General features: G+C 61.7%; 56 protein-coding genes and 1 pseudogene (1 of these 57 cut by a window edge). 26 read left to right on the top strand and 31 right to left on the bottom strand.

Going from position 1 to position 55494, the window contains the following annotated elements:
• Positions 1 to 87 precede the first annotated feature (87 nt).
• Positions 88 to 789, bottom strand: coding sequence for an FCD domain-containing protein (locus HBO19_RS11780; RefSeq protein WP_170057556.1), 702 nt, complete (start codon positions 787 to 789; stop codon positions 88 to 90).
• A gap of 254 nt (positions 790 to 1043) precedes the next feature.
• Between HBO19_RS11780 and HBO19_RS11775 the strand changes: the two genes are divergently transcribed.
• Genes HBO19_RS11775 through HBO19_RS11760 form a run of 4 tightly spaced genes read left to right on the top strand, consistent with a single transcriptional unit; the run spans position 1044 to position 3883 of the window.
• Positions 1044 to 1829 carry a transporter substrate-binding domain-containing protein gene (locus HBO19_RS11775; protein ID WP_169955024.1) on the top strand — a complete coding sequence of 262 codons (786 nt, stop codon included), beginning with the start codon at positions 1044 to 1046 and terminating at the stop codon, positions 1827 to 1829.
• A gap of 14 nt (positions 1830 to 1843) precedes the next feature.
• Positions 1844 to 2512, top strand: coding sequence for an amino acid ABC transporter permease (locus HBO19_RS11770; RefSeq protein ID WP_170042101.1), 669 nt, complete (start codon positions 1844 to 1846; stop codon positions 2510 to 2512).
• Positions 2509 to 3159 (top strand): amino acid ABC transporter permease, encoded by a 651-nt coding sequence (locus HBO19_RS11765; RefSeq protein ID WP_169955026.1) that lies wholly within the window; start codon positions 2509 to 2511, stop codon positions 3157 to 3159. The genes HBO19_RS11770 and HBO19_RS11765 overlap by 4 nt, the downstream gene beginning before the upstream one ends.
• A complete protein-coding gene (locus HBO19_RS11760; protein ID WP_169955027.1) occupies positions 3146 to 3883 on the top strand; it encodes an amino acid ABC transporter ATP-binding protein in 738 nt (245 codons plus the stop codon). The genes HBO19_RS11765 and HBO19_RS11760 overlap by 14 nt, the downstream gene beginning before the upstream one ends.
• Here HBO19_RS11760 and HBO19_RS11755 read toward each other — a convergent pair.
• The 4 genes from HBO19_RS11755 to HBO19_RS11740 all read right to left on the bottom strand — a co-directional run bounded on the left by HBO19_RS11755 (position 3855) and on the right by HBO19_RS11740 (position 8376).
• Positions 3855 to 4409: a hypothetical protein gene (locus HBO19_RS11755; RefSeq protein WP_178121179.1), complete on the bottom strand. Its 555-nt coding sequence runs from the start codon at positions 4407 to 4409 to the stop codon at positions 3855 to 3857. The genes HBO19_RS11760 and HBO19_RS11755 overlap by 29 nt on opposite strands.
• A 4-nt stretch (positions 4410 to 4413) precedes the next feature.
• Positions 4414 to 6843, bottom strand: a complete 2430-nt coding sequence (locus HBO19_RS11750) for a fimbria/pilus outer membrane usher protein (RefSeq protein WP_170057669.1) — start codon at positions 6841 to 6843, stop codon at positions 4414 to 4416.
• A 49-nt stretch (positions 6844 to 6892) separates the two neighbouring features.
• On the bottom strand, positions 6893 to 7585 hold the full coding sequence (locus HBO19_RS11745) for a fimbria/pilus chaperone family protein (protein WP_170057555.1): 693 nt from the start codon (positions 7583 to 7585) through the stop codon (positions 6893 to 6895).
• 143 nt (positions 7586 to 7728) lie between these two features.
• Entirely contained in the window at positions 7729 to 8376 is a 648-nt protein-coding gene (locus tag HBO19_RS11740) for a DUF1120 domain-containing protein (RefSeq protein ID WP_170042098.1), read from the bottom strand.
• Between the two features lie 480 nt (positions 8377 to 8856).
• Here HBO19_RS11740 and ppx point away from each other — a divergent pair, with 480 nt between their 5' ends.
• Entirely contained in the window at positions 8857 to 10359 is a 1503-nt protein-coding gene (gene ppx / locus HBO19_RS11735; RefSeq protein WP_170042097.1) for an exopolyphosphatase, read from the top strand.
• Positions 10360 to 10362: 3 nt separating this feature from the next.
• Here ppx and HBO19_RS11730 read toward each other — a convergent pair whose 3' ends face one another.
• The 3 genes from HBO19_RS11730 to hemB form a co-directional block, all read right to left on the bottom strand.
• A complete protein-coding gene (locus HBO19_RS11730; RefSeq protein WP_262381045.1) occupies positions 10363 to 11865 on the bottom strand; it encodes an amidase family protein in 1503 nt (500 codons plus the stop codon).
• A 140-nt stretch (positions 11866 to 12005) separates the two neighbouring features.
• A complete protein-coding gene (gene ppk1 / locus HBO19_RS11725) occupies positions 12006 to 14228 on the bottom strand; it encodes a polyphosphate kinase 1 (RefSeq protein ID WP_169955031.1) in 2223 nt (740 codons plus the stop codon).
• 18 nt (positions 14229 to 14246) lie between these two features.
• Positions 14247 to 15260: a porphobilinogen synthase gene (hemB, locus tag HBO19_RS11720; RefSeq protein ID WP_169955032.1), complete on the bottom strand. Its 1014-nt coding sequence runs from the start codon at positions 15258 to 15260 to the stop codon at positions 14247 to 14249.
• A gap of 218 nt (positions 15261 to 15478) precedes the next feature.
• Between hemB and HBO19_RS11715 the strand changes: the two genes are divergently transcribed.
• Complete coding sequence (locus HBO19_RS11715; protein WP_169955033.1) at positions 15479 to 16123, top strand: DedA family protein; 645 nt, start codon at positions 15479 to 15481, stop codon at positions 16121 to 16123.
• On the opposite strand, the gene HBO19_RS11710 is transcribed toward HBO19_RS11715, so the two are convergent.
• Positions 16104 to 17339 (bottom strand): sterol desaturase family protein, encoded by a 1236-nt coding sequence (locus tag HBO19_RS11710; RefSeq protein ID WP_170057554.1) that lies wholly within the window; start codon positions 17337 to 17339, stop codon positions 16104 to 16106. The two genes, HBO19_RS11715 and HBO19_RS11710, sit on opposite strands and share 20 nt — an antisense overlap.
• A 114-nt stretch (positions 17340 to 17453) precedes the next feature.
• Here HBO19_RS11710 and elbB point away from each other — a divergent pair, with 114 nt between their 5' ends.
• The gene (elbB, locus tag HBO19_RS11705; protein WP_170042095.1) at positions 17454 to 18119 is read left to right on the top strand and encodes an isoprenoid biosynthesis glyoxalase ElbB; all 666 of its coding nucleotides are present in this window, start codon (positions 17454 to 17456) and stop codon (positions 18117 to 18119) included.
• Positions 18120 to 18182: 63 nt separating this feature from the next.
• Here elbB and HBO19_RS11700 read toward each other — a convergent pair whose 3' ends face one another.
• On the bottom strand, positions 18183 to 20081 hold the full coding sequence (locus HBO19_RS11700; protein ID WP_170057553.1) for an FTR1 family protein: 1899 nt from the start codon (positions 20079 to 20081) through the stop codon (positions 18183 to 18185).
• 301 nt (positions 20082 to 20382) lie between these two features.
• Here HBO19_RS11700 and HBO19_RS11695 point away from each other — a divergent pair, with 301 nt between their 5' ends.
• From HBO19_RS11695 to HBO19_RS11680, 4 genes are read left to right on the top strand one after another with little or no spacing between them, the layout of a single operon-like run.
• Complete coding sequence (locus tag HBO19_RS11695) at positions 20383 to 21780, top strand: hypothetical protein (RefSeq protein WP_170057552.1); 1398 nt, start codon at positions 20383 to 20385, stop codon at positions 21778 to 21780.
• A gap of 10 nt (positions 21781 to 21790) precedes the next feature.
• The gene (locus HBO19_RS11690) at positions 21791 to 22159 is read left to right on the top strand and encodes a YcfL family protein (RefSeq protein ID WP_169955038.1); all 369 of its coding nucleotides are present in this window, start codon (positions 21791 to 21793) and stop codon (positions 22157 to 22159) included.
• Positions 22160 to 22194: 35 nt separating this feature from the next.
• Positions 22195 to 22782 (top strand): penicillin-binding protein activator LpoB, encoded by a 588-nt coding sequence (gene lpoB, locus HBO19_RS11685; protein WP_169955039.1) that lies wholly within the window; start codon positions 22195 to 22197, stop codon positions 22780 to 22782.
• A gap of 3 nt (positions 22783 to 22785) precedes the next feature.
• Positions 22786 to 23526 carry a penicillin-binding protein activator LpoB gene (locus HBO19_RS11680; RefSeq protein WP_170057551.1) on the top strand — a complete coding sequence of 247 codons (741 nt, stop codon included), beginning with the start codon at positions 22786 to 22788 and terminating at the stop codon, positions 23524 to 23526.
• Positions 23527 to 23648: 122 nt separating this feature from the next.
• Here HBO19_RS11680 and HBO19_RS11675 read toward each other — a convergent pair whose 3' ends face one another.
• The 3 genes from HBO19_RS11675 to HBO19_RS11665 all read right to left on the bottom strand — a co-directional run bounded on the left by HBO19_RS11675 (position 23649) and on the right by HBO19_RS11665 (position 26831).
• Positions 23649 to 24281 (bottom strand): LysE family transporter, encoded by a 633-nt coding sequence (locus HBO19_RS11675; protein ID WP_170057550.1) that lies wholly within the window; start codon positions 24279 to 24281, stop codon positions 23649 to 23651.
• Between the two features lie 70 nt (positions 24282 to 24351).
• Complete coding sequence (locus HBO19_RS11670; protein ID WP_057440468.1) at positions 24352 to 24921, bottom strand: mechanosensitive ion channel family protein; 570 nt, start codon at positions 24919 to 24921, stop codon at positions 24352 to 24354.
• Positions 24921 to 26831 (bottom strand): ATP-binding cassette domain-containing protein, encoded by a 1911-nt coding sequence (locus HBO19_RS11665; protein ID WP_169955042.1) that lies wholly within the window; start codon positions 26829 to 26831, stop codon positions 24921 to 24923. Before HBO19_RS11665 ends, HBO19_RS11670 begins: the two co-directional genes overlap by 1 nt.
• Before the next feature lie 50 nt (positions 26832 to 26881).
• Between HBO19_RS11665 and HBO19_RS11660 the strand changes: the two genes are divergently transcribed.
• Positions 26882 to 27346, top strand: coding sequence for a TIGR02444 family protein (locus tag HBO19_RS11660; protein WP_170057549.1), 465 nt, complete (start codon positions 26882 to 26884; stop codon positions 27344 to 27346).
• On the opposite strand, the gene HBO19_RS11655 is transcribed toward HBO19_RS11660, so the two are convergent.
• Entirely contained in the window at positions 27343 to 28434 is a 1092-nt protein-coding gene (locus tag HBO19_RS11655; RefSeq protein WP_170057548.1) for an AlgP family protein, read from the bottom strand. The two genes, HBO19_RS11660 and HBO19_RS11655, sit on opposite strands and share 4 nt — an antisense overlap.
• Positions 28435 to 28626: 192 nt before the next feature.
• Here HBO19_RS11655 and HBO19_RS11650 point away from each other — a divergent pair, with 192 nt between their 5' ends.
• Positions 28627 to 29292, top strand: a complete 666-nt coding sequence (locus tag HBO19_RS11650; RefSeq protein ID WP_170057547.1) for an FKBP-type peptidyl-prolyl cis-trans isomerase — start codon at positions 28627 to 28629, stop codon at positions 29290 to 29292.
• A gap of 55 nt (positions 29293 to 29347) precedes the next feature.
• On the opposite strand, the gene HBO19_RS11645 is transcribed toward HBO19_RS11650, so the two are convergent.
• The 7 genes from HBO19_RS11645 to HBO19_RS11615 form a co-directional block, all read right to left on the bottom strand.
• Positions 29348 to 29806 carry an Rsd/AlgQ family anti-sigma factor gene (locus tag HBO19_RS11645; protein ID WP_070994033.1) on the bottom strand — a complete coding sequence of 153 codons (459 nt, stop codon included), beginning with the start codon at positions 29804 to 29806 and terminating at the stop codon, positions 29348 to 29350.
• Positions 29807 to 30010: 204 nt separating this feature from the next.
• Positions 30011 to 30532, bottom strand: a complete 522-nt coding sequence (locus tag HBO19_RS11640) for a disulfide bond formation protein B (protein ID WP_169955374.1) — start codon at positions 30530 to 30532, stop codon at positions 30011 to 30013.
• 236 nt (positions 30533 to 30768) lie between these two features.
• Complete coding sequence (locus HBO19_RS11635; RefSeq protein ID WP_170042086.1) at positions 30769 to 32010, bottom strand: heme biosynthesis protein HemY; 1242 nt, start codon at positions 32008 to 32010, stop codon at positions 30769 to 30771.
• Between the two features lie 5 nt (positions 32011 to 32015).
• Complete coding sequence (locus tag HBO19_RS11630; protein WP_169955376.1) at positions 32016 to 33128, bottom strand: uroporphyrinogen-III C-methyltransferase; 1113 nt, start codon at positions 33126 to 33128, stop codon at positions 32016 to 32018.
• 19 nt (positions 33129 to 33147) lie between these two features.
• Positions 33148 to 33915, bottom strand: a complete 768-nt coding sequence (locus HBO19_RS11625; RefSeq protein ID WP_170057546.1) for a uroporphyrinogen-III synthase — start codon at positions 33913 to 33915, stop codon at positions 33148 to 33150.
• Entirely contained in the window at positions 33912 to 34853 is a 942-nt protein-coding gene (hemC, locus tag HBO19_RS11620; protein WP_170057545.1) for a hydroxymethylbilane synthase, read from the bottom strand. Before hemC ends, HBO19_RS11625 begins: the two co-directional genes overlap by 4 nt.
• Before the next feature lie 137 nt (positions 34854 to 34990).
• Entirely contained in the window at positions 34991 to 35737 is a 747-nt protein-coding gene (locus HBO19_RS11615) for a LytTR family DNA-binding domain-containing protein (protein ID WP_169955379.1), read from the bottom strand.
• Between the two features lie 552 nt (positions 35738 to 36289).
• Here HBO19_RS11615 and argH point away from each other — a divergent pair.
• On the top strand, positions 36290 to 37684 hold the full coding sequence (gene argH / locus HBO19_RS11610; protein WP_169955380.1) for an argininosuccinate lyase: 1395 nt from the start codon (positions 36290 to 36292) through the stop codon (positions 37682 to 37684).
• 167 nt (positions 37685 to 37851) lie between these two features.
• Here argH and HBO19_RS11605 read toward each other — a convergent pair whose 3' ends face one another.
• Positions 37852 to 38514, bottom strand: a complete 663-nt coding sequence (locus tag HBO19_RS11605) for a glutathione S-transferase (RefSeq protein ID WP_170057544.1) — start codon at positions 38512 to 38514, stop codon at positions 37852 to 37854.
• A gap of 126 nt (positions 38515 to 38640) precedes the next feature.
• Between HBO19_RS11605 and HBO19_RS11600 the strand changes: the two genes are divergently transcribed.
• The 3 genes from HBO19_RS11600 (at position 38641) to HBO19_RS11590 (ending at position 42338) form a co-directional block, all read left to right on the top strand.
• Positions 38641 to 38925: a hypothetical protein gene (locus HBO19_RS11600; RefSeq protein WP_057440482.1), complete on the top strand. Its 285-nt coding sequence runs from the start codon at positions 38641 to 38643 to the stop codon at positions 38923 to 38925.
• Positions 38926 to 39074: 149 nt separating this feature from the next.
• Positions 39075 to 39329, top strand: coding sequence for a TIGR02647 family protein (locus HBO19_RS11595; protein WP_169955381.1), 255 nt, complete (start codon positions 39075 to 39077; stop codon positions 39327 to 39329).
• Positions 39330 to 39497: 168 nt separating this feature from the next.
• Complete coding sequence (locus tag HBO19_RS11590; RefSeq protein WP_170057543.1) at positions 39498 to 42338, top strand: class I adenylate cyclase; 2841 nt, start codon at positions 39498 to 39500, stop codon at positions 42336 to 42338.
• On the opposite strand, the gene rnk is transcribed toward HBO19_RS11590, so the two are convergent.
• The 3 genes from rnk to cyaY form a co-directional block, all read right to left on the bottom strand.
• The gene (gene rnk / locus HBO19_RS11585; protein WP_169955383.1) at positions 42335 to 42745 is read right to left on the bottom strand and encodes a nucleoside diphosphate kinase regulator; all 411 of its coding nucleotides are present in this window, start codon (positions 42743 to 42745) and stop codon (positions 42335 to 42337) included. The genes HBO19_RS11590 and rnk overlap by 4 nt on opposite strands.
• Positions 42746 to 42888: 143 nt before the next feature.
• Positions 42889 to 43107: a DUF1289 domain-containing protein gene (locus tag HBO19_RS11580; RefSeq protein WP_169955384.1), complete on the bottom strand. Its 219-nt coding sequence runs from the start codon at positions 43105 to 43107 to the stop codon at positions 42889 to 42891.
• A gap of 2 nt (positions 43108 to 43109) precedes the next feature.
• A complete protein-coding gene (cyaY, locus tag HBO19_RS11575) occupies positions 43110 to 43442 on the bottom strand; it encodes an iron donor protein CyaY (protein ID WP_038444425.1) in 333 nt (110 codons plus the stop codon).
• A 239-nt stretch (positions 43443 to 43681) separates the two neighbouring features.
• Here cyaY and HBO19_RS11570 point away from each other — a divergent pair, with 239 nt between their 5' ends.
• From HBO19_RS11570 to HBO19_RS11545, 6 genes are read left to right on the top strand one after another with little or no spacing between them, the layout of a single operon-like run.
• The gene (locus HBO19_RS11570; RefSeq protein ID WP_038444426.1) at positions 43682 to 43843 is read left to right on the top strand and encodes a lipoprotein; all 162 of its coding nucleotides are present in this window, start codon (positions 43682 to 43684) and stop codon (positions 43841 to 43843) included.
• 9 nt (positions 43844 to 43852) lie between these two features.
• Complete coding sequence (gene lysA / locus HBO19_RS11565) at positions 43853 to 45100, top strand: diaminopimelate decarboxylase (protein WP_170057542.1); 1248 nt, start codon at positions 43853 to 43855, stop codon at positions 45098 to 45100.
• Positions 45101 to 45103: 3 nt separating this feature from the next.
• Positions 45104 to 45934: a diaminopimelate epimerase gene (gene dapF / locus HBO19_RS11560; protein WP_169955386.1), complete on the top strand. Its 831-nt coding sequence runs from the start codon at positions 45104 to 45106 to the stop codon at positions 45932 to 45934.
• A 13-nt stretch (positions 45935 to 45947) separates the two neighbouring features.
• The gene (locus HBO19_RS11555) at positions 45948 to 46673 is read left to right on the top strand and encodes a DUF484 family protein (RefSeq protein ID WP_169955387.1); all 726 of its coding nucleotides are present in this window, start codon (positions 45948 to 45950) and stop codon (positions 46671 to 46673) included.
• Positions 46674 to 46675: 2 nt separating this feature from the next.
• Positions 46676 to 47575, top strand: coding sequence for a tyrosine recombinase XerC (xerC, locus tag HBO19_RS11550; protein ID WP_170042082.1), 900 nt, complete (start codon positions 46676 to 46678; stop codon positions 47573 to 47575).
• Positions 47572 to 48267, top strand: coding sequence for an HAD-IA family hydrolase (locus HBO19_RS11545; protein WP_170057541.1), 696 nt, complete (start codon positions 47572 to 47574; stop codon positions 48265 to 48267). The genes xerC and HBO19_RS11545 overlap by 4 nt, the downstream gene beginning before the upstream one ends.
• 110 nt (positions 48268 to 48377) lie before the next feature.
• Here the strand turns inward: HBO19_RS11545 and sutA are convergent, their stop codons facing one another.
• The 4 genes and pseudogenes from sutA to glnK all read right to left on the bottom strand — a co-directional run bounded on the left by sutA (position 48378) and on the right by glnK (position 50928).
• Entirely contained in the window at positions 48378 to 48701 is a 324-nt protein-coding gene (gene sutA / locus HBO19_RS11540; RefSeq protein ID WP_169955390.1) for a transcriptional regulator SutA, read from the bottom strand.
• A 103-nt stretch (positions 48702 to 48804) separates the two neighbouring features.
• Positions 48805 to 48966 (bottom strand): annotated as a pseudogene (locus HBO19_RS11535) (YjbQ family protein); the annotation flags it as partial.
• Positions 48967 to 49217: 251 nt separating this feature from the next.
• On the bottom strand, positions 49218 to 50555 hold the full coding sequence (locus tag HBO19_RS11530; protein ID WP_029289659.1) for an ammonium transporter: 1338 nt from the start codon (positions 50553 to 50555) through the stop codon (positions 49218 to 49220).
• A 34-nt stretch (positions 50556 to 50589) separates the two neighbouring features.
• Positions 50590 to 50928 carry a P-II family nitrogen regulator gene (glnK, locus tag HBO19_RS11525; protein WP_002555808.1) on the bottom strand — a complete coding sequence of 113 codons (339 nt, stop codon included), beginning with the start codon at positions 50926 to 50928 and terminating at the stop codon, positions 50590 to 50592.
• 420 nt (positions 50929 to 51348) lie between these two features.
• Here glnK and HBO19_RS11520 point away from each other — a divergent pair, with 420 nt between their 5' ends.
• Together HBO19_RS11520 and HBO19_RS11515 are read left to right on the top strand one after the other, a co-directional pair.
• Positions 51349 to 51609 carry an accessory factor UbiK family protein gene (locus tag HBO19_RS11520; protein WP_057444205.1) on the top strand — a complete coding sequence of 87 codons (261 nt, stop codon included), beginning with the start codon at positions 51349 to 51351 and terminating at the stop codon, positions 51607 to 51609.
• Between the two features lie 176 nt (positions 51610 to 51785).
• Positions 51786 to 53282 (top strand): YifB family Mg chelatase-like AAA ATPase, encoded by a 1497-nt coding sequence (locus HBO19_RS11515; RefSeq protein ID WP_169955391.1) that lies wholly within the window; start codon positions 51786 to 51788, stop codon positions 53280 to 53282.
• Between the two features lie 6 nt (positions 53283 to 53288).
• Here HBO19_RS11515 and HBO19_RS11510 read toward each other — a convergent pair whose 3' ends face one another.
• Positions 53289 to 53864 carry a TetR family transcriptional regulator C-terminal domain-containing protein gene (locus HBO19_RS11510; RefSeq protein WP_170057540.1) on the bottom strand — a complete coding sequence of 192 codons (576 nt, stop codon included), beginning with the start codon at positions 53862 to 53864 and terminating at the stop codon, positions 53289 to 53291.
• Between the two features lie 113 nt (positions 53865 to 53977).
• Here HBO19_RS11510 and HBO19_RS11505 point away from each other — a divergent pair, with 113 nt between their 5' ends.
• A complete protein-coding gene (locus tag HBO19_RS11505; RefSeq protein ID WP_170042077.1) occupies positions 53978 to 54892 on the top strand; it encodes an ABC transporter six-transmembrane domain-containing protein in 915 nt (304 codons plus the stop codon).
• A 3-nt stretch (positions 54893 to 54895) separates the two neighbouring features.
• Here HBO19_RS11505 and HBO19_RS11500 read toward each other — a convergent pair whose 3' ends face one another.
• Positions 54896 to 55494: the final stretch of a methyl-accepting chemotaxis protein gene (locus HBO19_RS11500; protein WP_170057539.1), read on the bottom strand. The gene runs 1378 nt beyond the window's last position; the window shows 599 of its 1977 coding nt (coding positions 1379-1977); the start codon falls outside the window, past its right edge; the stop codon is at positions 54896 to 54898.

The following is a 55494-nucleotide window of genomic DNA, read 5'->3' as shown; positions in this document are numbered from 1 at the left end:
GCCCATCATAGCCGCCCTTCCTTCGTTCAGGAAGCCGCCGCTGATTGACTCTTGCTATGGGACGCCATCATTTTGGATATGGCCGGGTCAGGAGGCTACCGGGGTGATAAAGGCGATCCCCGTACGCAACGCCGCGTTACGCACGTGCTCCTGCATGGATTTGTGCGCCGCCGCGCTGCTGCGCCGGGCCAGGGCACGGAGGATCTTGCGGTGCTCCTGCCAGGTTTCCATCGCCCGTTCCGGTCGGATGAACGGTAGTTTCTGGCTTTCCAGGAACACCTCGGCGCTGGCGCTGAGGATGCTCACCATCGCCTGATTGCCACTGGCCAACAGGATGCGCTGGTGGAAAGCGAAGTCCAGCCGTGCGGCGGCCTCGAAATCACCGGCCTTGAGCTCCCGGCGCATGGCCTGGACATTGTCTTCGAGCCCATCCAGTTCCTCGGTGGTCAACGTCATGGCCGCCAGCCCCGCAGCAAAACCCTCCAGGGCGTAACGCAACTGGAAGATATCCAACGGGCTGGCCTGTGCCGTAAACGGCCAGGCCACACCGCCCATATCACCCGCCAGTGGTGCCTGCACGAACACGCCCTTGCCCGGTTGCACGCTGACCAACCCCAGGGCGCTGAGCGATGACAAGGCCTCACGCAACGAGGCACGACTGACCCCCAGTTGCAGCGCCAGGTCCCGCTGGGAAGGCAATGCATCACCTGGACCGAAGCCCTGTTGCTTGATCAGTTTGCGGATGGCTTGCAAGGCCGCTTCCGGTACGGCTTGGGCGATGGAATTCATAAAAACCCGAGGTTTTAGTCAACAGTAAGCCTAGTTGTAAATCTATTCTCGGCAGCCCGCAAGCCACGCCCCAAAGGGGCTCGTGCGGTTTTGCCAGCGCTCGAAAAGGGTGCGAAACAGCGGCTGACTGTTCAGACCAGTAAGACCGCTGCAAGCCCATTAAATCCTGCCTTGCGACCGTTTCAGGGCGTCATGGCATGGGCTGTGCACTGGGCAAACTCAGAAAGCCCCTTCACCCTTTTCGGAGAGTTGCCATGACCAAGCGTTGCAGCGCCCTGCTCACTGCCTTGTTTGCCAGCCTGATGCTCAGCCAGGCGCCAGCCCAGGCCAATGGCCTGGACGATATCGTCGCCCGTGGCACCCTCAAGGTCGCGGTGCCCCAGGATTTCCCGCCGTTCGGCTCTGTCGGCCCCGACATGAAGCCGCGCGGCCTGGATATCGACACCGCCAAACTGTTGGCCGAGCAACTCAAGGTCAAGCTGGAGCTGACCCCGGTCAACAGCACCAATCGCATCCCGTTCCTCACCACTGGCAAAGTGGACCTGGTGATTTCCAGCCTGGGCAAGAACCCGGAGCGCGAGAAGGTCATCGACTTCTCCAAGGCCTACGCGCCGTTCTATCTCGCGGTATTTGGCCCACCTGACGCGGCCATCGCGAGCCTGGACGACCTCAAGGGCAAGACCATCAGCGTAACCCGCGGCGCCATCGAAGATATCGAGTTGACCGCCGTCGCGCCCAAGGAAGCCACGATCAAGCGCTTTGAAGACAACAACTCGACCATCGCCGCCTACCTCGCCGGCCAGGTAGACCTGATCGCCAGTGGCAACGTGGTGATGGTGGCGATCAGCGCGCGCAACCCCAAGCGCGTGCCGGCGTTGAAAGTCAAACTCAAGGATTCGCCGGTGTATGTCGGCGTGAACAAAAACGAGCCGGCGCTGCTGGAGAAGGTCAACCAGATCCTGGTCGCCGCCAAGGCTGACGGCAGCCTGGAAAAAAACGCGATGCAGTGGCTCAAAGAACCGTTGCCGGCAGACCTGTGAGGCGGAGCTGATCCATGGCCTATCAATTCGACTTTGTGCCGGTGCTGGCCAATACCGACCTGTTGTTGCGCGGTGCGCTGTTCACCCTGGAGCTGACCGCTATCGGCGCCATCCTTGGGGTGGCGCTGGGGATTGTCGGCGCCGTGGTGCGGGCATGGAAAATCCAGCCGTTCTGCTGGCTCTTCGGGGTGTATGTCGAGTTGATCCGCAATACGCCATTCCTGGTGCAGTTGTTCTTCATCTTCTTCGGCTTGCCGTCCCTGGGCCTGCAGATTTCCGAATGGCAGGCGGCGGTGCTGGCGATGGTGATCAACCTGGGGGCTTATTCCACGGAGATCATTCGCGCCGGGATCCAGGCGATTCCCCGTGGGCAACTGGAGGCTGCAGCGGCGCTGGCGATGACGCGCCTTGAAGCGTTCCGCCATGTGGTGTTGCTGCCGGCGCTGGGCAAGGTGTGGCCGGCGCTGAGCAGCCAGATCATCATCGTGATGCTCGGTTCGGCGGTGTGCTCACAGATCGCCACGCAAGAGTTGAGCTTTGCCGCCAACTTTATCCAGTCCCGCAATTTCCGTGCGTTTGAAACCTATGCACTGACCACCCTGGTGTACCTGTGCATGGCGTTGATGATCCGCCAGTTGCTCAACTGGATCGGCCGCCGCTATGTGATGAGGAACAGCCGATGAGTGATTTTTCGTTCTGGGACATCGTGCGCAACCTGCTGACCGGCCTGCAGTGGACGCTACTGTTGTCGCTGGTGGCGTTTATCGGCGGCGGGCTGATCGGCTTGCTGGTGATGACCCTGCGCATCAGCAAAAAGGCACTGCCGCGCAATATTGCCCGCACCTATATCGAACTGTTCCAGGGCACGCCGCTGCTGATGCAGTTGTTCCTGGTGTTCTTCGGCATCGCCTTGCTGGGGATCGATATCTCGCCGTGGCTGGCCGCCGCGATTGCCTTGACCCTGTTTACCAGCGCCTACCTGGCCGAGATCTGGCGCGGCTGTGTCGACGCTATCGCCCATGGCCAGTGGGAAGCCTCCGCCAGCCTGGCCCTCAACCCTTATGAGCAACTGCGCTACGTGATTTTGCCCCAGGCCCTGCGAATTGCCGTGGCGCCGACAGTGGGTTTCTCGGTGCAGGTGGTCAAGGGCACGGCGGTGACGTCGATCATCGGCTTCACCGAATTGACCAAGACCGGCAGCATGCTCGCCAACGCCACCTTCGAGCCCTTCATGGTCTACAGCCTGGTGGCACTCGGTTACTTCCTGCTCTGCTACCCCTTGTCCCTCAGTGCCCGCTACCTGGAAAGGAGACTGCATGCCTCTGCTTAGAATATCCGCGCTGCACAAGTATTACGGCGATCACCATGTGCTCAAGGGCATCGATTTGACGGTCGAGGAAGGCCAGGTGGTGGCGATCATCGGCCGCAGTGGCTCGGGAAAATCCACCTTGCTGCGCACCCTCAATGGCCTGGAGTCGATCAACGATGGGGTGATTGAAGTCGACGGCGAATACCTCGACGCGGCCCGCGCCGACCTGCGCAGCCTGCGGCAGAAAGTCGGCATGGTGTTCCAGCAGTTCAACCTGTTCCCCCATTTGACCGTGGGCGAAAACGTCATGCTCGCGCCCCAGGTCGTGCAAAAAGTCACCAAGGCCAAGGCCGCGGACCTGGCGCGACAGATGCTGGAGCGCGTCGGGCTGGGGGAAAAATTCGATGCCTTCCCGGATCGCCTGTCCGGCGGCCAGCAACAGCGGGTGGCCATCGCACGGGCACTGGCGATGTCGCCCAAAGTGTTGCTGTGCGATGAGATCACCTCGGCGCTGGACCCGGAGTTGGTCAATGAAGTGCTCACAGTGGTGCGCCAACTGGCTAAGGATGGCATGACCTTGATCATGGTCACCCACGAGATGCGTTTTGCCCGGGAAGTCGGCGACAAATTGGTGTTCATGCACCAGGGCAAGGTACATGAGGTTGGTGACCCGAAGGTTCTGTTTGCCCAACCGCGCACCGCTGAGCTAGCCAACTTTATTGGTTCTGTGGAGCAGCCGGGCTGATGCCAGCCCCGTGCGGCACCCACTCGACCTGGACCTGCCCTTCCAATGTGGTTTCACTGCGCACAGAGAACGCATCGACCGGCAGATACGGGTCGACCTCCAACTGCGCCGATAATCGCCGGCCTGTCGCCGGTACGCCCGCGGCCCGGGCGATCAGCACCTGCCCGGGCACAAGCTGATCGCCGGTCGAGCCGTCGACAGCCAGGTCCACGGGGCGGCCATCCAGCTGGGCGTGCCGGATACTCAAGGTAACGACGCCCTCGCCACCAAACCGAAACCCCCGCCCTCCCGCAGGCAACCCGCCAAACCGGATCGCCATGGGCACGGGATCGATGCACACCACGTTCAGCACCACCGTACGCTTGCCCAGTGACGGTGAACTGGCGGGGCCATCGAGCCACTGCGCGTGGCGCAATATGCCAAAGTCAACGCGAGGCTGGCTTAAAACCAACTGGCAATTGGCGACACTGGCTTCACTGGCCAATATTGCGATAACGAACAACAGGCGCTGATAAAACCTGCTCACCGATTTACAACCCTTGGCAGGTGGCCGAGGCGGTTTCATAAAGTTTGTCATTGGAGGGCTCTGGCTCAAGGTTCAGTTGCAACAGGCAGGGTTTGGTCGAATCCGGCAATTGGACACTCAGGGTTTGCGGGGGCTGGCTGTCATTCAGGAAGATCAGGCCTTCGCCCACCACGCTGGTCACAAAGGCCTTGTCGGTGCCAAACACAGCAGCTCCCTGGGGTAACGTGCGCCCATGCTGATCACGGGCAGTCAATAGAACACGGCGGGCACTGACCACCTGGAATTCCACGGTATTGAACGAGCCGCGTGCAGCCGCCAGGGTTTGGGTGCCGTTCTTGAGGTCGACGCGCTTGGGCAGCGATTGGGTCTGCACTTGGAGGTGGCTGTTGCTGTACGCCGGCAGCCCAGGAATGACCGCTTGGCCGCGATAGTCAGTCCAGACCGGGCCCTGGGGCGTCTCGACCTTGGCGCCCGAGATATTCCCCACCGACAGCAGGCCGAACGTGTCCTGTACCGGGTAGGGCGAAAAAGTCAGCCCTTGCCCATGGGCCACCACGGCGCCCTGCAATTGCCCGGTGTAGCTGGTTCCCGAGGCGTCGCGGTTCACTCCCGCACCTACGCGGGTGTAGCGCGGCATGACATCGACCCGCCCGTGCACCGATTGCTGGCGGTCCGTCAGATCGCGCTCGGCTCCAACCTCATAGTCCACATACTCATTGACCCGTTCCGACAAGGATGTGCCGATATCGGAGCGGCCATTGCGCCGACTGGCGTAGGAGGTCAGGCGACGGCTCTCGCCAAAGGGCAGGCTGACCTGCAGGCGCAGGGACATCCCTTGCGAGGGAAGCTCCTCATTGGCGGCATAACGGCGTTTTCGGCGGCGCGACGGGCCGGTTTGCGAGTCGGCGATCAACGCGACATCAACCTCACTGAAACGCCTGTTCCACGACGCGAATACGTGTTCGGCACCCTGCCCGTCAAACTGGGTGCTGCGCGAATAGCTGAGAGATAGCGCGCCAAACAGCGGCTCGGCCCAACTCAGCCCGGCGGTGTACTGGCGCTGGAAACGCGCATCCAGAAAGTCCTTGTTCGAGACGGCGCCTGCCTCCAGGACATCCCGATAACCTCGGCTCTGGGTGGTAGCACTCAGGTTCACTTCAACCCCGGCGCCCAACGGGCTGCCCAGCGACACGGCATTGCGCGTGCCGCCCACGCCACGGACCTGGTCACGCGACATGTTGTGCCTTGCCGTCAGCGAAACCCGCTGGAAAAACACCCGGCTCAACGTACCACCGGCCGCATGATATTCATCTGTCCCCAGCACGCCGAACCCCAGGGCCGTGCCTGCGCCCAGGCCCCAGGTGCCACTGCCCATCGCCACCACCGGTTGCTCCCGGCCACTGACGAGCGTTTCGCGCACCTTGCCCAGGGCAAAGTCGAAGCCCGGCGCCACAGGCACCTGGGCTCCGAACGACGCCGCCGGCACCACGAAACTGCGCTTGCCACCCCGGGTCCCGATGACACTCACGTCCAGGTCACTGGTGCCATTGAGCAGCGGCAGACCGGTCAGGCTGAAGGGGCCTTCAGGCACCAGGGTCGAATAAATCAGTACCCCGGACTGGCGCACCTCAACCCTCGCCTGGCTATGGGCCAGGCCTTCGACCACTACACCGTTGGCGCTCCCAAGGCGCGCCACACCATCGGGAAAGAATTGGAAGCCCGAAAGCTGGAGCCCACCAAACACCGGGCTGCGGCTGGAAATCTGGCCTGCCTGGAAGGTCGATTGCAGGGCCGCGAAATCGCGCTGGGCGTAGGCATACACATGCTCGCTGCTGCCCCTGCCATTATCGGAAATGTAGAACTGCCGACTGCGCACAACCCAGTTGCCCAGGTTGAACCCCGCCTCGGTATAGGCCGAGACAAACCGGCTGGAGCCATCACGTGCATGGCTGTCGAACCCCAGCACATCGTAATTGAGCATGGCGGCCGTACCGCCCTGGCTGAAGCTGCCCGCCTCCCACTGCGCCTCGCGCAACGATTGCGTGGGCACCACCAGGGATACTTCGTCACTGCCGGGGCGCAACCGCACTATCGTTGCCGGATACTCACCAATAAAGTCATGGCATGCCTGATCGGCCGTGACACCGGCCTGCAAGATCGCCGATGGCACCCGCAAACCGGCCTTGTCCAGTAGCCCTCGGGTAAAGCACAGTTGGCCCTGATAGTCGAAACGAGCGTCGACCAGCCCCAATGCGGCGCCATTGACCCGCAGCCCGACCACCTGGACACCCTCGCGAAAACGCGCGGCACTGCGAAAGTATTCCGAGACTTTTGGATCAATGCCATGGGTGGTCAGGGCCGCCAGGTCGAACCCCGTCCCCAGCTCGATGGCCACCACCTCCCCATGCCCCCCGAAAAGGCTGGCCAGGCCCATGAACAGCCCCGAACAACGGGCACCACCCGTCATCTTGCCCACCGCCCGGTCAATTCCCATGATCGGCCACATTGGCTTGGTAACTGTCGACGCTGAACCCGTAGACAGTCGCCGGCTGCAGGACCACCGAGCTGACGGCGGAAAGGGCGCCCTGGGTCGCGACCGCCAGGGTCTCACCCGGCAGGATGTAGCTGCGCGGCAGGGTCGCCAGCTGTTTGCCCGGCAGCAGTTGCAACTCCAGCGCCAACCGCACCACATACGCACTGTCGTTGTGCACGACCAGGCCACTGCCCTGGCGCTTCCACTTCAGCAGTTCCCAGGGTGCCTGGTGCCTGGCCAGCCCCTTGGGATGCAGGATCAGCGGCAGGTTCTGGCGCAGCGTGATGCCAATGGTCGCCCCGCCGGGGCTGCGGGCCTGGGGGATGCCTTCAAAGGACACTCGTTTCAAGCGCTGGGTCTTGAGCGGCGCAGCGGCGGTGCTGATAAAACGCACCAACTGGGTTTCACCGGCTTCGACCCGGCTAATCGGCGGCGTGACAACCAGCAGCGGCTCTTGATCTTCCGGGATGTTTTCAATCACCGAGTGAAGTAACGCGGGACCCGGATCGGTGTTCTTGAGATTGATCGTCGCTTCACCGTCTTCTTCATAGAGCACGACCACCGTTGTCTCGGGCTGCATGCCATCGGCGAAGGCCATGCCACTTGCGCAAAACAGTAAAGCTGAACAACTCAACAGCGTCACACTTGCTTTCAAAAAACAACTCACAGTGTTTTCTCCGCAACGACCCAAACAAATAACAAACAAGTGCCCACGCAAAAGCAGCCGACAAGTTCCGGAAGTACCAAGAAAACTTCCGTTGCAATATCGGCTGTTTTTATAAGTGCTTAGATGTAACTAAGTACTAAAGTAGCCCGCCCATCCAGCGTGACATCCCGGGTGAGGTCCAGGTCCTGCGCCTTGTTGATGACCGCCTTGACCGCAATCACACCGGTCAGTTGGGCAACGGCTGCCGGAGTAATGGTCGCGCCATTGCGCCACGAATACTGGCTGGGGGATTGCGCGACTTTGCCATCACTGACCTGCCAGGCACCGGTGCCCGACCGCATGATCGGGTTCAACACCACCCCTGACGACCTCAGGTCGCGCAGGGTGACCGAATAACCGCCGGTACGCCGGTTCGATACGGCCCCCAAGCCGAAGTTCTGCGCCTCGGTATAGCCGGCACCGAGGATCCCGGTGACCTTGCTGCTAGCCTGTAGGTCGGTCAGGGCCAGGGCGAACTTGGCCGGGGTGCTGCCGCAGTTGACGGACACCGAGGTGGTTCGCTCCTCGCGAGGGTTGAAGGCAGTCTGGGACAACTCGCCGGAGCGGATGGTCCCGTAGTCGATGATCCCACCACCACCCAGGCTCAGGTTGCAGGAGGTGGGAGTGATCGTCCCCCGCACCACCAGTTGCGCTACGTTTGTTGCCTGGGCAGCGATACTGGCTGCCAGGCAGATAATGCCCATCGTCAAACCCAATGCTTTTTTCATGATCAACCTGTCGTTAGAAAGTGTCAGGCGTTATTTATTTAAACCGGGCAGTTTACCGCCCACCTTTAGTTCCTTATTGAAACACAAAGCCATAAATAAATAACACCACGGCATCATTGCCGAAAGACAGTTTCACCCTGGCCACCACCTAATAAATATAAGACAACACCTTAAACCCTGTGAGACCTGTTAAATACAACCGTCCCTTTTAACAACTATAGAAGTAGTCCGGAGCAAACTAAAGATCAGCATAATTAACGCCGCCATGTAGGAAACCGCATAAGCACTTCAACTTTTGAAAAACTTTATAACCCCCTACATACCACTAGGGAGATGTCATAGGCCGCCCGGGAATTTGCCCTACATTTCCTACAAAACTTGATCGAGAGCAGGGGTAAGACAAATCACCGAGCACTACGCGTTGGCGCCAGCGTTTGATCGTGGCACGATGGCAAGGTTATCGACCGAGATCCCCTACCCATGCCGCAATCCCAAGCCAAGAATCTGTCCCTGATCGCCGCCATCGACCTGGGCTCCAACAGCTTTCACATGGTCGTGGCCAAGGCCCAGAACGGTGAGATCCGCATCCTTGAGCGGCTCGGCGAAAAGGTACAATTGGCGGCCGGGATCGACGATGAGCGCAAGCTCAACGAAGAATCCATGCAGCGCGGGCTCGATTGCCTCAAGCGCTTTGCCCAACTGATCAACGGCATGCCCCAGGGCGCCGTGCGTATCGTCGGCACCAACGCCTTGCGCGAAGCGCGTAACCGTGGCGAATTCATCCGCCGCGCCGAGGAGATCCTCGGGCACCCGGTGGAAGTCATCTCCGGCCGTGAAGAAGCGCGCCTGATCTACCTCGGCGTTTCCCACACGTTGGCCGATACCCCCGGCAAGCGCCTGGTGGCCGACATTGGCGGCGGCAGCACCGAGTTCATCATCGGCCAACGCTTCGAGCCGCTGCTGCGCGAAAGCCTGCAAATGGGTTGCGTCAGCTACACCCAGCGCTATTTCAAGGACGGCAAGATCACCCCGGCGCGCTACGCCCAGGCGTACACGGCGGCGCGGCTGGAGATCATGAGCATCGAACACGCCCTGCACCGCCTGACCTGGGATGAAGCCATCGGCTCATCCGGCACCATCCGCGCCATCGGCCTGGCCCTGAAGGCCGGCGGCCATGGCACTGGCGAAGTGAATGCCGAAGGCCTGGCCTGGCTCAAGCGCAAGCTGTTCAAGCTCGGCGATGCCGAGAAGATCGACTTCGATGGCATCAAGCCCGACCGCCGCGCCATCTTCCCTGCCGGCCTGGCGATCCTGGAAGCCATCTTCGACGCCCTCGAGTTGCAGCGTATGGACCATTGCGATGGTGCCCTGCGTGAAGGTGTGCTCTACGACCTGTTGGGCCGCCATCATCACGAAGACGTGCGTGAGCGCACCCTGGGCTCGCTGATGGAGCGTTACCACGTTGACCTGGAACAGGCGGCACGGGTCGAGCGCAAGGCGCTGCATGCCTTTGACCAGGTCGCCGAGGATTGGGACCTGGAAGACGGGGTCTGGCGTGAACTGCTGGGCTGGGCGGCCAAGGTCCATGAGGTGGGCCTGGACATCGCCCACTACCATTACCACAAGCACGGCGCGTACCTGATCGAGCACTCCGACCTGGCGGGGTTTTCCCGGGAGGACCAGCAGATGCTGGCGCTGCTGGTGCGCGGCCATCGCCGCAATATCCCCAAGGACAAGTTCGCCGAGTTCGGCGCCGAGGGTATCAAGCTGATTCGCCTATGCGCCCTACTGCGCTTTGCGATCCTGTTCCATCACATTCGAGGCACCCAACAGATGCCGCAAGTCACCCTGCGCGCCAATGGCGACAGCCTGGATGTGGTGTTCCCCAAAAACTGGCTGGACGAGAACCAACTGACCCAGGCGGATTTCGCCCAGGAAGCCGAGTGGCTGACGCGGGTGGGGTTCAGCTTGAACGTGCACTGACACCTAGACCCTCTCGGACGACAGCGGTACGCCAGGCCGGAACGCCGGCTCGCGGATGGCCTGCGAGGCCTGTTCATAACCGTGTGCAACCGAGAGCAGCGTGGCTTCACTGTTGCCCGTGCCGCAAAAGTGCAGCGCGGTCGGCATACCCTCCTCATCCATGCCCGAGGGCACCGAGATGCCGGGGTAACCGGCTGCGGCGGCAAAGTAGTAACTGTCGGAGCGGAAGTTCGACACGATGGCATCGAGCCTGTGCTCGCTCAACGGCTTATCGAGGGTGTCCTTGAAAGTCGGCAGGACGGCCGCCCACAGTTGCTCGCGCTGCTCATGCGTCACGTCCAGGCTGTTGATGTGCTCCAGCAACGCCTGGTCCGGCTCCCCGGTTTTCCTGTCACGCTCGTTGAACGCAATCAGCTCAGCCAGCGACTTCACGGGCAACCCTTCCCGGCCGGCCAAGTAGCCTTCCAGGCGTTGCTTGATCCCAGCAAACAGCGCGTCGCTGTATTGATCGTACGTCTCATTCGATACATTCGCGTCCAGCCTGCCTATGGGCACCATGACTGCACCCTTGGACGCGAGCAATGCGAGCGCGTCCTCGTAGTGCTTTCTGTCTGCGCGCAGGGCCGGATTCTGGGCGGCCTGCGGCGACAGCTCAGGCAGCGGGGTGTAGCCGATACGCTTACCCTGCAAGGCATTGGCCGTCAGGCCGGCGGTGTAGCCGGTGGTTTCGGTCATGGCATTGAGCGCTTCGCCAGCATCCCGCACGCTGCGGGTAAACGTGCCCACCGAGTCCAGCCTGGAACTGGTGATGACGCCCTCGGTACTCACCAGCCCGACCGAGGTTTTCAAACCAACCACGCCGTTGTAGGCCGCCGGGGCAATGATCGAGCCGTTGGTCTCGATGCCCAGTGCCAGCGGTACCAGGCCCTGGGCGACCGCCACCGCCGAACCCGAACTGGACCCTGCCACCTGCCCTCCCAGCCGATGGGGATTGAGGGTCTGCCCGCCACGGGAGCTCCAGCCATCGACCGCCACGCTGGAGCGGAAGTTGGACAGCTCGCTCATATTGGTCTTGCCCACGATCACGGCGCCAGCCTTGAGCAGGTTGTCCACAACCTTGGCGTTTTTGGTCGCCGGTGAACCGACCAGCGCACGGGAACCCGCACTGGTGTGCATTTTACCGCTGGTTTCAAAGACATCTTTCAGGGCAATCGGCACGCCGTGCAAAAATCCGCGCACAGTACCGCCGGCACGCTCCTGATCGCGCGCCCGCGCCTGTTCACGTGCATCGGGGTTGACCTGCAGGAACGCATTGCCACCCTGCAAACCCTGGTCGATGTTGGCGATACCTTGCAATGAATCGCGCACCAGCGACTCTGAAGTGACTGCCGCCCGAGCCATGTCGGACGACATGGCCTGCGCACTGCGGTAGCCCTTCGGCGGTGCGGCCAGCACCTCAAAAAAACCCGAGGCTTCAAGCCCGATTCCTACGCCCGATCCGATCATCGAAAACTCCTCAACTGCGCTATACAGGCTATCGCCTGATAGCCCGAGGTCAGTCTAGGAGCGGGAGCCTGGGCTCCCCAACCTGGGAAATCTGACGGTGCTGTCCGATTTCTCAGTGGGGGGTGTAGGCCTGGCCGATATCAGCGGACCGTCAGCACCGGGCTGCCCAAGCGCTCCAGCAAGGTTGCCTGGGCACTGCGCGGGTTCTGGTTGCCGGTCGGCGTGTTGCGCACATAGCGCCCGTCCGACTGTAGGCTCCAGCTGTGGGTGTTGTCGGTCAGATAACTCTCAAGCTCTTTCTTGACCCGCATGATCAGCTTCTTGCCTTCCACCGGGAAGCAAGTCTCCACCCGCTTGTCGAGATTGCGCTCCATCCAGTCGGCGCTGGAGAGGAACATCTGCTCCTCGCCGCCGTTGAGGAAGTAGAACACCCGCGTGTGCTCCAGGAAGCGCCCAATGATCGAACGCACGTGGATATTGTGGGACACGCCCGCGATGCCCGGACGCAGGCAGCACATGCCCCGCACCACCAGGTCGATCCGCACGCCGGACTGGCTGGCCTTGTACAGCGCGCGAATGATCTTCGGATCGGTCAGCGAGTTGAACTTGGCGATGATATGCGCCGGCTTGCCGTCGAGGGCGAACTGGGTCTCGCGGGCAATCATGTCGAGCATGCCCTTTTTCAGGGTGAACGGCGCATGCAGCAGCTTTTTCATGCGCAGCGTCTTGCCCATGCCGATCAACTGGCTGAACAGTTTGCCGACGTCTTCGCACAGCGCGTCGTCGGACGTCAGCAGGCTGTAGTCGGTGTAGAGCTTGGCGTTGCCCGCGTGATAGTTGCCGGTACCAAGGTGCGCGTAACGCACGATTTCACCGGCCTCGCGGCGCAGGATCAGCATCATCTTGGCGTGGGTCTTGAAGCCGACCACGCCATAGATCACCACCGCGCCGGCCGCTTGCAGGCGGCTGGCCAGTTGCAGGTTGGATTCTTCGTCGAACCGCGCACGCAGTTCGATCACCGCCGTGACTTCCTTGCCGTTACGCGCGGCGTCGACCAGTGCATCGACGATTTCCGAGTTGGCGCCGCTGCGGTACAGGGTCTGGCGCACGGCCAGGACATGAGGATCCTTGGCGGCCTGGCGCAACAGGTCGACCACCGGGGTGAACGACTCGAAGGGGTGCAGCAGCAAGATGTCCTGCTTGCTGACCACACTGAAGATGTTTTCGCTGTTTTGCAGCAACTTCGGAATCTGCGGGGTGAACGGCGTGTATTGCAGTTCCGGGTGGCTGTCCAGGCCGGTGATGCTGAACAGGCGCGTCAGGTTCACCGGGCCATTGACCTGGTACAGCTCGGTCTCGGCCAGGTTGAACTGCTTGAGCAGGTAGTCCGACAGGTGCTTGGGGCAGGTGTCCGCCACTTCCAGGCGGACCGCATCGCCGTAGCGCCGCGAGAACAGCTCGCCACGCAGGGCGCGGGCCAGGTCTTCGACGTCTTCGGTATCGACCGCCAGGTCAGCGTTACGGGTCAGGCGGAACTGGTAGCAACCCTTGACCTTCATGCCCTGGAACAGGTCATCGGCGTGGGCGTGGATCATCGACGAAAGGAATACATAGTTATCGCCAGCCCCCCCGACCTCTTCCGGTACCTTGATGATCCTTGGCAACAGGCGCGGTGCAGGAATGATCGCCAGGCCCGAATCACGGCCAAAGGCATCGATCCCTTCGAGCTCGACAATAAAGTTCAGGCTCTTGTTCACCAGCAGCGGGAACGGGTGCGTCGGGTCCAGGCCAATCGGGGTGATGATCGGCGCGATCTCGTCACGGAAATAGCGACGGACCCAGGTCTTGAGCTTGACGGTCCAGTTGCGGCGGCGGATGAAGCGCACCTGGTGCTTTTCCAGCTCCGGCAAGAGGATGTCGTTGAGGATGGCGTATTGGCGATCCACATGGCCGTGCACCAGCTCGCTGATACGGGCCAGGGCCTGGTGCGGCTGCAGGCCATCGGCGCCGGCTTGCTCGCGGGCAAAGGTGATCTGCTTCTTGAGGCCGGCGACACGGATCTCGAAGAACTCGTCCAGGTTGCTGGAAAAGATCAGCAGGAACTTCAAACGCTCGAGCAGCGGGTAGGACTCATCCAGCGCCTGTTCCAGCACGCGGATATTGAATTGCAGTTGCGACAGCTCGCGATGGATGTACAGGCTGCTGTCGTCCAGGTTCGGAATCACGATAGGCGGTGCCGCCACCACCGGCTCCGCGGTCACGGCAGGCTGCTCGGGCGCAAGCTCCGGCGGGGTTTCGGCCACCTGTTCAACCACCGGGTGCGCATCTTTTACGGCAACTTCTGTGAGTCCTTCGGTATTCATCGAGTGTTCCTGTGAGGGCTATTGTTGCTCTCTAAGCAATTGGGCGGCACGGGCGGCAAAGTAAGTCAGGATGCCATCAGCACCCGCACGTTTAAAGGCGGTAAGGGACTCAAGGATCACGCCTTCACCCAACCAGCCATTTTGAATCGCGGCCATGTGCATGGCGTATTCACCACTGACCTGATAGACAAAGGTTGGCACCTTGAATTCCTCCTTGACCCGATAAAGGATGTCCAGGTACGGCATGCCAGGCTTGACCATCACCATATCGGCGCCTTCGGCCAGGTCCGCCGCCACTTCGTGCAAGGCTTCGTGGCTGTTGGCCGGGTCCATCTGGTACGAGGCCTTGTTGGCCTTGCCCAGGTTCAATGCCGAGCCGACCGCATCGCGGAACGGGCCGTAGTAGGCGCTGGCGTACTTGGCCGAATAGGCCATGATCCGCACGTTGACATGCCCGGCCAGCTCCAGCGCCTCGCGGATCGCCTGGATCCGACCGTCCATCATGTCCGAGGGGGCCACCACCTGGGCGCCCGCTTGGGCATGGGACAGCGCCTGCTTGACCAGTGCGTCGACGGTGATGTCGTTCTGTACATAACCCTCTTCATCCAAGATGCCATCCTGCCCGTGGGTGGTGAACGGGTCCAGCGCCACGTCGGTGATCACCCCAAGCTCGGGGAAACGCTCGCGCAGGGCGCGGGTTGCGCGCTGGGCAATGCCTTCAGGGTTCCAGGCCTCGGCGGCGTCCAGGGACTTGAGCCCGGCCGGCGTGACCGGGAACAGCGCCAGCGCCGGGATCCCCAGTTCAACCCACTGCGCCGCCTCTTCGAGCAGCAGATCAATGGTCAAGCGCTCGACACCCGGCATCGACGCCACCGCTTCCCGGCGATTTTCGCCGTCCAGCACAAACACCGGCAGGATCAGATCATCCACCGTCAGTACGTTTTCACGGACCAGGCGGCGAGAAAAATCATCACGACGGTTGCGGCGCAGGCGGGTAGCGGGAAACAGGCGTTGGGCGGGGGTAAAGCTCACGGCAGACTCCTGAGCCCGGCTTGACGGGCGAGCGTGACAGTTATAAGCGGCCATTATGACGAAGGAATGACAGTTGTGCTTACTCATCCAACTGGCATGCGACCTGTAGCCGCATTCATGCTTTACGTAGGAAATGTTCACTTCGTGACACATCTCGATACTTTCATGAATGTTCACGAAGGCGTAGGCTGCGCGTTCATTTCGCCAGCACCCAGACAATGCTCCAACAATTTCTGAATGACTTTGGCTACTTTGCCCTCTTCCTGGGGACGTTCTTTGAAGGTGAGACCATCCTGGTTCTCGCAGGCTTCCTTGCGTTCCGCGGATACATGGATATCAACGTGGTGGTGGTGGTCGCGTTCTTCGGCAGCTACGCCGGCGACCAGCTCTGGTACTTCATGGGCCGCAAGCACGGGCGCAAATTGTTGGCGCGCAAGCCACGCTGGCAACTGCTGGGCGATCGGGCGCTGGAGCATATCCGCCGGCACCCGGATATCTGGGTACTGAGTTTCCGCTTCGTCTACGGCTTGCGTACGGTCATGCCCGTGGCCATTGGCCTGTCCGGCTACCCGCCGGGGCGCTACCTGTTGCTCAACGGTATCGGCGCGGCGATCTGGGCGGCAGCGCTGGGTGCTGCGGCCTATCACTTTGGCGCCGTGCTCGAAGGCATGCTGGGCAGCGTCAAGAAGTACGAGCTGTGGGTCCTCGGCGCCTTGCTAGTGCTCGGCTTGGGCTTGTGGCTGCGCCGGCGCATCCGCAACGCCCGCCTGACCCGGGAAAACTGTGCGGCCGAAAAAGCCCGGCTGGAGCAGGAACAACTGGCCGAGCCGAAAAAGCCCGAGCCTACGACGCCAATCGAGTAAGCCGGCCCCGGCAACAGTAAAGGCCGATGACACTGAGCAGGCTGTAGCTGGCCAACCCCAGCCAGCCCAGCACGCTGGCGGGCCACAACCCGACCAGCGGCGCCAGCCACACCAACGGCACATTCAGCCCCAACCGCAGCAGCTCGGCCTTCAAGGCCCACGGGCGATTCTCCAGGGCCACGCCCAGGCTAAACAAGCCCAGTGCCATCACACTCCAGCCCAACACAAGCGCAGCGATCGGCATGCCTTCGCCGACATTCATCAAATAGCTGCCAAAACCCACATACGCGGCAAATTGCAGGGCGATGTAAATCTGCTGGCGCGTGTCCAGGGGCACCTCGAACTTCCGGAACTGGCTCAGGTCCGGCTTGGCCAGCGGGTACCTGGCCTGGACGTCCGCCGGGCGCCAGCCGGTGCGCATGAACCAGATACGCAGTTTGTCCCACCCATTTTCGGTACGCCGGGCGTCACTCCACAGCTGTGCATAAAACTGCAGGTTGGCCCACAGCGGATTCCAGCTGGCCAGAGGCGTGGTCACGCCAAAGATCACCGGCTCGTTTTCGTCTTCTTCCTGGAACGAGCCAAACAAACGGTCCCAAATAATGAACACCCCGCCGTAGTTGCGATCCATGTAGAGAGCGTTCTGTGCATGGTGGGCCCGATGATTGGACGGTGTGACGAAGAACCATTCGAACCAGCCGAGCTTGGGCACATGGCGGGTATGCACCCAGAACTGGTACAGCAGGTTGAGCGACGCCACGCTGATAAACACCAGCAGCGGCACGCCGACGACAGCCAGCGGCAGATAGAAGACCCAGCTCAGCAAAAAGCCGGTGCTGGTCTGGCGCAAGGCGGTGGTGAGGTTGTAGTCCTCGCTCTGGTGATGCACCGAGTGCGCCGCCCACAGGATATTGCGCTCGTGGCCGCAGCGATGCAGCCAGTAGTAGCAGAAGTCGTAGAAGACAAAGGCGAACACCCAGGTCCAGACGCTCTGGGCCGGCAGCTCGAACAGCGCCAAATGCTTGAGGGCGAAGGCATAGGTCAGCAGCCCGACGCCTTTGGTCAACAGCCCAGTGGTGGTGGACAATACACCGGTGCTCAGGCTGTTGATGGCGTCGGCCACCCGGTAGTTGCGCTCGCCGCGCCAACGGTCAGCCAACAGTTCGACCACAATCAGGGCAATGAAAAACGGTACCGCGTAAGGGACGAAGTCCATGGGCCAGTCCGGTCAATTATTGTTACACCAAGATTAGTGCAGTGGCCGGTTGTCCCATTGGCAATGCGCGACAAATAAGTAGACATTTAACGCCATAAATCAGGAGAAATGCCCATGAGCAAAAAGATTGCAGTGATCCTTTCCGGCTGTGGCGTGTACGACGGCGCTGAAATCCATGAAAGTGTTATCACGCTGCTGCGCCTGGATCAGCGCGGCGCCGATGTCCAGTGCTTTGCCCCGGACATCGCGCAGTTGCATGTGATCAACCACCTCACCGGCGAAGAAATGCCTGAGTCGCGCAATGTCCTGGTGGAGTCGGCGCGCATCGCCCGGGGCGAGGTGAAGGACATTCGCGAGGCCCGCGTGGAAGAATTCGATGCGCTGATCGTGCCCGGCGGTTTTGGCGCGGCGAAGAACCTGTCGAACTTTGCCGTCGAAGGCGCCGGTTGCAGCGTCAACCCGGACGTACTGGCACTGGCCGAAGCCTTTGCCGAAGCGGGCAAGCCGGTGGGGTTGATCTGCATTTCGCCGGCCCTGGCGGCAAAAATCTACGGCCCAGGCGTGACCTGCACCATCGGCAACGACGCCGACACCGCCGCCGCCCTGGACAAGATGGGTGCGACCCACCAGGAATGCGCGGTAGACGAAATCGTCGAAGACAAGGCGCGCAAGCTGGTGAGCACGCCGGCCTATATGCTGGGCAAGAACATCAGCGAAGTGGCATCGGGGATCAACAAGCTGGTGGACCGGGTATTGGAACTGACCCACGAGAACGACTGAACGAGCGAAGCCGATCAAACAGGTGGGAGCTGGCCAGCTCCCACAATTTGACCGCAAGTACCTTCAGGAAGCCGCCACCCGGCGCTTCTCGGCCAAGCGGCTGCGGCTGTACAGCACCACAATCGCAATGATCGCCACGGCCTGGGCACTCAACGAGTACGCATCGGCATGGATGCCCAGCCAGTCGAAGTCAAAGAACGCCACCGGCCGGGTACCGAAAATGCCGGCTTCCTGCAATGCCTTGACGCCATGCCCGGCGAACACCACCGACAGCGCACACAGCAACGCCGCGTTGATGCCGAAGAACAGCGCCAACGGCAACTTCGCCGAACCGCGCAGGATGATCCACGCCAGGCCCATCAGCAGCACCAGCGCCGTGGCGCCACCGGCCAATACCGCGTTATGCCCGGCAGGACCGGCCTGCAGCCACAGGGTTTCGTAGAACAGGATCACCTCGAACAGTTCGCGGTACACCGAGAAGAACGCCAGGATCGCAAACCCAAAACGCCCGCCACCACCGACCAGGCTGCTCTTGATGTAGTCCTGCCAGGCGGCCGCGTGGCGCCGATCGTGCATCCATACCCCCAGCCACAACACCATCACACTGGCAAACAGCGCCGTGCAGCCTTCGAGCAATTCACGCTGGGCGCCGCTGACGTCAATCACATACGCCGCCAGGGCCCAGGTCGCCGCGCCAGCGACCAACGCCAGCGCCCAACCGACGTTGACGCTGCGCACCGCCGACTGCTGGCCGGTGTTACGCAAAAAGGCCAGGATCGCCGCCAGCACCAGGATCGCTTCCAGCCCTTCACGCAGCAGGATCAGCAAGCCCGAGATATAGCTCAACGACCAGCTCAGGCCGTCGCCGCCCAACAGGCCGGCCGCTTCAGTGAGTTTGCCCTTGGCCACATCCAGGCGCTGCTGGACCTGCTCGATTGGCAATCCGTCCTGCAACGACTGCCGATACGCCATCAGGGCTTTCTCGGTGTCCTTGCGCACGTTGGCATCGACGTTATCCAGTGAGCTTTCCACCAGCTCGAAGCCTTCCAGGTACGCCGCTACCGACAGGTCGTAGGCCTGCTCGTGCTCACCACTGCGGAACGCCGCAAGGCTCTTGTCCAGGGTCGCCGCGGTGTACTCCAGCAACTGCGCCGGACCACGCTGGACCTGCGGCGGCTGCGCGCGCTGGGCGCGGAACACCCGGACGGCGTCCGGCCCTTCGGCGGCCAGCACCTCTTCCGGGGCCTGGCGCGCCAGGTCGGCCAGGTTGAAGGATTTTTCGCTTTTTGCAGCGGCCGGGTCGGCGGTGAAGCCGGCGATGTAGGTCGCCAGGTCCCAGCGCTGACGGTCATCCAGCTGGTCGGCGAACGACGGCATGTCGGTGCCTTCGACGCCCAGGCCCAGGGTGTTGTAGATGCCATACAGGCTCAGGCGGTCCAGGCGCTGCGCATCGCGCAGGTTGGCCGGCGGCGGGGTCATGCCGACACCGGCCGGGCCATCGCCCGCCCCGGCGTCACCGTGGCACACCGAGCAATGCTGGGCGTACAGCGGCGCGCCACGTGTCGGGTCCGGGGTAATGGCCGGCGCCTGGCTGACTTCATAGGCTACCGCCAGCTGCGCCCCCAGTTGCCGGGCCTGGCGTGCTACCGCGTTACCGTCCTGATGGCTGGTAACGGCGGCCAGCAGCTCATCGACGCCTTTGACCAGCGCCGCACGCTCGGGCTTGTCCGGCAGTTCTACCACCAGCCCCTGCAACACGCCGAGAAACTCCACCTGTTCACGGTATTCAGACTCATCGACCACCTTGCCCGCCTGCACCGTCGGCGGATAGTCGGCGCCAATGTAGTCCAGCAAATGCAGGGCCTGGGGCGCACCTTCTGCGGTGGCAGCCAGCAGATTGAAGCTGCACGACACCAACGCTGGCAACAACAGCCAGGCGAGAAAACGGGAGGGGGCAGTCATGAATGAATCTCAGATGGAAACAAGAAGTAACATATTGTCGAATGTTAATGGGTTTGACTCAAGGCGTTAGTGATTGGCGGCTGAAATCTGTGCCCTGGGTAGTGGCACAAACCTTAAACAATGCCGCTGAAAAGCCATTGTTTTGCCAGTAACGAGGCCTATAATGCGCCGCCTTCGTTATCGCGAATCGGCATTTAGGCTCCTCTTTTTATGAGGAATAGGTAGGAAAAAGCTTCCTGCGATTGGTTATTCGACCCGACCAGCCCCTTCGGCCGATTACGCTCAGGGAAGCAGCACCTCAATGGCATCTCGCGCTTTTACCTCCCTTGCCCTCGCGGCAGTCACGCTGCTGTCGGGCTGTTCGATGTTCCGCAGCTACGACACGGAACTGCAAGCCACCAACCAGCAGTTGGCCAGCGGCAACGTGGATGCCGCGCTGACCCTGCTGGAAAAGAACAACAGCAGCGAAGACAAAGACCTTCTCTACTACTTTGAAAAAGGCGAGTTGCTGCGCGCCAAGGGCGACCTGGCCGGCAGCCAGGCGGCCTGGCACCGCGCAGACGTGGTGGTGTACAAGTGGGAGGAGTCGGTCAAGTTCGACACCGAGCGCTATCTGGCGCAGTTCGGCAGTTTCCTGGTCAATGACAAGGTGCGGCGCTACGAAGGGTATGACTATGAAAAAGTCATGCTCACCACCCAGATGGCGCTGAACCTGCTGGCCGTCAACGACTTTGACGGCGCGCGCACCGAAATCAAGAAAACCCACGAACGCGAAGCGGTGATCGCCGAGCTGCGGGACAGGGAATACCTCAAGCGCGAAAACGAAGCCGAGCGCCAGGGCGTAGCCACCCAGTTCAAGGATTTGCGTGGCTACCCGGTAGAAAGCCTCGACGCGCCGGACGTGGTGGGCCTGAAGAACAGCTACCAGAGCGCGTTCAGCCATTACCTGGCCGGTTTCGTCTACGAAGCCCTGGGTGAAAAAGACCTGGCCGCGCCGGGCTATCGCAAGGCCGCCGAACTGCGCCCCAACACACCGCTGCTGGAACAGGCGCTGCTCGATCTGGACGCTTCTGCCGTGGCGGCTGACGAAAGCGACGTGCTGATCGTGGTCCAGAGCGGCCTGGCGCCGGCCCGCGACTCGATCCGCCTGCCGTTGCCGATTCCTATCGACGGGCATTGGGTGATCACACCGCTGTCGTTCCCGGTGATTAAGCCAGACACTTCGACGGCCACCTTTGCGCAGATCGGCGTCGATGGCCGGCAGCAGAACCTCACGGCCCTCAACAGCACGACCGCGATGTCACGCCGCGCCCTGCGCGACGACATGCCGGGGATCATCCTGCGCACGACCGTGCGTGCCATCAGCCGTGGCGTGACGCAAAAAAACCTCAACCAGACCAACCCAATGGCCGGCCTGGTGCTGGGCATCGCCTCCGCCGTCACCGAGGGCGCCGACACCCGCACCTGGCGCACCCTGCCGGACGTCACCCAGGTCACGCGCCTGCGCCTCAAGCGTGGCGAGCACCAGGTGAGCCTGCCCAATGCCCTGGGCGGCAGCCTGGTGACGGTCAAGGCCGAACAACGCCACCAGGTGATCACCTTGCGGGTGGTCGGCAACCAGGTCTTCGCCAGCAGCCTGGCGGCCCATGTGGTCGCGAGCAACCCGGCCCAGGCCGTCGCCAGCCTCAAACAACCTTAAGGAGCACGCTATGCGTCATTTCATCCTCGGCGCCCTGGCGCTGATCTTCCTCGCCGGCTGCGCCACCCCGCCGCCGGCACCTGGCAGCGCCGCGAGCAAAGTCGTGGTGATGGGCAAGTTCAAGGGCATCGCCGTCGGCGCCATTCGGGTGGCCCGCGAAAACGGCTTCCTGACAGCCAAAGTGCAACTGAGCAACATCACCAGCAGCAATCAGATGATGTACTACCGCTTCGCCTGGCTGGGCGCCGATGGCTTCCCGGTGGGCGACGAAGAAACCTGGAAAGTGCTGAACCTCTACGCCAACCAGGCCACCTTCCTGCCGGCCATCGCCAACCTGCCCCAGGCCGCCGACTTCCGCCTTGAAGTCAAGACGCCTTGAGCCTGGCCCCTATTCAGTTTTCGAGAGACCTTCCCATGTTTGCACGCTTTTCGTTCCTCGCCGTGATCGCCGTCCTGGCCAGCGGCTGCGCCAACACCTCGCCGGTCATCGGCGGCAAAAACATCAGCTATGGCGACACCAAGGCCGTGGAACTGGTGACCAACGAGTTCGGCTCCACCGACCTGCAGATGATCGCTGAAAGCATGACCCGCTCCCTGGCGCAGTCCGGCATCCTCCAGGGCCGCCCGGTGGTGCAGGTGTATGACGTGAAGAACAAGACCAGCGAGTACATCGACACCCGCGAGATCACCACCTCGATCAAGACCCAGTTGATGAAGACCGGCACCGCCCGCTTCGCCAGCGACAACACCGATATGCAAAGCCAGGTCGACCAGCTCAAGCTGCAAAACCAGAGCGGCCTGTACAAGAAGTCCACGGTCAGCAAGACCGGCAACATGGTCGCCGCCAAGTACCGCCTGGAAGGTTCCATCAGCTCCATCGTCAAGCGCAGCGCCGACTACAAGGACGTGTTCTACAAGTTCAGCCTGCAACTGGTCGACGTCGAAAGCGGCCTGGCGGAATGGATGGACGAAAAAGAAATCCGCAAGACCACGGAGCGCTAAGCCATGGGCCCATGGATCGGCATCATCGCCCTGCTGTGCAGCTTTGGCGCCTGGGCGGCGCCGAAAATCGCGGTCACGGACCTGGCCTACGAGGCGCGGGTGGAGCAATACATCCACGCCGTCGCGGCCAGCAATAACTTCCAGGCCAGCCCGTACAACGCCAGCGGTGCGTCCAGCTACACCGAGTTCGAGAGCCGCAACAGCTACATCGAACAGAGCGAGCTGCGCAAATTCAGCGGCGATATCAAGGGCGAGATTCTCAAGTCGCGCCAGTTCCAACTGGTCCAGGGCACGCCCTACACCAGCGAGGCCAAGGGCGATGTGTACGACGTGATCAAGCGGATCAAGGCCGGCCACTTCAAGGGCGCCGACTATGTGTTGTTTGGCACCTTGTCGGATATCGACTTCACCCAGGACATCAACGCCCTGGATCGCACCAACAGTTATTCAGCGGTACTGGGGCTGGCGGTCGTGGCGGACTTCAGCCTGATCAACACCCGTACCTACGAGATCACCTCGGCATTTACCGCCATGGGTGAAGGCCAGGACACCAAGTTGGTGAGCAGTCGCGACGTGCGCGTGAGCCTGAGCCGGCCACGGGTGGTGAAGGAAGTGTCGAAAACCCTGGGTGAGGACGTGGCACGCCAGCTACAAGAGCAGTTGGGCGGAGGCTATCAAGAGCCCGGCCAGCCTGCGTTGCGCAATAACCTGCCAAGGGACGAAGCGCCGAAAATCCTGCGCTGAACCCAAAACCAATGTAGGAGCCGGCTTGCCGGCGATAGCGATGGGTCAGTGCAATATATGCTGGCTGATACACCGCTATCGCCGGCAAGCCAGCTCCTACAGTTTTGATTGGGTTTATTCAGTCAGGCTGTTGCGCGATGCAGGCTGGCGAGGAAACCCGCCGCGCCCACGAACAGCCCGGCAAACGTACGGTTCACGCGTTTTTGCTGCTTGGGCGTGCGCAACAGGCGCAGTACCTTCGACGCCAGCCCGGTGTAGCCGGCCATCACGATCATATCCACGCCGATCATGGTCACGCCGAGGATCAAGTACTGGATCAGCAGCGGTGCCTGCGGGTTCACAAACTGTGGCAGCACCGCCAGCATGAAGACCAGGGCCTTGGGGTTGCTGGCATTGACCAAGAAACCACGGAACATCATCGCCATCGGCTTGCCGATCGGGCGTACGGCCGCGTCATCGCTCATGTCCATGGGCAAGGCGCGCCATTGCTTGACGGCCAGGTACACCAGGTATGCCACGCCAAACCACTTGATCGCATAGAACGCGGTAGAAGACGCCGCAAGAATGGCGCCCAGGCCGCCCGCCACCACGGCAATCTGCATCGCCAGGCCCAATTGCAGGCCGATGGCGTTCCAGTAACCGCGCAGGAAACCGTATTGCAGGCCGCTGGACATGGAGGCGATGGCGCCCGCGCCGGGGGAGAGACTGATGATCCAGCTGGCCAGGAAAAAGGCCAGCCATGTGTCGAGCGCCATTACACACCTCGTAGCAAATTCGTTGTGAGCACTAAGCTAACTCCGAGGGCCGAGGGCTGGCTAGAGAATTTTAAGGCAAGGGGCTGATATCACTACCGCGCCAGCGGCGTACCGAACGCTGGAAGAACAGGCTGTTGGGCACTTGCACCACCGCGCTGTCGGTGCCCGCCTCGGCCACTTCGATCAGCGTGGTGTAAAGCAGGTTGATCGCGATCACCCGGCCTTTGACGCCAGGCTTGTCGACGGTGTCCACCAGCTCGACCACATCGCCCAGGCGAAACGGCCCGACGGTAAAAATCAGGATCGCGCAGAGCAGGTTGGACAGCACCGACCACATGGCAAAGAACGCCACCGCCGCCACGGCCACAAAACCCGACAGCGCAGTCCACAGCACGGTGGCCGACACGCCCAGGCGTTCGAGGACGAAGATCAGTGCACTGCCCATGATCAGCCAGCGCAGGCCACCACGCAGGGGCATCAGCAGTTGCGGCGGGAACGGGTAGCGCTCGCCCAGGCGCGTCAGGCCCTTGGCGACGAAGCGCTGGGCCAGGTAGCCGGCCAGCAGGATCAGCAGGATTTGCACGCCGACCCACACCGGTTCGATCCATTGCGCTGGCAGCGGCAGTTGCAAGGCTTCCATCAGGACAGCGCCTCCAGCTCCGCTTGCAGGCCTTCGAGCAATTCGAGGGCTTCCATCCAGGTTTCCTCCAATTGCCCTTCACGCACCTTGAGCTTGGCCTGTTCGGCCAGCAAGTCGCGCAGTTCATCCTTGCGGGCCGCTTCGTACACCGCGCTGTCGCCGAGGCTGGCTTCGATCTTGGCCAGGCGCTCGTGGACCTTGCCCAACTCGGCTTCGAGCTTGTCGGCTTCGCGTTTGTGCGGCGCCAACTGCTGGCGCAGGGCAGCGGCGGCCTGGCGCTGGGCTTTCTTGTCGGTCTTGTCCGGGTTGACCGGGGTGTTGCTGACCGGCGCGTTACGCAGGCGATAGTCAGTCAGCCAACGGGCGTAGTCGTCCAGGTCGCCGTCGAACTCTTCCACCTTGCCATCGGCCACCAGCAGGAAATTGTCGGTGGTGCTCTTGAGTAAGTGGCGGTCGTGAGACACCACCAGTACCGCCCCGCTGAACTCCTGCAAGGCCATGGTCAGCGCCAGGCGCATTTCCAGGTCCAGGTGGTTGGTCGGTTCGTCGAGCAGCAGCAGGTTGGGCCGGTCCCAGGCGATCAGGGCCAGGGCCAGGCGGGCTTTTTCGCCGCCGGAGAAATTCAGCACCGGCTCATCGATGCGTGCGCCACGGAAGTCGAAGCCACCGAGGAAGTCACGCAGGGTCTGTTCGCGCTCGGTTGGCGCCAGGCGCTGCAAGTGCAACAGCGGGCTGGCCTTGGAGTCGAGGGAGTCCAGTTGATGCTGGGCGAAGTAGCCCACCACCAGGTTCTCGCCACGGGTCAGGCGCCCGGCCAGGGGTTGCAGCTCGCCTGACAGGTTCTTGATCAGCGTCGATTTGCCCGCGCCGTTGGGGCCGAGCAAACCGATGCGCGCACCCGGGGTGAGCTGCAGCTTGACCTTCTCCAGGATGGTTTTGTCGCCATAACCCAGGCGTGCATCCGAGAGATCGAGCAAGGGGCTGGAGATTTTCAGCGACTCGCGAAACACAAAGTCGAACGGCGAATCGACGTGGGCCGCCGACAGTTCTTCCATGCGCTCCAGGGCCTTGATCCGGCTCTGGGCCTGGCGGGCCTTGGTGGCCTGGGCCTTGAACCGGGCGATGTAGCTTTCCATGTGCGCACGCTGCGCCTGCTGCTTCTCGAAAGCCTGTTGCTGCTGGGCCAGGCGTTCGGCACGGGCCCGCTCGAACGCGGTGTAGCCGCCGCGATAGAGGGTGATTTTCTTTTGCTCGACATGGGCGATGTTATCGACCACGGCGTCGAGGAAATCCCGGTCGTGGGAAATCAGCAACAAGGTGCCGGGGTAGCTCTTGAGGAAATCCTCCAGCCACAGGATCGCATCGAGATCCAAGTGGTTGGTCGGCTCATCGAGCAGCAACAGGTCCGAGGGGCACATCAGCGCCTGGGCCAGGTTCAGGCGCATGCGCCAGCCCCCGGAAAAGTCGGCGACCGGGCGATCCATCTGTTCGTTGGTAAACCCAAGGCCGGCGAGCATCTTGCGCGCGCGGGCGTCGGCGGTGTAGCCGTCGGCGCTGTCGAGTTCCGAGTGCAGGCGGGCCTGGGCGGCACCGTCCTGGGCTTTCTCGGCCTCGGCCAGGTCGTGTTGCACCTGGCGCAGGCGCAGGTCGCCATCGAGCACGTAGTCGATCGCGATGCGGTCCAGGGTGTCGATCTCCTGGCGCATATGGGCGATACGCCAGTCGGCCGGCAGCAGGCAATCCCCGGAATCCGGGGTCAGCTCACCGAGCAACAGGGCAAACAACGTGGATTTGCCGGCGCCATTGGCACCGATCAGGCCGGCTTTGTGACCGGCGTGCAGGGTCAGCTCGGCGTCTTCAAGAAGACGTTGCGGGCCACGCTGTAATGTTAGGCTTTGAAGTCGGATCATAATGGCGGCGGAGTCTACCAGCTTCGTTGACCGCTGGCTTGGGTGTGAACATGTGCGCTGACCTGTGGAGCTTTGCCCTCTCGACCTACGCCCGTGCGGGCGCTGAAGATGCCTGCCTGCGCTTGCAGGAACAAGGGGCGAATGTGTGTCTGTTGTTGTGCGGGCTGTGGCTGGAACAGCGTGGCGTCGCACCCGAACCTGCGCGTGTGCTGGCACTACGGGAAATTGCCGACCCCTGGCAGGCAGATGTCGTACAGCCCTTGCGCATGGTGCGCACGCAATGGCGCGCTATGGCGCAGCAGGATGTGGAACTGGGAGCTTTGCGCGAGCGGGTCAAGGCCCTGGAGCTGGAAGCCGAACGGCAGTTGCTGTTACGCCTGGAGGCGCTGGCGAAGGGTTGGCCAACAGGGGAACGAGCCACGGATCAAACATGGCTTGAAGGACTGGCGACCGAAGCCGCCAACCTTGACCACGACGCGCTGCATCAGCTGCGCGCCGCGGCCACCGGCACTTAGGAAGCGCTGGTTGGGGTGGTGACGGGTGCTGCCGGGGCAGGCGTGTTGCTGGCCGGTGCGGTGGTAGCGGCTGGAGCGGCAGGGGTAGCAGGCTTGGCGGCTGCTGGAGCTGGTTTGGCGGCTGGCTTTGCAGCAGCTGGCTTGGCAGCAGCAGGTTTAGCCGCTGATTTTGCAGCAGCAGGTTTGGCAGCTGGTTTTGCGGCAGCAGGTTTGGCAGTTGGCTTGGCGGCTGGTTTTGCGGCAGCAGTTTTAGTAGCTGGCTTAGCGGCCGGCTTTGCAGCAGCAGTTTTGGCAGCTGGCTTGGCGGCTGGTTTCGCAGCAGCAGTTTTGGCAGTTGGTTTAGCGGCAGGCTTTGCAGCAGCAGTTTTGGCAACTGGCTTAGCGGCTGGTTTCGCAGCAGCAGGTTTGGCAGCTGGCTTGGCGGCTGGTTTCGCAGCAGCGGTTTTGGCAGCTGGCTTGGCGGCTGGTTTCGCAGCAGCAGTTTTGGCAGCTGGTTTAGCGGCTGGTTTCGCAGCAGCGGTTTTGGCAGCTGGCTTGGCGGCTGGTTTCGCAGCAGCGGTTTTGGCAGCTGGTTTAGCGGCTGGTTTCGCAGCAGCGGTTTTGGCAACTGGTTTCGCAGGCGCTTTTTTAGCAGCAGGCTTGGCCGCAACTTTGGCCGGCGCCTTGGCCGCAACGGCCTTGGCCGGTGTACGAGTGCTCAGCACTTTGGCCACCGCTTCTTTCACACGACCAACACCCTGCGCCAATTTCAGGCTCTCTTGGGCATCGCGCTTGAGTTGAAGGATGTAGGTGCGGGTTTCGGATTGACGATCCTTGAGGGCATCGAGCAAGTCCTCAAGTTCTTTCACGGCGCCCTTGGCTTTGGTTTGCGCCTTGGCTTTGCCGGCGGTTGCGGCGTCTTGCAGTTTGGTACGGGATTTATGCAGTTTTTCTTGCGCCTTGCCGCGTTGCTTTTCCAGCTTGGCGAGCAATTTTTCTGCATCAGCCAAGGCTTGGGAGCAAGCGCTTTCCAAATGTTCGAGCAGGCTGCCCGAGAGTTGTTGGAGCAAGTGCAACGGGGTATTAACAGGCTTCTGTTTGGCCGACATGGTTTACCTCCTGGCTGACGTGGGTGCGGCTCATACTAGCCCTCTGCTCTTACCGCCGCTAGGGCATGTTGACAGTATCGAATGCGTTGCGTTGCACCGCACAAAAATTCTTATCGATATAACGAAAAACCACTCCATTCTTTACCCCCTCACACTGGCATAATCCACCGCACTTTCGGCTGGAGAATACCCATGTCGCGTTACCTTTTTTTCATCCTGGGTTTGTCGATTTCAGTGGCCAATGCAACTGAACCGGCGGCGTCCAAAGACAGCCACGACCTGGCCTACAGCCTGGGCGCCAGCCTGGGTGAGCGCCTGCGCCAGGAAGTCCCCGACCTGCAGATCCAGGCCTTGCTCGACGGTCTCAAACAAGCCTATCAAGGCAAGCCCCTGGCACTGGATGAGGCACGCATCGCACAGATTCTCGCCCAGCACGAAGCGCAGGCCAGCCACGAGACCCAAGTGCCGCAAAGCGAAAAGGCTCTCGCCGCCGAACAACAATTCATGACCACGGAAAAAACCCGGACCGGCGTGCGTGAATTGGCCGACGGTATCTTGCTCACGGAACTGACCCCCGGCAGCGGGAAAAAGCCGGGCGCCCATGATCGGGTTCAAGTGACGTATGTGGGGCGATTGCCCGATGGCACGATTTTCGACCAGAGTGCCCAGCCCCAATGGTTTCGCCTGGACAGTGTGATCAACGGCTGGCAAAGCGCGTTGCAGCAGATGCCGGTGGGCGCGAAGTGGCGCCTGGTGATTCCATCGGCACAAGCCTATGGCGCAGACGGCGCAGGTGAGTTGATCGCACCTTACACGCCACTGGTTTTCGAGATTGAGTTGCTCGCAACCGGAGCCTGACCCCAACGAAAAACGGTGCGCCATGCGCACCGTTTTCTTGTCTCGCCGCGAAGGCTCAAGCCTGGGTTGCAGGCTCTTCCTTGTGGGCGTTGTGCAGCACTTCGATCAGGCAGTCTTCCAGCTCGAAACGCTCATGGAGCAAGCCGCCCAGCTCTTTGAATTTTGCGGCAACGCACTCACCCTTGTCGCAGAGGTCGTTAAAAGCCAGGAGCTTTTCGGTGATGACGTCGATGCGCGGGTAAATGGTCTTGGCCAAGTCCAGGCCACGCTGGTCGTCAAAGGCCTCGGCCTCCTTGGTCAGTTGCTCATACACCCCGAAGTGCCCTGCCGAGACGTAGTCCACCAAGACACCACAGAACTCCTGCAGAGGCTTGCGGTTCTCAGCCAGAGCCTCGGGTTTCTCACCAAGAGCATCAAAGGCCCGAACCAATTCGTGACGTGCTTTCAACCAGCTGTCGATCAGCTTATGCACACCACCCCAGCGTTCCTGAGCATTCTGACAACTTTCCAACATGATGATCTCTTCCCTTATGGGCGGTGCCGCTTTTGCCCGCGCAATACGTCGAGGATAAGCGGCAAGCGGACAACGCCGCATCGAACAAACTGTTTCAATAACGCGTGCGGGCCAGATTATGCCCGCGTGACTATGGCTTCAAGGTACGCAGACCAGAAAGTTCATACAAGTGTTTAATCCCATCCTACGAGCCAACACACCCAATCAGTGCTTCACGAACCGCAAACCCGGGCCGGGCAACAAACGCGAAAACTGCGTTGCCCCCAGGATGAGCATGGCCACGAAGAACAGCAGGCTCCACTCCGGGATGCTCAAGTCGAACAGCGTCCAGTTGATTTCCACACAATCGACGGTGCCCTTGAATGCCAGTTGCAAGGCTTGCCCCAGCGACAGGTTTTCGATCATGTATTCCAGGCTCGGCCAGCAGTTGGGCATCTGGTCAGGCGGGATGTTCTGCAACAGCACCTGGCGCACCGCTGTCACTGCGCCGAGCAGCGCACAACCCATGCTCGCCGCCCAGTACAGGTAAATGCCCACGCGCCTGGGGCCATGGAGCGTTGCTATCAGGGTAATCAAGGTGAACACCGCCAGCAGGCTGCGCTGGATCAGGCACAGGAAACAAGGTCGCAGCAGAGCCCCGTATTCCAGATAAAAAGACGCGCCCAACGTCAGCACACCGGCCATGAACGCCAGGAAGAACAAGGAGCGTGAGGGGGCCAAAGACATTGTTTATCCGCAACGCAAGAGATAGGTAGTTACGGTAGAGGAAAGACCTTACCCCTTTCAATACGCGCTGGAGCAGACGCTTCCGCGAGATAGCAGGGATATCCCGTCAGAGGGCAGGCGACTTTACGTGGCCCGGTGTGGGAAACCACCTCAAGCCCCTGAAATCGAGAAAACCCAGGGATTTTGAAGGGCTGGTTACCAGATGCTTCCGAGCCAACCCTTCAAAACATCCTACGTTAAACCCGTGCAGGCACCGGTAGCGGCGAAGCCAGCAGGCGACTATCCAACAACCCCAGGCCTTCCTGGAACAGTTGATTACTGCGCTCGGTGTCACCCAACTGCGCCAGCAATCGCGCCAATTCGGCGCAGGCCTCGGGGTTGCGCTGCACTTGCAGGCTGCTTTCCAGATAGTCCCGCGCCTTGCCCCAAAGACTGTTTTGCAGGCAGAGCCGGCCCAGCGTCAGCAACAGGCTGGCGTCCCCCGGATGGTCCTTGAGCCAACCTTCGGCGAATTTCAGCTGGCGTGCCGGGTCGCTACCGCGCAGCAGGCCATACAACCTGATCAAGTGACTGTCGTAACCACGCTTGAGCGCAACACGCAACGCCTCTTCGGCCTTGGCATCGGCGCCCAATTGGCGCAATTGCTCGGCATAGGCCAACACCAACTGGGGCTCCTGGCGCTGGGCCGAGGTCAATTGTTGCCAGGCCCGTTCAAGGGACTGCAGACCCGCCTCGCCTTGTTCTTCACGCTGTACCGCCAGGCTCAGGTTTTCACCCCAGGCCCGGCGCTCCAGATCCGCCAGCTCGGGGGCGGGCAGCACTTTGTCCTTGCGCAGCTCCGGTAACAGCCGGATCACCGAGGACCAGTCACCGCGCTGCTGGTGCAGGCGCTGGAGCTGGCGCAAGACCTGGGCGTTGTGCGGATGGCGCTCATGCATGGCCTGCAGCGTCACGAGGGCCGCATCCGTGTCGCCACGGTCCATCTGCAACTGCGCGTGGCTCAAGGCGATGGCGAGTTCGGCCTGGGGCTGACGCTCCAGGGCTCGTTCCAGCAGGCTGTCGGACTCTTCATAACGCCCCTGCTCGTTGGCCGCCCGGGCTGCGCCAAGGTAATACAGCAATGGCTGGCGTTCGGCTTCCGCCGCGCGGTGCAGGTGCCGCTCGGCACTGGCCCAGCGGCCTTCCGCCAGGTCCATCTGCCCTTGTTCAATAGCGACTTGCACCCGTCGACTGCGATTGCGCCGCGACCACGGGTTGACCACGCCACCGGAAGTCGTCACCAGGCCCAGCAGTACCCGCAGCAGATAGATCGCCAGGCCGACGACAAACACCGCCACCAGGGTCGACCACAGGCCGGACTCATAATGCAGCACATGGGGGTAGCTGATCAGCACATAGCCGGTGTGTTTCGAGATGCCCACCGCCAGCGCCAGGGCGAGAGCAATCGCCAGCACCAGGATCACATAGAAACGCTTCATCGGCTTTACTCCTGGGTCGCCGGCTTACCGGCTGAAGCCTTGGCTTCATCGGCAGACAGGTGGCGGCGTTCAAGGTAAGCCTGCACCGCAGACAAACTCGCGGCGAGGTCCGGGGTCACCACCGAGACGGCCTTGGGCTCAAGCTCGGTGATACGCGCCAGCATGGCCTGGCTTTGCGGATTGTCCTGGTTGAAGTTGCCCTGCAACACGCTGCGCGCCTCGCCCAGCGCCCGGGCGTATACCGCCGGTTCGCCATTGAGTGCGGCCCATTGCGCCTGCTCCAGCGCCAGGCTCAGGGCCAGGCGCACCTGGTTCAGGCCTTGGCCTGCCAGCAATGGGCGGATGTTATCGTCGGGATTGAAGTCGATACGGAAGTAGCGGGAAATCTGCTCCCACCATTGGCTCCAGCGATTGTCAGTGTCGGTAGTCGCAAGGCCTTGCGGGCTTTCTTGCAGCTGATATTCCGGGGACACGGCCGCCAGTTGCACCACCTGGTCACGCAGCGCCGCCAGTTGCAGGTACAGCCCGGTACGATCCGGCTGCTCGACACTGCGCAATGCCGCCAAGCTCTTGGCCAATTGCTCACGGGCGGCGTACGAACCCGGATCGCTCTGCTCGCGCAGGATCTCATCGGCGCCCTGCACCAACGCCTGGGCACTGTTGATGTCCTGCAACGCGGACAAACGCAGGCTGGCCAGGCGCAGCAGATGCTCGGCCTCGGCCAGGCGCCAGTCCTTGCGGCTGGCACCCAGCACGGTTTCCAGACGCTGGTTCAGGCGCTGCTGGTCGCCCTGTAATTGCGCGACCAACCGGCGGCGTTCTTCCAGCTCATCAGCACCGGGCAATTGTGCCAGGCGTGCGGCCAACTGCTGTTGCGCCTGCGCGATGCCCTGGGATTGTTCATCCAGGGTGCGCACCTGCCCCAACTGTTGCTGGCTGCTCGCTTGCAGGGCCCGGACCTGCCAGAGCCCCCAGCCGCCAGCCGCAACACCGGCGGCACCAAGCAGCAGAGCGAGGATCGCCAGGCCATTGCCACGGCGAGGCGCAGTGATCGGGGTCTCAACAGGCGCATCGAGCGCGGGCTGAGCTTCATCTTTAGGCAAGGCTGTTTCGCTCACGTGTCCATCCTTTGCGTTATTAGAGAGTGGGAACGGGCTGGCTCCGTAACGCCACTAGCAAAGCCGCGGCACTGGCACCACGGCAATCCACAACTTTTTCCGCGCCCGCCGCCCGCGCCATTTCGGCGACTCGTGGGCTGGGCACGAACAACGGCAACTGGGCCACGCGTGGCCAATGGGCACCGGCGAGGCCTTGCAGATGCAAAAAACCCTGCCCACTGCTGACCACCAGGCCGTTCAAGCGTTCCACTGCAATGCGTTGGGCGAGCACATCCGGGTCGTAGGCCGGCAGAAACCGACGATACAACTCCAGATAATCGACACTAGCACCTTGGCCGCGCAAACGCTCAGCCAGCAGCTCTCGCCCACCCTGCCCGCGCAGGATCAATACCCGCGCATGGTCAACAGCGACAGCCTCGCGCAACCTGGGCAATGCAAGCAAGGCCTCACTGTCATCCCCAAGCTCGGGGTAGCTCACGTTAAGGCCATGCTCAGCCAGGACCTGGGCCGTTGCCGCACCAACGCTGAACCACGGCAAGGCCGGCACTGCTGGCGCGTATTGATCAAGCAAGTGCAACGCCCGGCGTGCGGCCGGCTTGCTCACGACGATCACCGCACAATAGCGATCCAGGCCCTGAAAAACCGCCCGGTGTTCAGCAGTGATGGGCAAGGGCTGGGTTTCCAGCAACGGCAGGCTGCTGCTGAAGATACCGGCTTCGGACAACGAGGCCGCCAAGGCTGCCGAATCCTCGGCAGGCCGCGTCAGCAGCACACGCCAGCCGGTCACTGCGGACCGGCCTCGCCATAGACTTTTTGCAGAATGGCGCCGGCGCCTTTTGCCAGGAGCTCTTCGGCTACCTGCACGCCCAGGCTCGCGGCTTCGGCTTGTGGCCCGCGGATTTGCGCGGTGAGCAGCAAACCACCGTCAGGGTCGCCCACCAGGCCGCGCAGCCACAGGTTCTCACCCTCAAGTACCGCGTAGCAGGCAATCGGCACCTGGCAGCCACCATTGAGGTGTTTGTTCAGGGCGCGTTCGGCGGTGACACGAACCTCAGTGTCGTGGTGATCCAGAGGCTTGAGCAGCGCCTGGATTTCCCGGTCTGCGGTGCGGCATTCGATACCGACTGCTCCCTGGCCACCGGCCGGCAGGCTGTCCTCGACACTGATGGCCGAGGTGATGCGGTCTTCAAAGCCCAGGCGAATCAGGCCAGCCGCCGCCAGGATGATCGCGTCGTACTCGCCGGCATCCAGCTTGGCCAGGCGGGTATTGACGTTGCCCCGCAGGAAGCGGATCTGCAGGTCCGGGCGACGGGTCAGCAACTGGGCCTGGCGACGCAGGCTGGAGGTGCCGACGATACTGCCCTGCGGCAATTCATCGAGGGAGGCGTAGGTGTTGGACACGAAGGCATCGCGCGGGTCTTCACGCTCGCAGATGCAATACAGGCCCAGGCCCTCGGGAAAGTCCATCGGCACGTCTTTCATCGAGTGCACGGCGATGTCGGCTTCGTTCTCCAGCAGAGCGGTTTCCAGCTCCTTGACGAACAGGCCCTTGCCACCGATTTTCGACAGCGGCGAGTCGAGCAGCTTGTCGCCGCGACTGACCATGGGCACCAGGGTCACCGTGAGGCCAGGATGGGCTTGCTCAAGGCGGGCTTTGACGTATTCGGCCTGCCACAAGGCCAGGGCGCTTTTACGGGTGGCGATGCGGATTTCGCGAGAGGACATGGATCAATCCGTACTGAATAGATACGGCAGATAATAACAGCTCAGGCAGAACCGCCTTGATTTGAATCAGCAAGTGCGGGGCCTCCCTGGCCGCAGCGCACCGCAATTGGGGCATGCAGGTCGCTACAGCCTTCGGGCTAAAGCTGCTGCATCATCTTGCGCACGCCTGCGACGTGGCGCCGGCTGACGATCAATGCGTCGCCGTTGAGCCCTTTGAGGAACAGCTGGAAATGGCCCAGGGGCGTGCGCTGCAGACGCTCGATGCGTTCGCGGGCCACCAGCGCGTTGCGGTGGATACGCACGAAACGCTCGCCAAATTCGTCTTCCAGGGCCTTGAGCGGCTCATCGAGCAGCACTTCACCGTGCTCGTGACGCAAGGTCACGTACTTGTGATCGGCAATGAAATAAATCACCTGGTCCACGGGAATCAGCTCGATACCCTTGCGAGTCCTGGCACTGATATGGCTGCGGGGGCCGTTGCCACTTTGCGCCGCGGGCTGGGTCAGGGCGGCAAGTTGCACGCGATTGGGCCGCTCGGCTTTCTTCAAGGCCTTGAGCAGGGCATCGGCTGATACCGGCTTGGCCAGGAAGCTGACACCGCTGGCCTCCAGGGCCTCGGCAGAAAACTCCTCGTCGCTGGCGCATAACACCAGCGCCGGCGGCGACTCGCGCTCGCTCAAGCGGGCGGCGACCTGCAGGCCATCAAGGCCCGGCATGCGGATATCGAGGAGCACCACGTCCGGCTTCAGGCTGTCGATCAAGGTCAATGCCTCGTCGCCACTGGACGCGCTCGGTTCAAGGGCAGTGTATCCCTCGAGTTCACTGACCATACGGCTCAGTCGCTCGCGGGCTTGGGGTTCGTCATCAACGATCAGGACATTCATATTGCGCTGGATTCCTGCGTGAGTCTCGCACAAGGATAGCGTAGACAGGTGCGGTGACTTCCGTCACGGCGATCCACGCTAAGACTAGCGTGAGCGGCAAAAAGTGCCCCGAGAGCGACACCAATATTTACCCGGACCTGTTCAATACCGCCCAAAACCCGATACCGCAGGGCATCGTCATAGGGTTTGCTGATACTCAATATGAACACCCCCTCTACTTTAAGGTTAGCCTGGAGTTCGACCTCATCGCCTGGCATTGGTGCACTGCACCCCTGTCAGTGCAACTGTAGACGCTCACGAAGGCGACATTGCTCAATCGTCAAATATCGTCTCAATAAACACCCTTTGTTTACCTCAGGAACCGACCGGTTTAAACCCCCGCGTTCACTCCCGCCTCCAGTCTCATCCCGGACGCGGCCAACGGCAAGGCACTTTGCCACCCATCAAACAAATAAAAATGCCGACGCGGCGTATCAACGCCTCCACGGACAACCCTGTTATTATCGGCGGCACACTTTCATGCCCTCTTTTAAGCAGATCACGAGCGAATCCATGAGCACCGACAAGACCAACCAGTCCTGGGGCGGCCGCTTCAGTGAGCCCGTCGACGCCTTCGTCGCGCGCTTCACCGCCTCCGTCAATTTCGACCAGCGCCTCTATCGCCACGACATCATGGGCTCGATCGCCCACGCCACCATGCTGGCCAAGGTCGGCGTGCTGACCGATGCCGAGCGCGACAGCATCATCGATGGCCTGACCACCATCCGTGGCGAAATCGAGGCTGGCACCTTCGACTGGCGCGTGGACCTTGAAGACGTGCACATGAATATCGAGGCGCGTCTTACCGACCGCATCGGCGTGACTGGCAAGAAGCTGCACACCGGGCGCAGCCGCAACGACCAGGTGGCCACCGATATCCGCCTGTGGCTGCGCGATGAAATCGACCTGATCCTGGCCGAAATCACCCGCCTGCAAAAAGGTCTGCTGGAGCAGGCCGAGCGTGAATCGGACACCATCATGCCCGGCTTCACCCACCTGCAGACCGCACAACCCGTGACCTTTGGCCACCACCTGCTGGCCTGGTTCGAAATGCTCAGCCGCGACTACGAGCGCCTGGTCGACTGCCGCAAGCGCGCCAACCGCATGCCTCTGGGCAGCGCGGCCCTGGCCGGCACCACCTACCCGATCGACCGCGAGTACACCGCGCAACTGCTGGGTTTCGACGCCGTGGGCGGCAACTCCCTGGACGGCGTATCGGATCGCGACTTCGCCATCGAGTTCTGTGCAGCAGCCAGCATCGCGATGATGCACTTGTCGCGTTTCTCCGAAGAACTGGTGTTGTGGACCAGTGCACAGTTCCAGTTCATCGACCTGCCGGACCGCTTCTGCACCGGCAGCTCGATCATGCCGCAAAAGAAAAACCCCGACGTGCCGGAGCTGGTGCGCGGTAAAAGTGGCCGTGTATTCGGCGCACTGATGGGCCTGCTGACCCTGATGAAGGGCCAGCCCCTGGCCTACAACAAGGACAACCAGGAAGACAAGGAACCGCTGTTCGACGCCGCCGACACCCTGCGCGACTCGCTGCGCGCATTTGCCGACATGATCCCGGCGATCAAGCCCAAGCACGCGATCATGCGTGAAGCGGCGCTGCGCGGTTTCTCCACCGCCACTGATCTGGCGGACTACCTGGTGCGCCGTGGCCTGCCGTTCCGTGACTGCCATGAAATCGTCGGGCATGCCGTGAAGTACGGCGTGGACACCGGCAAGGACCTGGCGGAAATGAGCCTGCAAGAGCTACGTCAGTTCAGCGACCAGATCGAGCAGGATGTGTTCGCGGTGCTGACCCTGGAAGGCTCGGTCAATGCCCGCAACCATATCGGCGGCACGGCTCCGGCCCAGGTCAAGGCAGCAGTGGTGCGCGGCCAGGCCCTGCTCGCCAGCCGCTAAAAGCATCGCAGGCAAGCCAGCTCCCACCTTTGACCAGAGCCTTCAATTTAACTCGGTCAAAATGTGGGAGCTGGCTTGGCGGCGATAGCATCACCTTAGTGTCACTGACACACCGAGGTGCCTGCATCGCGGGCAAGCCCAGCTCCCACACAAGCCCGCTCCCACATTTATGACTTCTTCGCCGCGACCATCGCCATAAAGGCTGGCATCGCCGCCTCCTTGTCCGCCGCCACTCGCCGGGCGTTGGGCAGGTCTTGCAACTTCTTCAGCAAGGCCTTGGCCTTCGGCAACTCAGCCAGCAGATCCAGGCCAAACAGCTTTCCACCGACCGCACACGCCAAGTCCACGCTGTACATAAAATACAGATCGGCAAGCGTAAAACTCTCCCCCGCCACATACGGCGCAAACTTGCCGTGCCGGCCCAGCGACGCAATCCCCAACAGCAACTCGGCCTTGGCCTTGTCCTTGATCGCCTGCGGTACCGTCATGCCAAAGAACGCCTCGCCATAACAAGCGCGGGCCGGCAGTTCGATGTACAACTCGATTTCCCGGCACAGCGCCAACACTTGGGCGCGCTGGAATGCATCGCCTGGCAGCAGGGCCGGGCCCGACTGGGTCTGTTCGAGGTATTCGAGAATCACGCTGGTTTCGTTGATAAAACCTCTCTCGACCTTCAGCACCGGCACCTTGCCGCGCGGGCTCACCACCAGGGCTTCAGGGGTTTGCCCGGCATAAAAAGCCACTTCCTCGAAGGGCAGGCCTTTTTCCAGGAGCGCCAGCTTGACCATGTTGTAGTAGTTACTGACCGAAAATCCGTAGAGCTTGAGCATCACAAAGCCTCCAGGCCGTGCAGGGGGTTGGCTGGGTAGGTTATAGAACGTGATGCGCCGCCTGACCAGCAGCATCACCTGGCTGAATGGAGGTAGACTGGCGCCCTTTCCTGACAGGAGGCAGCCATGAGCGAGCCAACCGATATCGACAACGACGACGAAGAGTTCGCCGAGTCCACCCTGACCCAAGCGATCGAAAACCAGATCGAAAGCGACAACCCGCCCGCGGCCAAGGCCACGTTCAACAAGCTGACCCTGGTGGGTTACGAGCGCGAAGACATCCTGAACCTGATGGCCCATGTGCTGGCCGTGGAAATCGACGCGATGCTGGAAGAAGACCGGCCGTTCAACACCGACTGGTATGAAACCGCCCTGCGCGCACTGCCAGAGCTGCCGCCGGAAAACCAGTAGGCCCCTGGAACCGCCATCGCCGGCAAGCTGGCTCCTACAGGAGTGCGGCTTGCCTCCCCTGTGCCCATATCGCACTGGACAGTTCGCCCAAGTACGTTCACCTTAGGGGCTGCTAGCGTCTGACAATTCCTAGAACGTCTGGAGTCCTTATGTCGTATACCCCTGAGTTGGTTGCCGAACTGGAAATCCTTGCACTTTTTAACCTGGGCAATATCCAGGAAGGCCTGAAAGTCCATCAGACCGCCGCTCCCACTGCCATTGCTGCTGCCAAACGCCTGTTCGAGAAAAAACTGATCGACCAGCCAGATGGCGGCTACCTGACCAGCCTGGGCCGCGACGCGGCAGAACAAGCGCAAACATTGCTGACGATTCTGACTACCGCTACCACCAAAGAAGCCGCCTGATCCACCGTATCGCCCACGGGATCCTCTGTTCACGGATTCCGCGGGCATTCCTGTGTGCACGATAAAATTCTGACGTCAAAAACAAATTCCCCTTAAGCCTCCTACGATTCTGTCTGTAAACTCCTACACGGCTGCCCACGCCGGGCCCTGCGAGCCGTTGAGTTCGACATGACCAGTACCCATGAAATCCGCCCTGACTTGGATGAAGGCATTGACCGCAAGGTACTGGCCCAACTGCGCTCGCGTTTCCTGACCCTCAATGCCGGCCGCATGGCCCGCGCCGTCGAAGGCCTGACGCCGCGCCAGCAAAGCGTGCTGGCGCTGCTGCCGCTGTTTTTCCACGTCAATCACCCGCTGCTGCCGGGCTATGTCTCGGGCAGTACGCCGGCCGGCTTGGCGAATTTTGAACCGGATGCCCAGGTCCTGGCCGAAGCCCAGCGCCTGACCCGCTCGTTTTCCTACAAGCCACGCCACGGCAACCCGCCCACCCCGATCCACGGCCTGTTCCTGATGGGCAGCCTCGGCACGTTGGCCCAGGCTGACCAGAGCGATATGGACGTGTGGGTGTGCCACGCCGCAGACCTGAGCGAGGCCGAGCTGGGCGAGCTGCGCAAAAAATGCCAACTGCTGGAAGCCTGGGCCCTGGGCATGGGCGCCGAAGCGCATTTTTTCCTGATCGAACCGAGCCGCTTTGCACAGGGCGGGCGCGATACCCAGCTCAGTTCAGATGACTGTGGCACCAGCCAGCACTATCTGTTGCTCGACGAGTTCTACCGCACCGCCATCTGGCTGGCCGGGCGCACGCCGATCTGGTGGCTGGTACCGGTCTACGAAGAAGCGCGCTACGCCGAATTTACCCACACGCTGATTTCCAAACGTTTTATCCGCGCCGACGAAACCCTCGACCTCGGGCACCTGGCCCATATTCCACCTGGGGAATTCATCGGCGCCGGCCTGTGGCAACTGTTCAAGGGCATCGAGTCACCCTATAAGTCGGTGCTCAAGCTGTTGCTGACCGAGGTGTATGCCAGCGAACACCCCAAGGTGCAGTGCCTGAGCCTGCGTTTCAAACGCGCAGTGTTCGCCAACCAGTTGGATCTGGATGAGCTGGACCCGTATATCGTGGTCTACCGCCGCATCGAGGAATACCTGCGCAGCCGCAACGAACCCGAACGCCTGGAACTGGTGCGGCGCAGCCTGTACCTGAAGGTCAACCGCAAGCTCACCAGCGGCCAGCGCACCATCGGTTGGCAGCGTGCACTGCTGGAGCGCCTGGCCAATGAATGGGGCTGGGACCAGCGGCAACTGGCCCTGCTCGACAGCCGCAGCCAGTGGAAAGTGCGCCAGGTCGCGTCCGAGCGCCGGGCCCTGGTCAATGAGCTCAATTACAGTTATCGCTTCCTGACCCAGTTCGCCCGCACCGAACAGACCGTGAGCCTGATCAACAAGCGCGACCTCAATGTGCTGGGCCGGCGCCTGTACGCGGCCTTCGAACGCAAGGCCGGCAAGGTCGAGTTCATCAACCCAGGGATTGCTCCGGACCTGGCCGAAGACACCCTCACCCTGGTTCATTCGCCCAATCGCAAGGAGCCGGGTCAGTTTCACTGGGGCCTGTACAACGGCAGCCTGACCGCCCTGGAATGGGAGCACTTTGCGCCGATCAAACGCAGCCGCGACCTGCTGGAGATGCTCACCTGGTGCCATCGCAACGGCGTGATCGACAGCAGCACACGCCTGGCCCTGCACCCCGGCACCAGCGACTTGAGCGAATTCGAGCTGTTCAACCTGCTGGGCAGCCTGCAACAGACCGTCGCCCTGCCCCTGGCCACGGTCGATGAAGAACGCCTGCTGCGTACGGCGATACCCGAGGAGGTGCTGTTGCTGATCAACGTCGGCGTCGACCCCCTCAAGCATCATCGTGACTTGAATATCCTGATGACCACCGAGCGCACCGACTCCCTGAGTTACGCCGGCGTCAGGGAAAACCTGGTGCTGACCCTGGACCAGGTGACGCTCAACAGCTGGAACGAGGTGATGGTCAGCCGCTACGAGGGGCCCCACGCCCTGCTCGATTGCCTGCGCGATTACCTGAATCAGTTACCGCATGATCGATTGCCGCGGCTGCGGGTACGTTGTTTCTGTCACAACCGTGCGCAGTTCATTGCCCAGCGGGTCGAAGAGATTTTCGATACCGCGCAAAACCTGATGCTCAGCCAGCTCAACCACCGCTATCTGATCCAGGTACAACAGCACTATCACGTCATGGAGCTGGCACCGGGGCAAGCCAATCACGTGTCATTGCCCAGCCAGCAGGCGTTGGTGGACTACCTCAGCGAGGAGCTGGCCAGCTACAGCCCGTTGCACCTGGATGCCATGGCCCTGGAAGACCACGACCTGGCAGCACTGCTGCCCATGGGCCAGGCCGATTGTGTGCAGGTGTTCTACCGCATCAACGACGGCTTCGCCGAGCTGTACGTACTCGACGAGTTCAACGCCCTCTGGCAACAGCGCCTGCCGTTTCATGATGAGCAGAGCTTGCTCGCGCCTTTGCAGCGCTTTCTGCAATCGATCATTTATCGACGGGACGCGCTGTCACCGCTGGACCCGCAGCAGCCACTGGGGGCGGTGCAGACGCTGTATTACCAACTGCTGCCATCGGCAGGCGGCCGTACCCGTCGGGTCGAGCCACGGCCTGCGCCGCAGACTCCGGCCAACAAACCGTTCTACGACGTGCAGGCGATTATCGGCAAGGGCGCGCCAGGCCAGGTGGGGATTACCCTGTACTGCAATCAGCGGGAGTTTTGCGAACTGGAGTTTGGCGACCAACTGTTTGCTGTGGTCGCCCAGGAGATCGTCGGGCAGCGCCGGGAAACCGAGCGCTATCGTTGCTACATCACCGATTTGGACCTATCCGGCCTACTCGGTGATGTTCAAAGCCCAAGCAATCTGTACCTGCGCTACAAAACCGAGTTGGAGCAGGCGCTCAACCAGGCCTTGAATGAGGTTTAGAGCGCGAATGCGCCGCCGTCCTTCGGCTGGCCTTCGACACTCAGCAGCTCAAGCTTGAGGGTCTTGCCGCCCGGAGCAGGCCAATCGATATGCTGGCCGACTTGCAGGCCCAGCAACGCACTGCCCACCGGGGCCAGGATCGAGATCTTGCCTTCGTCGGCATTCGCGTCCTTGGGGTAGACCAGGGTCAGGTGATAGTCCTTGCCGCTGCTTTGCTCACGGCAATGCACGCTGGAGTTCATGGTCACGACACCGGCAGGCACTTCATCGTGGCCAACCACCTCTTCGGCGCGGTCAAGTTCGGCTTGCAGGGCGATGACGCCTGGCAGTTTGTCGTCCATACGGTCGATCAGTTGCTCAAGACGTTGCACATCGAGACGGGTGAGGATGATGGAAGGTGCAGTCATGATTGCGGCAGACTCCTTTTTTTCTGCACAAAAAAGCAAAACCCCGCCAATAAACGGCGGGGTTCTCACGGACCTCGATGAGTTGAGGTATACCCGGACACTACCACAGCACACCAAATAAACAAGATGGGCCGGCCTGAAGGTCAGGCGCCAGCCTTGCGTTGCTCGGCCTGGGCGACGATCACGCGGCGCCGCTGATCGTCGGCGGAGCGCCATTCCCGGATGTCTTCCACATGCCGGAAGCAGCCAAGGCAGACTTTTTGCTCATCCAGCCGACACAAACTGATACAAGGTGACGGCACAGCCGGGCTGACATTGCTGAACAGCGGCTTGGGCGGGCGGACGGGCGCGGGCTGGGTCACGATCAGATCTCGTCGAAGTCCAGCTCGACGCCGGCTTGTTCCAGGGTGATGCGTGCAAGCATTTCGCTCAACAGCTCGTCACTGGTGTCGTTCGACCAGCGCTTCTCTTCTTCGTCGTAGTCGAAGTGAAACCCTCCGGAACGCGCGGCCAGCCACAGCTGGCGCAGCGGCTCCTGGCGGCTGAAGATCAATTGGCTGCCGTTCTCGAACTTGACGGTCAACACGCCTGCAGAATTTTCCAGATCCACGTCCAGGCCACTCTCGTCGAAAATATCCTCCAGCGCTTGCTGGGTCGCATCGACCAGGTCGTGAAAGCGGGCTTCGGTCAAACTCATGGTGGGAACCTCAAAAAGTGTCTACTCACGCTCAAGCGCCGCACGATACGGAGGCGCCATGATGATTGCAAAGGATACCGATTTCATTCCCACCAGCCGTGCGAATTATCCCGACGGGATGTAGGCCACATCACGACATACTCGGCAAAGCCCCGCCGGACGGGTGTCCCGGCGCATAGGCAAGCTGGCGGGTGGTCGGTATACTCGGGCGCAATTAATGCATATTCAAGGATTTAGCCATGAAGCGCCTGATCTCTTCCCTTGCTGCGCTCGTCGCGGTCGCTTGCCTCGTCAGTGCCTGTGGTCAAAAAGGCCCGCTGTACCTGCCCGATGACAGCAAAGACCCGAATGAACAGGCGCAAACGTCGCAATCCAAAGCGCACAAGCACGACACCTACTAAGGGAATTTCATGGACGCTTTTAACTACCGGGACGGCGAGCTGTTCGCGGAAGACGTGGCGCTGTCCGCGATTGCCGAACGCTTCGGTACCCCGACCTATGTGTACTCGCGAGCGCATATCGAAGCGCAATACCGCACCTTTGCCGATGCACTGGAGGGTACGCCAAGCCTGGTGTGCTATGCAGTAAAAGCCAACTCCAACCTGGGTGTACTCAATGTCCTGGCGCGCCTGGGCGCTGGTTTTGACATCGTGTCCCGTGGCGAGCTGGAGCGTGTACTGGCCGCGGGCGGCAAGGCTGACAAAATCGTGTTCTCCGGTGTCGGCAAGACCCGCGAAGACATGCGCCGCGCCCTGGAAATCGGCGTGCATTGCTTCAACGTCGAGTCCACCGACGAGCTGGAGCGCCTGCAAGTGGTGGCCGCCGAGATGGGCGTGCGTGCGCCGATTTCCCTGCGCGTCAACCCGGACGTGGATGCCGGCACGCACCCGTACATTTCCACCGGTCTCAAAGAGAACAAGTTCGGCATCGCCATTGCCGACGCCGAAGACGTGTACATCCGCGCCGCCCAACTGCCGAACCTGGAAGTGCTGGGCGTGGACTGCCATATCGGCTCGCAACTGACCAGCCTGCCACCGTTCCTCGATGCCCTCGACCGCCTGCTGGCGCTGATCGATCGCCTCGGCGAGTGCGGCATCTACCTGCACCACATTGATCTGGGTGGTGGCGTGGGCGTGCGTTATCGCGACGAAGAGCCGCCGCTGGTGGCCGACTACGTCAAGGCCGTACGCGAGCGCACCGAAGGCCGCGACCTGAAGCTGATATTCGAGCCGGGCCGCTACATCGTTGCCAATGCGGGCGTACTGCTGACCCAGGTCGAGTACCTCAAGCACACCGAACACAAGGATTTCGCCATCGTCGATGCGGCGATGAACGACCTGATCCGCCCGGCGCTGTACCAGGCCTGGATGGATGTCAGCGCCGTGCGCCCGCGCGACAGCGTGCCACGCACCTATGACATCGTCGGCCCTATTTGTGAAACCAGTGACTTCCTGGCCAAGGACCGTGAACTGGCCCTGGCAGAAGGCGATCTGCTGGCCGTGCATTCGGCCGGTGCCTATGGGTTTGTCATGAGTTCCAACTACAACACCCGCGGGCGTACCGCCGAAGTGTTGGTGGACGGTGATCAAGCGTTTGAAGTGCGTCGCCGCGAGACGGTAGCCGAGTTGTTTGCTGGCGAAAGCCTGCTGCCGGAGTAAGCCATGCTGCTGCGTTTTACCAAGATGCACGGGCTGGGCAATGACTTCATGGTCCTTGACCTGGTCAGCCAGCACGCGCATATCCTGCCCAAGCACGCCAAACTGTGGGGCGACCGCCATACCGGCATCGGCTTCGACCAACTGCTGCTCGTCGAAGCGCCGAGCAACCCGGAGGTGGATTTCCGTTACCGGATCTTCAACTCCGACGGTTCCGAAGTGGAGCAATGCGGCAACGGTGCGCGCTGCTTCGCGCGGTTCGTGCTGGACAAGCGCCTGACCGCCAAACGGCAGATTCGCGTCGAGACCAAAAGCGGCATTATCGAGCTGGATATCCGCAGCGACGGCCAGATCAGCGTCGACATGGGCGCCCCGCGCCTGGTACCGGCCGATATTCCGTTCGTGGCTGATGCCCAGGCGTTGAGCTATCCGCTGGATGTCGACGGTACCGTGGTCGAGGTGGCCGCCGTGTCCATGGGCAACCCCCATGCAGTGCTGCGGGTCAACGACATCAACAATGCGCCAGTGCATGAGTTGGGCCCGAAGATCGAACATCACCCACGTTTTCCGGCACGGGTCAACGTCGGCTTCCTGCAGGTCATCGACCGCTCCCGCGCGCAGTTGCGGGTCTGGGAACGCGGCGCCGGGGAAACCCAGGCTTGTGGCACCGGTGCTTGCGCCGCCGCCGTGGCGGCGATCAGCCAGGGCTGGATGGATTCGCCACTGTTGATCGACCTGCCTGGTGGACGCCTGTCCATCGAATGGGCAGGCCCAGGCCAACCGGTGAAGATGACCGGCCCGGCATCCCGTGTATACGAAGGACAGGTCCGTCTATGAGAGCGACTCGCTAATGACCGATAAGCCCCAGGCACCCGCCAAGCAGCCCGAAGGATCCCCTTGCGAAAGCCTGGAGGCAGCGGCCGTCGCCGCTTACCTGGAGGCTAACCCGGACTTCTTCGTCGAACACGACGAGCTGCTGCCGGCCCTGCGCATCCCTCACCAGCGCGGCGATACCGTGTCGCTGGTGGAGCGGCAGATGAAGATCCTGCGCGAGCGCAATATCGAAATGCGCCATCGGCTCTCACAGTTGATGGACGTGGCCCGCGACAACGACCGCCTGTTCGACAAGACCCGCCGCCTGATCCTGGCGCTGCTGGATGCCGCCAGCCTGGAAGACCTGACCATTGCCGTCGAAGACAGCCTGCGCCAGGACTTCCAGGTGCCGTTTGTCAGCCTGATCCTGTTCAGTGACAACCCGATGCCGGTCGGGCGCTGGGTCAAGGGCAGCGACGCACAGACCGCCATCGGCGGCCTGTTGTCGGAAGGCAAGACCATCAGCGGCACCCTGCGCGAGCATGAGCTGGACTTCCTGTTTGGCGAAGACCAGCGCGTGCAGATCGGCTCGACTGCCGTGGTCGCCCTCAGCCATCAAGGCTTGCACGGTGTCCTGGCCATCGCCAGCCGTGATCCGCAGCACTACAAAAGCACCGTGGGCACGCTGTTCTTGACCTACATTGCCGAAGTGTTGAGCCGCAGCCTGCCACGCTTCACCAGCGCCCTGCGCGCGGTGCGCTAGCCATGGAACGACAACTGGACGCCTACTGCGCTCACCTGCGCAGCGAGCGCCAGGTGTCTCCCCATACGCTGGAAGCCTACCGGCGGGACTTGAACAAGGTCCTGGCGTTCTGCCAGAAACAACAGATCGGCAGTTGGAAGGCCCTCGATATCCAGGGCCTGCGCAGCCTGGTTGCGCGCCTGCACCAGCAAGGCCAATCCTCCCGCAGCCTGGCGCGCCTGCTGTCAGCGGTGCGTGGCCTGTATCACTACCTCAACCGCGAAGGCCTGTGCGATCACGACCCGGCCAACGGCCTGGCACCGCCCAAGGGTGAGCGCCGCCTGCCCAAAACCCTGGATGCCGACCGCACCCTGCAATTGCTCGATGGCGCGGTCGAGGATGACTTCCTGGCGCACCGCGACCAGGCGATCCTGGAGCTGTTCTATTCCTCGGGCCTGCGGCTGTCGGAGCTGACCAGCCTCAACCTCGAGCAGTTGGACCTGGCCGATGGCCTGGTGCAAGTGCACGGCAAAGGCAGCAAGACCCGCGTGCTGCCCATTGGCAAAAAAGCCCGCGACGCCCTGCTGGTATGGCTGCCCCTACGAGCCCTGGCCAACCCGCCGGACGATGCGGTGTTTGTCAGCCAGCAAGGCCGACGCCTCGGGCCACGGGCCATTCAGCTGCGGGTCAAGGCCGCCGGCGAGCGGGAACTGGGGCAGAACCTGCATCCGCACATGCTGCGCCACTCCTTTGCCAGTCACCTGCTGGAGTCATCACAAGACTTGCGCGCCGTGCAGGAACTGCTCGGCCACTCGGATATCAAGACCACCCAGATCTACACCCACCTGGACTTCCAGCACCTGGCGACGGTGTACGACAGCGCCCATCCACGGGCCAAACGCGTTAAAGGCGGCGACTCATGAGCATCAAGCTAATCACCTTCGATCTGGACGATACCCTGTGGGACAACGTCCCCGTCATCATCAGCGCCGAAGCGTCGATGCGCCACTGGCTGGCGACCCATGCGTCCAAGGTCGGCGACCTGCCCCTGGAGCATTTCGCCAGCCTGCGCCAGCACGTACTGCAACGTCATCCCGAACTCAAGCACCGGATCAGCATCCTGCGCCACCGGGTGCTGATGCACGCCTTTGAAGAGGCCGGTTATCCACAGCCGCAGGCCACGGAAATGGCCGATGTGTGTTTTGAAGCGTTTATTCATGCGCGGCACCAGCTCACGGTCTTCCCGGAAGCTGAGCCGATGTTGCAAGCCCTGCGCCAGCACTTCCTGCTGGGGGTGATCACCAATGGCAATGCCGATGTCCAGCGCGTGGGCCTGGCGGATTACTTCCACTTTGCCCTGAGGGCCGAAGATATCGGCATCGCCAAGCCGGATGCGCGCTTGTTTCAGGAAGCGTTGCAGCAAGGTGGGGTGGATGCCAGTGCGGCGGTACATATTGGCGACCATCCGGGCGACGACATCGCCGGGGCGCAGCAGGCGGGGTTACGGGCGGTGTGGTTCAACCCGGCGGGCAAGGTTTGGGAAGGCGAGAAATTGCCGGATGCGCAGATTCGCAGCTTGAGCGAGCTGCCTTCGCTGCTCCACAGCTGGAAATAACGCGACCCGACAAGCCAGCTCCCACATGGGTTTGCGGCACTGGCCATTTGTCTCAGGCATGAAAAAGCCCGCAGCGACGGCGGGCTTTTTCAGCAAGCAAGTAACCGGCCTCAGATAGGCCGACTGCCGTACTTGTTGTCCGGCTTCTTCGGTGGGTCTGCCACCACGTTGGCCTCGACTTCCTGCACTTTGCCGCCCTTGGCGAGGAATTCTTCCATCGCGCGGGCCAGCGCATCGCGCTCTTTGTTCTTGGCTTCAACGCTCGGCAACTCATCAACCGACACAGCAGCCTTGGCCTTGCCCTTGGCGGTCGGGGCCGGCGCGTCATCGCCGCCGTCGTCGTCAGCTACGTCTTCGGCAGCCGCCTCAAGACCTTCTTCGGTTTCGTCGTCACCTACTTCGAGGTCGTCGTTTTCCAGATCATCGTCGCTCATGTTCTACCTCATGACTTGCGAAAAGCAGATTAGTTATAGCCCAGCTTCACCATCTGTCGAAGGCTACCGGAAAAAAATCAACGTCCACCGGATAACCAGTGGCTTATGCCCCGTCACCGTGCAAGGTGCCGAGGACGTTACGAGCACCGCCATGATCACGCTGCTCGCCCAGATAAACGCCTTGCCATGTGCCCATTGCCAAATGGCCGGCCGTGACCGGCAAACTCAGTTGGCGAGCCGAAAGGCTGCCCTTGAAATGACCCGGGGCTTGGCCCGCAGGGTAATCAGGGTCTGCCGATGTATACAGTTCTGCGCCCATCGGCGCGCATTCTAGCGCGCTCTGGGAAAAAACAAAGTGCCGAATACGCCTACATGCCTGTAAGACATTCGCACACTGAAAAGTACCGTGTGGATCCGATCACAAACTCGACACAAAAATTCTCACACGCTTTCACCACAGGCAAATACCAGACAAAAAAATGCCCGGCAAGCCGGGCATGTTTTTTTCATAGGTTCTTACAAGTTGTAGCCACGTTCGTTGTGTTCCGCCAGGTCCAGGCCAACGGCCTCTTCCTCTTCGGTCACACGCAGGCCGATGGTCAAGTCCAGCACCTTGAGAATCACAAAGGTCACGATACCGGTGTAGATCACGGTAAAGCCTACGCCCTTGGCCTGGATCCAGACCTGCGCGGCAATATCGGTCACCGTGCCGAAGCCACCCAGGATCGGCGCCGCGAATACACCGGTGAGGATCGCCCCGACAATTCCGCCAACACCGTGCACGCCGAAGGCATCCAGGGAGTCATCGTAGCCCAGCTTGCGCTTGAGGCTGGTGGCGCAGAAGAAGCAGATCACGCCAGACGCCAGGCCGATCACCAGGGCGCCCATTGGGCCTACGGTACCTGCGGCCGGGGTGACGGCCACCAGGCCGGCGACCACACCCGAGGCGATGCCCAGGGCGCTTGGTTTGCCGTGGGTAATCCACTCGGCGAACATCCAGCCCAGCGCCGCAGCCGCGGTAGCGATCTGGGTCACCAGCATCGCCATGCCCGCCGTGCCGTTGGCCGCAGCAGCAGAGCCGGCGTTGAAGCCGAACCAACCGATCCACAGCATCGCCGCGCCGATCAGGGTGTAGCCCAGGTTATGCGGGGCCATCGGCGTAGTCGGGTAGCCTTTACGCTTGCCGAGCACGATGCACGCCACCAGGCCAGCCACACCGGCGTTGATGTGCACCACGGTGCCGCCAGCGAAGTCCAGCACGCCCCAGTCCCACATCAGGCCGCCGTTGCCGCTCCAGACCATGTGCGCGATCGGCGCATAGACCAGGGTGAACCAGATGGCCATGAACAGCAGCATGGCGGAGAACTTCATACGCTCGGCAAACGCACCGACGATCAGCGCCGGGGTGATGATCGCGAAGGTCATCTGGAAGGTGATGAACACCGCTTCCGGGAACAGCGCTGCAGGCCCAGTGATGCTGGACGGTGTGACACCCGCCAGGAACGCCTTGCCCATGCCGCCGAAGAACGAGTTGAAGTTGACGACGCCTTGCTCCATTCCCGTGGTGTCGAACGCAATGCTGTAGCCGTAGACGACCCACAGGATGCTGATCAGACCGGTAATGGCGAAGCACTGCATCATCACAGAAAGAATGTTTTTGGAGCGGACCATGCCGCCGTAGAACAGCGCCAGGCCAGGGATGGTCATGAACAGCACCAGTGCGGTGGCTGTCAGCATCCAGGCAGTGTCGCCGGAATTGAGGACTGGAGCCGCCACTTCGTCTGCCGCCATGGCCAGGCTGGGCATTACGATGGACAACAGGGCTCCTAGCCCTGCGAATTTACGCAGAGTCATATTGTTTTCTCCTGGGGCGTTGGGGTTTGGCGGCTTAGATTGCGTCGGTATCGGTTTCGCCGGTACGGATGCGAATAGCCTGTTCCAGATTGACCACGAAGATCTTGCCGTCGCCGATCTTGCCGGTGTTGGCCGCCTTGGTTATCGCCTCGATAACCCGATCAAGATCCTTGTCGTCAATGGCGACATCAATCTTCACCTTCGGCAGGAAATCGACTACGTATTCCGCGCCGCGATACAGCTCGGTATGACCCTTCTGCCGACCGAAGCCTTTGACCTCAGTGACGGTAATGCCCTGCACGCCGATCTCGGACAGTGACTCGCGTACATCGTCCAACTTGAACGGCTTGATGATGGCAGTGACTAGCTTCATGAAAACTCTCTCCCGAATTGGTGGACTTGCCCCAGGAAAACAAACCCGTCTCAAGTCTAAGCGCAGTGCCTGGCTTTGTAACGCATCGTCGCCTCGGCAATTGCCTTGTCGACGCCAGCTAACCGTTGGTGACGAAACATGTACCCTGGTCCGTCAGCGCACTGCATTCGTCACAGCGACTGCATCAGTGCATGGGTCATGATCGTCTAAGCAGAAACCTTGCCAGCTCCGTAAAAATCACTGAAATCAATCCGTTGCCCGCTCACACCGAGCAGTGGGCCGGTGTAGCAGCCCACATACGCACAAAAACAGTGCATCCGCATTCGGGCCAATGCGCGAAAAGCGTGCGCAGAGCACTGGGAAAAGACTATAGGCGCTGCGTGATACACTGCCGGCCAACTGTTTTCCGGAATGTTTCCCATGCTCGCGCCCAAAGACCTCCTCGACGCCCTGAGCGGCCACGCCTCTCGCCTGTTCAGCGGCGAGACCCCGCTGCCTCGCAATGAAATCGAAAGCCAGTTCAAGGCACTGCTGCAAAGCGGGTTCAGCAAACTGGACCTGGTCAGCCGGGAAGAATTCGACAGCCAGATGGTAGTCCTGGCCCGCACCCGAGCACGCCTGGAGAGCCTGGAGGCGAAGGTGGCAGAGTTGGAAGCACGGTTGAATCCACCCCAGGAATAACCACCCTGCCCCCTGTAGGAGCCGGCTTGCCGGCGATGGCTGTCTACCTGACACACCAAGCCGGCTCCTGCAATTTCAACGCCCGGATACGTTCAGTAAAACCTGCGCAAGGCGCCTCCCCCTCTCTCGTCTACCCTTGAAAAACCGCAAAGCGGCCCTCCCTTCAAGGAACGAACATGTCCCTCGCCATCGTCCACAGCCGCGCCCAGATCGGCGTCGAAGCCCCCGCCGTCACGGTCGAAGTGCATATGGCCAATGGCTTGCCGTCCCTGACCCTGGTGGGCTTGCCGGAGACTGCGGTCAAGGAAAGCAAAGACCGCGTGCGCAGCGCCATTCTCAACAGTGCGCTGCAATACCCCGCGCGCCGCATCACCCTTAACCTGGCGCCCGCCGACCTGCCCAAGGACGGCGGGCGTTTTGATCTGGCGATTGCCCTGGGGATTCTCGCGGCCAGCGTACAGGTGCCGGCACAGGCGTTGGATGGCGTGGAGTGCCTCGGCGAACTGGCCCTGTCTGGCGAAGTGCGTGCCGTCAAAGGTGTGTTGCCAGCCGCATTGGCCGCACGCAAGGCCGGGCGCAGCGTGATCGTGCCCAGGGCCAATGCCGAGGAGGCATGCCTGGCCTCGGGGTTGAAGGTGATTGCGGTGGATCATCTGCTGCAAGTGGTGGCGCACCTGAATGGGCTGGTGCCGATCGAGCCTTACACGTCCGACGGATTGCTGTACCTGAACAAACCTTACCCGGACCTGAGCGAGGTGCAGGGCCAACTGGCCGCCAAGCGCGCACTGCTGATTGCGGCAGCGGGTGCCCACAACTTGCTGTTCAGCGGGCCACCCGGCACCGGAAAGACCTTGCTTGCCAGCCGCCTGCCCGGCCTGCTACCGCCCTTGAGCGAACAGGAGGCGCTGGAAGTGGCGGCGATCCAATCAGTGGTCAGCCTGGCGCCGTTGAGCCACTGGCCTCATCGGCCCTTTCGCCAGCCGCACCATTCCGCGTCCGGGCCGGCGCTGGTGGGCGGCGGCTCGAAACCGCAGCCTGGGGAAATCACCCTGGCCCATCACGGGGTGTTGTTTCTCGATGAGCTGCCGGAATTTGATCGCAAGGTGCTGGAGGTGCTGCGCGAACCGCTGGAATCGGGACATATCGTGATTTCCCGGGCACGCGACCGCGTCAGCTTCCCGGCACGCTTTCAACTGGTGGCGGCGATGAACCCCTGCCCTTGCGGTTACATGGGTGAGCCCAGTGGACGTTGCCGGTGTACGCCGGAGCAGATCCAGCGCTACCGCAACAAACTCTCCGGGCCGTTGCTGGACCGGATTGATTTGCACCTGACCGTGGCACGTGAAACCACCGTGCTGAACCCCTCCCAAAAGGTCGGTGATGACACGGCGAAGGCATCCGCCCAAGTGGCCGAGGCCCGGGAGCGCCAGCAAGGGCGCCAGGGTTGCGCGAATGCCTTCCTCGACCTGGCGGGATTACGCGAGCACTGCGCACTGGTAAACGCCGATGAAAGCTGGCTGGAGAGCGCTTGCGAGCGGCTGACGTTATCGCTGCGCGCAGCCCACCGACTGCTCAAGGTCGCGCGTACCCTGGCAGACCTTGAGCAAGTGGAAGGCATCGCTCGCCATCACTTGGCGGAGGCATTGCAGTACCGGCCGGCATCAGTTGGCTAGCAGCGTTCAGGAAAAATCCAGCAGCAGCCTCGCCACTTCCAGCACCTCACCCAGTACCGCTTCTGACGACTCGGCGGAAGGCTTGAGCATCAGGTCATCGGCGTAGCCCATCGCCAGGGCGAAGAGCTGCCGTGCAGCGCGTTGGGGCGACTTGCAGCGAAAGACCCCGGCAGCGACACCCCGCTCGATCACCTCGGCAAGCATGCCTTGCCATTGGGCATTGATCACCAGGTAAGCCTGGGCCATTTGCGCGTCATGCATGGCCTCGTCCCAGGCGTCCAGCCAGAGCGCCCAGCCTGCATCGGCGGTGCTGGGCAGGCAGTCGCTCAAGAATCCTACGAGCGCCTCCAGTGGTGGCGCATCGGCCAAGGGCTCGCGCACTTCATCCAATTGCTCATTCGCAAAGCGCACAAAGGCTTCGCGGCGCAATTCATTCCAGTCGCTGAAGTAGTGATAGACATGGCTGCGCGACAGCCCGGCATGTTCGGCCAAGTCACGGGTGGATACATCGGCAAAGCCCTTGCTGCGAAACAGCTCCAAGGCAGCGGCGATGATCTGGTCTTTACGGTCGATACGCGACATGGGCAATTCCTTACGGGCGCCACCAGATAAGCGGCGCTTGCTTTTTGAGCGATCGCTCAAGGATACTTGAGCAGTCGCTCAATAGTAGCGCCTATTACTCCTTTGGTGCACCCATGCCATCCACAACGCCACACATCCTGATCGAAGAAAGCAAGAAAATCGGCCAGCAATCGGCCAGCCAAACCCTCAAGGCAATCGCCAAGGCTTATCCCGGCAAGCTGTTCTGCACGCTGTCGTTGGTTGCGCTGGAGAACGCGTTGCTGCTGGCCTATCCCCTGTTTGCCGGTTTCGCCGTGGACTCGATCCTGCGCGGCGATGCCGGCAGTGCGCTGTTCTATGCGGCCGTGGTGATGGCGTTCTGGGTGGTCGGCGCCGCACGCCGGGCGTTGGATACCCGCACTTTCACGCGGATCTACGCCGATCTTGCCGTACCTGTGATTCTCAATCAGCGTCTGCAGAACCACAGCACGTCCAAGGCAGCCGCACGGGTGGTGCTGGCGCGGGACTTTGTCGATTTTTTCGAAAAACATGTGCCGGTGATCGCAACGGCCTTGGTCTCCATCGTTGGCGCAGCTGCGATGCTGCTGGTGATTGAACCTTGGGTGGGCCTGGCCTGCTTTGCGGCATTGCTGCTTTGCATCATCCTGCTACCGCGATTTGCCCGCCGTAACGAGCAGTTGCACGAACGGTTGAATAACCGCCTGGAGAAAGAAATTGGCCTGGTGGAAAAGGTGGGCGCCCAGACGTTGCGACGCCATTACCAGTTGCTGTCACGCCTGCGTATCTGGCTGTCGGACCGCGAAGCCGCCGCCTACCTGTTTCTCGGCACGCTGGCAGCGCTACTGTTCATCGTAGCGATCAGCCAACTGGCCTTGTCGCCAGCGGTCAAGGCCGGCCATGTCTATGCGGTGATGACGTACCTGTGGACCTTCGTCAGCAGTCTCGACGAAGCACCAGGGATGGTCGACCAACTGGCGCGGCTCAAGGACATTGGCAAGCGCGTGGACCCAGGGCTCGGCGACCACTAAGCCTCAACGAAACCGATCCACCTCATGGCGCAGGCCGGCCGCCAAAGTCTCCAGTTCCTTAGCGGTAACTGCCAGGTTCGACACCACTTCCCGCTGCTCACTGTTGGCCAGGGCAATGCTCTGCAGGTTGCTGCTGAGCAAAGTCGCGGTGCTGCTTTGCTCCTGGGTCGCGGTGGTAATCGCGGCGAACTGCTGCCCCGCCGAACGGCTTTGTTCGTCGATGCGCGCCAGGGCTGACGCGACGTCGGCGTTGCGCGACAGGCCTTCCTGCATCAGCACATTGCCCTGTTCCATGGTGCTGATGGCGTTGCCGGTTTCCTGCTGGATGCTCTGGATCATTCCGGAAATTTCATCGGTGGCCTGGCGGGTGCGTGAGGCCAGGTTGCGCACTTCATCGGCGACCACGGCAAACCCTCGCCCCTGCGCCCCGGCCCGCGCCGCCTCGATGGCGGCGTTGAGCGCCAGCAGGTTGGTCTGATCGGCAATCGAGGTGATCACACCGACGATGCCGCCGATTTCCTGGGAGCGTTGGCCCAGGGTATTGATCACCGTGGCCGTGCTGTTGAGTGCCGTGGCGATATGTTCCAGGGACGACGACGCCT

Origin of the sequence: Pseudomonas sp. WS 5021, from assembly GCF_012985535.1 — a bacterium.
Taxonomy (GTDB): Bacteria; Pseudomonadota; Gammaproteobacteria; order Pseudomonadales; family Pseudomonadaceae; genus Aquipseudomonas.
Note: the sequence above shows the minus strand (reverse complement) of the source record. Positions and strands in the feature narration are given on the sequence as shown.

Bases quoted from the DNA above. Each gene is read 5' to 3' on its own strand.
- HBO19_RS11775 (WP_169955024.1), top strand. From the start codon at position 1,044: ATGACCAAGCGTTGCAGCGCCCTGCTCACTGCCTTGTTTGCCAGCCTG.
- ppk1 (WP_169955031.1), bottom strand. From the start codon at position 14,228: ATGAATACCGAAGGACTCACAGAAGTTGCCGTAAAAGATGCGCACCCG.
- HBO19_RS11640 (WP_169955374.1), bottom strand. From the start codon at position 30,532: ATGTCTTTGGCCCCCTCACGCTCCTTGTTCTTCCTGGCGTTCATGGCC.
- HBO19_RS11770 (WP_170042101.1), top strand. From the start codon at position 1,844: ATGGCCTATCAATTCGACTTTGTGCCGGTGCTGGCCAATACCGACCTG.
- HBO19_RS11605 (WP_170057544.1), bottom strand. From the start codon at position 38,514: ATGCTCAAGCTCTACGGATTTTCGGTCAGTAACTACTACAACATGGTC.
- glnK (WP_002555808.1), bottom strand. From the start codon at position 50,928: ATGAAGCTAGTCACTGCCATCATCAAGCCGTTCAAGTTGGACGATGTA.
- HBO19_RS11750 (WP_170057669.1), bottom strand. From the start codon at position 6,843: ATGGGCCTGGCCAGCCTTTTCGGGGGGCATGGGGAGGTGGTGGCCATC.
- HBO19_RS11670 (WP_057440468.1), bottom strand. From the start codon at position 24,921: ATGGAAGCCTTGCAACTGCCGCTGCCAGCGCAATGGATCGAACCGGTG.
- HBO19_RS11505 (WP_170042077.1), top strand. From the start codon at position 53,978: ATGCCATCCACAACGCCACACATCCTGATCGAAGAAAGCAAGAAAATC.
- HBO19_RS11595 (WP_169955381.1), top strand. From the start codon at position 39,075: ATGTCGTATACCCCTGAGTTGGTTGCCGAACTGGAAATCCTTGCACTT.
- HBO19_RS11530 (WP_029289659.1), bottom strand. From the start codon at position 50,555: ATGACTCTGCGTAAATTCGCAGGGCTAGGAGCCCTGTTGTCCATCGTA.
- dapF (WP_169955386.1), top strand. From the start codon at position 45,104: ATGCTGCTGCGTTTTACCAAGATGCACGGGCTGGGCAATGACTTCATG.
- HBO19_RS11780 (WP_170057556.1), bottom strand. From the start codon at position 789: ATGAATTCCATCGCCCAAGCCGTACCGGAAGCGGCCTTGCAAGCCATC.
- cyaY (WP_038444425.1), bottom strand. From the start codon at position 43,442: ATGAGTTTGACCGAAGCCCGCTTTCACGACCTGGTCGATGCGACCCAG.
- HBO19_RS11635 (WP_170042086.1), bottom strand. From the start codon at position 32,010: ATGAAGCGTTTCTATGTGATCCTGGTGCTGGCGATTGCTCTCGCCCTG.
- HBO19_RS11675 (WP_170057550.1), bottom strand. From the start codon at position 24,281: ATGGCGCTCGACACATGGCTGGCCTTTTTCCTGGCCAGCTGGATCATC.
- HBO19_RS11615 (WP_169955379.1), bottom strand. From the start codon at position 35,737: ATGAATGTCCTGATCGTTGATGACGAACCCCAAGCCCGCGAGCGACTG.
- lysA (WP_170057542.1), top strand. From the start codon at position 43,853: ATGGACGCTTTTAACTACCGGGACGGCGAGCTGTTCGCGGAAGACGTG.
- HBO19_RS11680 (WP_170057551.1), top strand. From the start codon at position 22,786: ATGGGCCCATGGATCGGCATCATCGCCCTGCTGTGCAGCTTTGGCGCC.
- HBO19_RS11695 (WP_170057552.1), top strand. From the start codon at position 20,383: ATGGCATCTCGCGCTTTTACCTCCCTTGCCCTCGCGGCAGTCACGCTG.
- HBO19_RS11590 (WP_170057543.1), top strand. From the start codon at position 39,498: ATGACCAGTACCCATGAAATCCGCCCTGACTTGGATGAAGGCATTGAC.
- sutA (WP_169955390.1), bottom strand. From the start codon at position 48,701: ATGAGCGACGATGATCTGGAAAACGACGACCTCGAAGTAGGTGACGAC.
- HBO19_RS11520 (WP_057444205.1), top strand. From the start codon at position 51,349: ATGCTCGCGCCCAAAGACCTCCTCGACGCCCTGAGCGGCCACGCCTCT.
- HBO19_RS11600 (WP_057440482.1), top strand. From the start codon at position 38,641: ATGAGCGAGCCAACCGATATCGACAACGACGACGAAGAGTTCGCCGAG.
- lpoB (WP_169955039.1), top strand. From the start codon at position 22,195: ATGTTTGCACGCTTTTCGTTCCTCGCCGTGATCGCCGTCCTGGCCAGC.
- rnk (WP_169955383.1), bottom strand. From the start codon at position 42,745: ATGACTGCACCTTCCATCATCCTCACCCGTCTCGATGTGCAACGTCTT.
- HBO19_RS11700 (WP_170057553.1), bottom strand. From the start codon at position 20,081: ATGACTGCCCCCTCCCGTTTTCTCGCCTGGCTGTTGTTGCCAGCGTTG.
- HBO19_RS11690 (WP_169955038.1), top strand. From the start codon at position 21,791: ATGCGTCATTTCATCCTCGGCGCCCTGGCGCTGATCTTCCTCGCCGGC.
- HBO19_RS11570 (WP_038444426.1), top strand. From the start codon at position 43,682: ATGAAGCGCCTGATCTCTTCCCTTGCTGCGCTCGTCGCGGTCGCTTGC.
- ppx (WP_170042097.1), top strand. From the start codon at position 8,857: ATGCCGCAATCCCAAGCCAAGAATCTGTCCCTGATCGCCGCCATCGAC.
- elbB (WP_170042095.1), top strand. From the start codon at position 17,454: ATGAGCAAAAAGATTGCAGTGATCCTTTCCGGCTGTGGCGTGTACGAC.
- HBO19_RS11655 (WP_170057548.1), bottom strand. From the start codon at position 28,434: ATGTCGGCCAAACAGAAGCCTGTTAATACCCCGTTGCACTTGCTCCAA.
- argH (WP_169955380.1), top strand. From the start codon at position 36,290: ATGAGCACCGACAAGACCAACCAGTCCTGGGGCGGCCGCTTCAGTGAG.
- HBO19_RS11515 (WP_169955391.1), top strand. From the start codon at position 51,786: ATGTCCCTCGCCATCGTCCACAGCCGCGCCCAGATCGGCGTCGAAGCC.
- HBO19_RS11740 (WP_170042098.1), bottom strand. From the start codon at position 8,376: ATGAAAAAAGCATTGGGTTTGACGATGGGCATTATCTGCCTGGCAGCC.
- HBO19_RS11645 (WP_070994033.1), bottom strand. From the start codon at position 29,806: ATGTTGGAAAGTTGTCAGAATGCTCAGGAACGCTGGGGTGGTGTGCAT.
- HBO19_RS11765 (WP_169955026.1), top strand. From the start codon at position 2,509: ATGAGTGATTTTTCGTTCTGGGACATCGTGCGCAACCTGCTGACCGGC.
- hemC (WP_170057545.1), bottom strand. From the start codon at position 34,853: ATGTCCTCTCGCGAAATCCGCATCGCCACCCGTAAAAGCGCCCTGGCC.
- HBO19_RS11650 (WP_170057547.1), top strand. From the start codon at position 28,627: ATGTCGCGTTACCTTTTTTTCATCCTGGGTTTGTCGATTTCAGTGGCC.
- HBO19_RS11760 (WP_169955027.1), top strand. From the start codon at position 3,146: ATGCCTCTGCTTAGAATATCCGCGCTGCACAAGTATTACGGCGATCAC.
- HBO19_RS11555 (WP_169955387.1), top strand. From the start codon at position 45,948: ATGACCGATAAGCCCCAGGCACCCGCCAAGCAGCCCGAAGGATCCCCT.
- HBO19_RS11545 (WP_170057541.1), top strand. From the start codon at position 47,572: ATGAGCATCAAGCTAATCACCTTCGATCTGGACGATACCCTGTGGGAC.
- HBO19_RS11660 (WP_170057549.1), top strand. From the start codon at position 26,882: ATGTGCGCTGACCTGTGGAGCTTTGCCCTCTCGACCTACGCCCGTGCG.
- HBO19_RS11665 (WP_169955042.1), bottom strand. From the start codon at position 26,831: ATGATCCGACTTCAAAGCCTAACATTACAGCGTGGCCCGCAACGTCTT.
- xerC (WP_170042082.1), top strand. From the start codon at position 46,676: ATGGAACGACAACTGGACGCCTACTGCGCTCACCTGCGCAGCGAGCGC.
- HBO19_RS11510 (WP_170057540.1), bottom strand. From the start codon at position 53,864: ATGTCGCGTATCGACCGTAAAGACCAGATCATCGCCGCTGCCTTGGAG.
- HBO19_RS11730 (WP_262381045.1), bottom strand. From the start codon at position 11,865: ATGATCGGATCGGGCGTAGGAATCGGGCTTGAAGCCTCGGGTTTTTTT.
- HBO19_RS11715 (WP_169955033.1), top strand. From the start codon at position 15,479: ATGCTCCAACAATTTCTGAATGACTTTGGCTACTTTGCCCTCTTCCTG.
- HBO19_RS11710 (WP_170057554.1), bottom strand. From the start codon at position 17,339: ATGGACTTCGTCCCTTACGCGGTACCGTTTTTCATTGCCCTGATTGTG.